This is a genomic window from uncultured Tateyamaria sp. (assembly GCF_947494755.1).
Taxonomy (GTDB): Bacteria; Pseudomonadota; Alphaproteobacteria; order Rhodobacterales; family Rhodobacteraceae; genus Tateyamaria.
Window position 1 is genome coordinate 55,255 of the sequence record NZ_CANLVZ010000006.1, and the last position, 57,039, is coordinate 112,293.

At 58.8% G+C, this 57,039-nt stretch carries 51 protein-coding genes, 2 tRNA genes and 3 pseudogenes (1 of these 56 only partly in view); 28 read left to right on the top strand and 28 right to left on the bottom strand.

The genetic code is table 11. The features are described from left to right. The first annotated feature begins 186 nt into the window (after window positions 1–186). On the top strand, window positions 187–1,221 hold the full coding sequence (locus Q0908_RS09165) for a caspase family protein (protein WP_299283295.1): 1,035 nt from the start codon (window positions 187–189) through the stop codon (window positions 1,219–1,221). Here the strand turns inward: Q0908_RS09165 and Q0908_RS09170 are convergent. Both Q0908_RS09170 and Q0908_RS09175 read right to left on the bottom strand, forming a co-directional pair. Further along, on the bottom strand, window positions 1,218–2,198 hold the full coding sequence (locus tag Q0908_RS09170) for a hypothetical protein (protein WP_299283297.1): 981 nt from the start codon (window positions 2,196–2,198) through the stop codon (window positions 1,218–1,220). The two genes, Q0908_RS09165 and Q0908_RS09170, sit on opposite strands and share 4 nt — an antisense overlap. Before the next feature lie 574 nt (window positions 2,199–2,772). Next, a pseudogene (locus Q0908_RS09175) lies at window positions 2,773–2,868 on the bottom strand (IS5/IS1182 family transposase); the annotation flags it as partial. A 65-nt stretch (window positions 2,869–2,933) separates the two neighbouring features. Between Q0908_RS09175 and Q0908_RS09180 the strand changes: the two are divergent. Continuing rightward, window positions 2,934–3,092: pseudogene (locus tag Q0908_RS09180) on the top strand (IS3 family transposase); the annotation flags it as partial. 46 nt (window positions 3,093–3,138) lie between these two features. Here the strand turns inward: Q0908_RS09180 and Q0908_RS09185 are convergent. From Q0908_RS09185 to Q0908_RS09195, 3 genes are all read right to left on the bottom strand, one after another. Beyond that, window positions 3,139–4,548: a hypothetical protein gene (locus tag Q0908_RS09185; RefSeq protein ID WP_299283299.1), complete on the bottom strand. Its 1,410-nt coding sequence runs from the start codon at window positions 4,546–4,548 to the stop codon at window positions 3,139–3,141. A 772-nt stretch (window positions 4,549–5,320) separates the two neighbouring features. Then, entirely contained in the window at window positions 5,321–7,153 is a 1,833-nt protein-coding gene (locus Q0908_RS09190) for a pentapeptide repeat-containing protein (protein WP_299283301.1), read from the bottom strand. 562 nt (window positions 7,154–7,715) lie between these two features. After that, the gene (locus Q0908_RS09195) at window positions 7,716–10,184 is read right to left on the bottom strand and encodes a DEAD/DEAH box helicase family protein (protein WP_299283303.1); all 2,469 of its coding nucleotides are present in this window, start codon (window positions 10,182–10,184) and stop codon (window positions 7,716–7,718) included. Window positions 10,185–10,574: 390 nt separating this feature from the next. Between Q0908_RS09195 and Q0908_RS09200 the strand changes: the two genes are divergently transcribed. Both Q0908_RS09200 and Q0908_RS09205 read left to right on the top strand, forming a co-directional pair. Then, a complete protein-coding gene (locus Q0908_RS09200; protein WP_299283305.1) occupies window positions 10,575–11,066 on the top strand; it encodes a DUF488 family protein in 492 nt (163 codons plus the stop codon). Then, window positions 11,050–11,826 (top strand): hypothetical protein, encoded by a 777-nt coding sequence (locus Q0908_RS09205; protein WP_299283306.1) that lies wholly within the window; start codon window positions 11,050–11,052, stop codon window positions 11,824–11,826. The genes Q0908_RS09200 and Q0908_RS09205 overlap by 17 nt, the downstream gene beginning before the upstream one ends. A 117-nt stretch (window positions 11,827–11,943) precedes the next feature. On the opposite strand, the gene Q0908_RS09210 is transcribed toward Q0908_RS09205, so the two are convergent. The 3 genes from Q0908_RS09210 to Q0908_RS09220 form a co-directional block, all read right to left on the bottom strand. Beyond that, a complete protein-coding gene (locus Q0908_RS09210) occupies window positions 11,944–12,366 on the bottom strand; it encodes a thermonuclease family protein (protein ID WP_299283307.1) in 423 nt (140 codons plus the stop codon). After that, complete coding sequence (locus Q0908_RS09215) at window positions 12,366–12,788, bottom strand: hypothetical protein (protein WP_299283308.1); 423 nt, start codon at window positions 12,786–12,788, stop codon at window positions 12,366–12,368. Before Q0908_RS09215 ends, Q0908_RS09210 begins: the two co-directional genes overlap by 1 nt. A gap of 461 nt (window positions 12,789–13,249) precedes the next feature. Further along, the gene (locus Q0908_RS09220) at window positions 13,250–13,567 is read right to left on the bottom strand and encodes an H-NS histone family protein (RefSeq protein ID WP_299283309.1); all 318 of its coding nucleotides are present in this window, start codon (window positions 13,565–13,567) and stop codon (window positions 13,250–13,252) included. Between the two features lie 285 nt (window positions 13,568–13,852). On the opposite strand from Q0908_RS09220, the gene Q0908_RS09225 reads away from it, so the two are divergent. The 4 genes and pseudogenes from Q0908_RS09225 to Q0908_RS20410 form a co-directional block, all read left to right on the top strand. Beyond that, a complete protein-coding gene (locus Q0908_RS09225; protein WP_299283310.1) occupies window positions 13,853–14,119 on the top strand; it encodes a hypothetical protein in 267 nt (88 codons plus the stop codon). A gap of 362 nt (window positions 14,120–14,481) precedes the next feature. Next, window positions 14,482–14,988 (top strand): antirestriction protein ArdA, encoded by a 507-nt coding sequence (locus tag Q0908_RS09230; RefSeq protein ID WP_299283311.1) that lies wholly within the window; start codon window positions 14,482–14,484, stop codon window positions 14,986–14,988. Between the two features lie 89 nt (window positions 14,989–15,077). Continuing rightward, a complete protein-coding gene (locus Q0908_RS09235; protein ID WP_299283312.1) occupies window positions 15,078–16,823 on the top strand; it encodes a ParB/RepB/Spo0J family partition protein in 1,746 nt (581 codons plus the stop codon). Between the two features lie 441 nt (window positions 16,824–17,264). Continuing rightward, window positions 17,265–18,224 (top strand): annotated as a pseudogene (locus tag Q0908_RS20410) (recombinase family protein); the annotation flags it as partial. A 3-nt stretch (window positions 18,225–18,227) separates the two neighbouring features. Here the strand turns inward: Q0908_RS20410 and Q0908_RS09245 are convergent. Together Q0908_RS09245 and Q0908_RS09250 are read right to left on the bottom strand one after the other, a co-directional pair. Further along, window positions 18,228–18,644: a hypothetical protein gene (locus tag Q0908_RS09245; RefSeq protein ID WP_299283314.1), complete on the bottom strand. Its 417-nt coding sequence runs from the start codon at window positions 18,642–18,644 to the stop codon at window positions 18,228–18,230. 121 nt (window positions 18,645–18,765) lie between these two features. After that, a tRNA-Ser gene (locus Q0908_RS09250) sits at window positions 18,766–18,855 on the bottom strand. A gap of 220 nt (window positions 18,856–19,075) precedes the next feature. Between Q0908_RS09250 and Q0908_RS09255 the strand changes: the two genes are divergently transcribed. From Q0908_RS09255 to Q0908_RS09285, 7 genes are all read left to right on the top strand, one after another. Further along, a complete protein-coding gene (locus Q0908_RS09255; protein WP_299283315.1) occupies window positions 19,076–19,996 on the top strand; it encodes an SPOR domain-containing protein in 921 nt (306 codons plus the stop codon). Window positions 19,997–20,017: 21 nt separating this feature from the next. Then, complete coding sequence (locus Q0908_RS09260; protein ID WP_299283316.1) at window positions 20,018–21,184, top strand: D-alanyl-D-alanine carboxypeptidase family protein; 1,167 nt, start codon at window positions 20,018–20,020, stop codon at window positions 21,182–21,184. Next, window positions 21,181–21,810 carry a dTMP kinase gene (gene tmk / locus Q0908_RS09265; RefSeq protein ID WP_299283317.1) on the top strand — a complete coding sequence of 210 codons (630 nt, stop codon included), beginning with the start codon at window positions 21,181–21,183 and terminating at the stop codon, window positions 21,808–21,810. Before Q0908_RS09260 ends, tmk begins: the two co-directional genes overlap by 4 nt. Before the next feature lie 197 nt (window positions 21,811–22,007). Further along, window positions 22,008–23,123 (top strand): DNA polymerase III subunit delta', encoded by a 1,116-nt coding sequence (locus Q0908_RS09270; protein ID WP_299283318.1) that lies wholly within the window; start codon window positions 22,008–22,010, stop codon window positions 23,121–23,123. Continuing rightward, on the top strand, window positions 23,120–23,920 hold the full coding sequence (locus Q0908_RS09275; RefSeq protein ID WP_299283319.1) for a TatD family hydrolase: 801 nt from the start codon (window positions 23,120–23,122) through the stop codon (window positions 23,918–23,920). Before Q0908_RS09270 ends, Q0908_RS09275 begins: the two co-directional genes overlap by 4 nt. Further along, on the top strand, window positions 23,917–24,720 hold the full coding sequence (locus Q0908_RS09280; protein ID WP_299283320.1) for an MBL fold metallo-hydrolase: 804 nt from the start codon (window positions 23,917–23,919) through the stop codon (window positions 24,718–24,720). Before Q0908_RS09275 ends, Q0908_RS09280 begins: the two co-directional genes overlap by 4 nt. Window positions 24,721–24,788: 68 nt before the next feature. Continuing rightward, a complete protein-coding gene (locus tag Q0908_RS09285) occupies window positions 24,789–25,718 on the top strand; it encodes an AEC family transporter (protein ID WP_299283321.1) in 930 nt (309 codons plus the stop codon). Here the strand turns inward: Q0908_RS09285 and Q0908_RS09290 are convergent. The 3 genes from Q0908_RS09290 to Q0908_RS09300 all read right to left on the bottom strand — a co-directional run bounded on the left by Q0908_RS09290 (window position 25,684) and on the right by Q0908_RS09300 (window position 28,390). Next, window positions 25,684–26,583 (bottom strand): YihY/virulence factor BrkB family protein, encoded by a 900-nt coding sequence (locus tag Q0908_RS09290; RefSeq protein WP_299283322.1) that lies wholly within the window; start codon window positions 26,581–26,583, stop codon window positions 25,684–25,686. The two genes, Q0908_RS09285 and Q0908_RS09290, sit on opposite strands and share 35 nt — an antisense overlap. 233 nt (window positions 26,584–26,816) lie before the next feature. Continuing rightward, window positions 26,817–26,903: transfer RNA gene (locus tag Q0908_RS09295), tRNA-Leu, on the bottom strand. A gap of 122 nt (window positions 26,904–27,025) precedes the next feature. Next, entirely contained in the window at window positions 27,026–28,390 is a 1,365-nt protein-coding gene (locus Q0908_RS09300; protein WP_299283323.1) for a peptidoglycan-binding domain-containing protein, read from the bottom strand. Between the two features lie 161 nt (window positions 28,391–28,551). Between Q0908_RS09300 and Q0908_RS09305 the strand changes: the two genes are divergently transcribed. Both Q0908_RS09305 and lipB read left to right on the top strand, forming a co-directional pair. After that, window positions 28,552–29,226 (top strand): DsbA family oxidoreductase, encoded by a 675-nt coding sequence (locus tag Q0908_RS09305; protein WP_299283324.1) that lies wholly within the window; start codon window positions 28,552–28,554, stop codon window positions 29,224–29,226. 4 nt (window positions 29,227–29,230) lie between these two features. After that, entirely contained in the window at window positions 29,231–29,887 is a 657-nt protein-coding gene (lipB, locus tag Q0908_RS09310; protein WP_299283325.1) for a lipoyl(octanoyl) transferase LipB, read from the top strand. A gap of 27 nt (window positions 29,888–29,914) precedes the next feature. On the opposite strand, the gene Q0908_RS09315 is transcribed toward lipB, so the two are convergent. Beyond that, window positions 29,915–32,329 carry a Hint domain-containing protein gene (locus Q0908_RS09315; RefSeq protein ID WP_299283326.1) on the bottom strand — a complete coding sequence of 805 codons (2,415 nt, stop codon included), beginning with the start codon at window positions 32,327–32,329 and terminating at the stop codon, window positions 29,915–29,917. Window positions 32,330–32,695: 366 nt separating this feature from the next. Between Q0908_RS09315 and ctaD the strand changes: the two genes are divergently transcribed. From ctaD to Q0908_RS09330, 3 genes are all read left to right on the top strand, one after another. Next, entirely contained in the window at window positions 32,696–34,366 is a 1,671-nt protein-coding gene (gene ctaD, locus Q0908_RS09320; protein WP_299283327.1) for a cytochrome c oxidase subunit I, read from the top strand. A 454-nt stretch (window positions 34,367–34,820) separates the two neighbouring features. Further along, window positions 34,821–35,459 (top strand): peptidoglycan-binding domain-containing protein, encoded by a 639-nt coding sequence (locus Q0908_RS09325; protein WP_299283328.1) that lies wholly within the window; start codon window positions 34,821–34,823, stop codon window positions 35,457–35,459. 93 nt (window positions 35,460–35,552) lie between these two features. Continuing rightward, the gene (locus Q0908_RS09330) at window positions 35,553–36,035 is read left to right on the top strand and encodes a DUF2244 domain-containing protein (RefSeq protein WP_299283329.1); all 483 of its coding nucleotides are present in this window, start codon (window positions 35,553–35,555) and stop codon (window positions 36,033–36,035) included. Window positions 36,036–36,118: 83 nt separating this feature from the next. Here the strand turns inward: Q0908_RS09330 and Q0908_RS09335 are convergent, their stop codons facing one another. Then, window positions 36,119–36,580 (bottom strand): GatB/YqeY domain-containing protein, encoded by a 462-nt coding sequence (locus tag Q0908_RS09335; protein ID WP_299283330.1) that lies wholly within the window; start codon window positions 36,578–36,580, stop codon window positions 36,119–36,121. A 209-nt stretch (window positions 36,581–36,789) separates the two neighbouring features. On the opposite strand from Q0908_RS09335, the gene carA reads away from it, so the two are divergent. Continuing rightward, window positions 36,790–37,947, top strand: coding sequence for a glutamine-hydrolyzing carbamoyl-phosphate synthase small subunit (carA, locus tag Q0908_RS09340; protein ID WP_299283331.1), 1,158 nt, complete (start codon window positions 36,790–36,792; stop codon window positions 37,945–37,947). A gap of 83 nt (window positions 37,948–38,030) precedes the next feature. Further along, entirely contained in the window at window positions 38,031–39,890 is a 1,860-nt protein-coding gene (locus Q0908_RS09345; protein ID WP_299283332.1) for a glycosyltransferase, read from the top strand. Window positions 39,891–39,899: 9 nt separating this feature from the next. Here the strand turns inward: Q0908_RS09345 and Q0908_RS09350 are convergent, their stop codons facing one another. Then, window positions 39,900–40,553: a GntR family transcriptional regulator gene (locus Q0908_RS09350; RefSeq protein WP_299283333.1), complete on the bottom strand. Its 654-nt coding sequence runs from the start codon at window positions 40,551–40,553 to the stop codon at window positions 39,900–39,902. A 107-nt stretch (window positions 40,554–40,660) separates the two neighbouring features. Here Q0908_RS09350 and Q0908_RS09355 point away from each other — a divergent pair, with 107 nt between their 5' ends. Beyond that, window positions 40,661–41,308 carry a pyrimidine 5'-nucleotidase gene (locus Q0908_RS09355; RefSeq protein WP_299283628.1) on the top strand — a complete coding sequence of 216 codons (648 nt, stop codon included), beginning with the start codon at window positions 40,661–40,663 and terminating at the stop codon, window positions 41,306–41,308. Between the two features lie 63 nt (window positions 41,309–41,371). Further along, window positions 41,372–42,598 (top strand): UbiH/UbiF family hydroxylase, encoded by a 1,227-nt coding sequence (locus Q0908_RS09360; RefSeq protein ID WP_299283334.1) that lies wholly within the window; start codon window positions 41,372–41,374, stop codon window positions 42,596–42,598. On the opposite strand, the gene Q0908_RS09365 is transcribed toward Q0908_RS09360, so the two are convergent. The 4 genes from Q0908_RS09365 to Q0908_RS09380 are packed head-to-tail and all read right to left on the bottom strand — an operon-like array spanning window position 42,586 to window position 45,061. Continuing rightward, window positions 42,586–43,713 (bottom strand): aminotransferase class V-fold PLP-dependent enzyme, encoded by a 1,128-nt coding sequence (locus Q0908_RS09365; protein WP_299283335.1) that lies wholly within the window; start codon window positions 43,711–43,713, stop codon window positions 42,586–42,588. The genes Q0908_RS09360 and Q0908_RS09365 overlap by 13 nt on opposite strands. Before the next feature lie 57 nt (window positions 43,714–43,770). Continuing rightward, window positions 43,771–44,154 (bottom strand): hypothetical protein, encoded by a 384-nt coding sequence (locus Q0908_RS09370; RefSeq protein WP_299283336.1) that lies wholly within the window; start codon window positions 44,152–44,154, stop codon window positions 43,771–43,773. Continuing rightward, window positions 44,151–44,609 carry an Lrp/AsnC family transcriptional regulator gene (locus tag Q0908_RS09375; protein ID WP_299283337.1) on the bottom strand — a complete coding sequence of 153 codons (459 nt, stop codon included), beginning with the start codon at window positions 44,607–44,609 and terminating at the stop codon, window positions 44,151–44,153. The genes Q0908_RS09370 and Q0908_RS09375 overlap by 4 nt, the downstream gene beginning before the upstream one ends. Continuing rightward, a complete protein-coding gene (locus Q0908_RS09380; protein WP_299283338.1) occupies window positions 44,606–45,061 on the bottom strand; it encodes an Lrp/AsnC family transcriptional regulator in 456 nt (151 codons plus the stop codon). The genes Q0908_RS09375 and Q0908_RS09380 overlap by 4 nt, the downstream gene beginning before the upstream one ends. A gap of 132 nt (window positions 45,062–45,193) precedes the next feature. Between Q0908_RS09380 and ilvC the strand changes: the two genes are divergently transcribed. Then, window positions 45,194–46,216 (top strand): ketol-acid reductoisomerase, encoded by a 1,023-nt coding sequence (gene ilvC / locus Q0908_RS09385; protein ID WP_299283339.1) that lies wholly within the window; start codon window positions 45,194–45,196, stop codon window positions 46,214–46,216. A gap of 69 nt (window positions 46,217–46,285) precedes the next feature. Here ilvC and Q0908_RS09390 read toward each other — a convergent pair whose 3' ends face one another. Both Q0908_RS09390 and Q0908_RS09395 read right to left on the bottom strand, forming a co-directional pair. Beyond that, on the bottom strand, window positions 46,286–46,456 hold the full coding sequence (locus tag Q0908_RS09390; RefSeq protein WP_299283340.1) for a hypothetical protein: 171 nt from the start codon (window positions 46,454–46,456) through the stop codon (window positions 46,286–46,288). An 85-nt stretch (window positions 46,457–46,541) separates the two neighbouring features. Next, a complete protein-coding gene (locus Q0908_RS09395) occupies window positions 46,542–47,231 on the bottom strand; it encodes a winged helix-turn-helix domain-containing protein (protein ID WP_299283341.1) in 690 nt (229 codons plus the stop codon). An 80-nt stretch (window positions 47,232–47,311) separates the two neighbouring features. Between Q0908_RS09395 and Q0908_RS09400 the strand changes: the two genes are divergently transcribed. Genes Q0908_RS09400 through Q0908_RS09410 form a run of 3 tightly spaced genes read left to right on the top strand, consistent with a single transcriptional unit; the run spans window position 47,312 to window position 48,892 of the window. Beyond that, on the top strand, window positions 47,312–47,635 hold the full coding sequence (locus Q0908_RS09400) for an NIPSNAP family protein (RefSeq protein ID WP_299283342.1): 324 nt from the start codon (window positions 47,312–47,314) through the stop codon (window positions 47,633–47,635). After that, the gene (locus Q0908_RS09405; protein ID WP_299283343.1) at window positions 47,632–47,979 is read left to right on the top strand and encodes an antibiotic biosynthesis monooxygenase; all 348 of its coding nucleotides are present in this window, start codon (window positions 47,632–47,634) and stop codon (window positions 47,977–47,979) included. Before Q0908_RS09400 ends, Q0908_RS09405 begins: the two co-directional genes overlap by 4 nt. Beyond that, on the top strand, window positions 47,969–48,892 hold the full coding sequence (locus Q0908_RS09410; RefSeq protein ID WP_299283345.1) for a DMT family transporter: 924 nt from the start codon (window positions 47,969–47,971) through the stop codon (window positions 48,890–48,892). Before Q0908_RS09405 ends, Q0908_RS09410 begins: the two co-directional genes overlap by 11 nt. Here Q0908_RS09410 and glmM read toward each other — a convergent pair. The 6 genes from glmM to glyS form a co-directional block, all read right to left on the bottom strand. Further along, window positions 48,889–50,235 (bottom strand): phosphoglucosamine mutase, encoded by a 1,347-nt coding sequence (glmM, locus tag Q0908_RS09415; RefSeq protein ID WP_299283347.1) that lies wholly within the window; start codon window positions 50,233–50,235, stop codon window positions 48,889–48,891. The two genes, Q0908_RS09410 and glmM, sit on opposite strands and share 4 nt — an antisense overlap. Beyond that, window positions 50,232–51,215: a dihydropteroate synthase gene (gene folP / locus Q0908_RS09420; RefSeq protein WP_299283349.1), complete on the bottom strand. Its 984-nt coding sequence runs from the start codon at window positions 51,213–51,215 to the stop codon at window positions 50,232–50,234. Before folP ends, glmM begins: the two co-directional genes overlap by 4 nt. Before the next feature lie 3 nt (window positions 51,216–51,218). Further along, window positions 51,219–52,142, bottom strand: coding sequence for a dihydroneopterin aldolase (locus Q0908_RS09425; RefSeq protein WP_299283351.1), 924 nt, complete (start codon window positions 52,140–52,142; stop codon window positions 51,219–51,221). Between the two features lie 107 nt (window positions 52,143–52,249). Next, a complete protein-coding gene (locus Q0908_RS09430) occupies window positions 52,250–52,909 on the bottom strand; it encodes a cell wall hydrolase (protein WP_299283353.1) in 660 nt (219 codons plus the stop codon). A 154-nt stretch (window positions 52,910–53,063) separates the two neighbouring features. Next, the gene (locus Q0908_RS09435) at window positions 53,064–55,598 is read right to left on the bottom strand and encodes a putative PEP-binding protein (protein ID WP_299283354.1); all 2,535 of its coding nucleotides are present in this window, start codon (window positions 55,596–55,598) and stop codon (window positions 53,064–53,066) included. Window positions 55,599–55,718: 120 nt separating this feature from the next. Beyond that, window positions 55,719–57,039, bottom strand: partial view of a glycine--tRNA ligase subunit beta gene (glyS, locus tag Q0908_RS09440; RefSeq protein WP_299283356.1) — the 3' portion only. It continues 980 nt past the right edge of the window; 1,321 of the gene's 2,301 nt are visible here — the last part of the coding sequence; its start codon lies beyond the right edge, outside the window; the stop codon is at window positions 55,719–55,721.

Sequence of the window (57,039 nt, forward strand, 5' to 3'; positions counted from 1 at the left end):
CGTAAGGGATCCTACCGGAACCATTTCCGGCCGCGTGACGTCTTCCAAAGAGTCGGTTAGAATCGTCCCTGTTTGGGACCACGAATATTTTTTTTGAAAGAATGTTGGGGGACCACGAATCGTTCGAACGTGCGAAATTCATGTCAATCTTCAAAAAAGATCGGCAAACATGGAGAGGTTTCTTAAATGCTCGAAAATGACAAAGCTGCTGTAGTCGTCGGCATCGACCACTATCCGGGACGAAACATGCTGTATGGTTGTTGTAAAGACGCGAAGCGCGTTGCGGAACAGCTTTCCAGAAATGATGACGGAACAAAAAATATGGAGGTTTCGCATCATTTGAGCGTGGACTTGCAATCCGTCACGCAGCCCTCAATCATGGAGAGCATTGAGGATATGTTCGCATCTACCCTAAAATGCGCGGTGCTATATCTCGCAGGACATACGACGATTAACACTCGAACGGACGACGTGGTCTTAGTTACGCCGGACAGCGATGGTCGCGGGCAAGGCATCAGCTTAAACGAAATCATGATCCTTGCAAATGATGCGTTTCCCCGGGTTCAATCCTCCATCATCCTTCTCGACACTTGCCATTCTGGCGCGTCCGGCGATGTACGAAAAACTGCAAATCGTGCGACGTCTTCCATGATCGGTGAAGGCGTTACCGTTCTTGCTGCAAGTGGGCGCAAACAATCTGCGAATGAGAGCAATGAAGGTGGCGTTTTTACCAGCTTGATGATTGAAGCATTGAAGGGCAGCGCCGCCGATCTCCTCGGTCGTGTGACACCTGCTGCCGTCTATTCATTCATTGACCAGAATTTTGGCGCTGTCGGACAACGGCCCGTTTACAAAGCCAATGTTTCGCGTTTCACGAGTTTGCGTCAATGTCAGCCCAGAATAGATGTTGGTCATCTTCTTTCATTACCAGATTGGTTTCCGGTCAAAGCAACAGATCCGACAAAACAAGACTTCTACCCATTGGATGAACGCTACGAGCCCAACCGAGACAACGTCCCGAAAGAGATGATGGCTATTCCGCCGGACCCGAAGTTGACCAAGATTTTTGCCGGGCTTCAGGCTTGCAATCGTCAAGGCATGGTCGTCCCCGTTGATGCAGAACACATGTACTATGCCGCAATCAATAGAACAGGCTGTAAGTTGACACCCTTAGGGAAGCACTACCGCAACCTCATTGATAAAGGGCAGCTGCTTTCTTAATCCATTCCCGATGGTCCGGCTTGCGGAGCGTCAGAACCTTCCGCGTGTCGGGCCCACGACATTATTGCTCGCCGTTCGTCTGGCGCAGTGAAGTCATCATGCGTCACATCTGGAGAAACACCCATCACTTTTAAAGCATCGGACGTTTTTAAGTAAATCAAGTCAGCGAGTGTCATTTGGAGTTGAGCTATAGGGTCGGTTGCCAGTGCCGTCTCATCAGCGGGAAGTGGAGCACAATTCAATGCAAAACGATTTCTGCGATCTAAAATGGTCGGGTCAAGCTGCGCTTGCGCTAGCCTGACTGATAAATCAACCAGAACTGGATCGTGCTCAGTATCGTCCTTGACACCACGAATGACTTCTGACGTGAAGTCGGCATCGCCCAATAGAACTTGCACACAAATCATTTCGCTTTCACTTGCCGTTACATGAAGTGCGGTTTGACCTGTCTTTGGATCAATCGCATTTATATTTGCGCCATCAGCGAGTGCTATTGCCATAGAAACAGCATCTCCACTCTTTGCTGCGTTTAAAAAAGCCAAATCAGCCTCAGAAAAATCATTACTCATACCTCTCTCTTTCGTTAACAGTTCTCCTCCAAAAAAAAATCTATTGGAATATTTAAGTATATTGCTTTTTTGCCGCCTCGTCAAATTAGAGGACTTTTCCAAATTGTCGAAATTCAACGGCGCAATTCTAATTACTTCACACAATTTTGACCCTCCTGCCGTGGTCAAACGTATTCGGTCATCAGCTCTTACAACCCCTCCAGTTTCCGGCGTCCGACTGCCAACTGTGTGATCATCAACGATAGCATAGCGCAAATATGTACCAAGCCTATAAATCCGGCCAAATTCTTCAGAGAGTCTGTCATAGTATCCGTCATCCATGCGTCGTTCGAAGACAGAAACCTGCTCGGAGCGCCGTCGGGAATACTCACGCATCGCTCGAAACAATTCGTATTCTAGCTTGGTCATACTGGCTCTCGCCAAGGTCACTGTATAAATCAGCGCAGCCGTAGCAGAGGAGTTCTCTCCATAGTACAGTCCGGCCATGTCTTGTGCGGACGAAACGGCGCGCTCGCTTCTCTTCGACTTTCTAGAAGGTTGTTTAGTAAGAATTGGTTGCTCTACTGAAAGGAAACCCTTGGCTTCCAACAACAGAACACATGCTTGAAGCGTCTGAGGGCTTGGGGGCTTTCCTTGCACGACGAAGCGTCTTAGCGACCGTTCTGAAGCATTGATCTCACTGCCATTGGCTAGTGCTACAGGGTAGGCAGACATAACTCCCGACAACCATCGCATAGCACTCGACGGAAACGGATTACGTTCGAGAATGTAGCAAAACAAAAGGGATCTGGTTGCAGTTTCGTGTAAAGATAAATTTGTCATTTTAACTTAGCAACTGCCTCAGCATGCTCCATCCTAGTAAGATCGACCCGCTAACGTCAGTTGATGCGGACGTTCTAGTGGACCATTAAGCTGTTGTTCACCAGATAGTCTGGTCAACATTCATCAAATATACAACACACTTGCTGACTGGGGTCAGGGTTCATACCCAGAGCACGACGACAGCAGCCAATGTGCATGTGGATAGGAAGACCTTAGGGCACCTGTCGTAGCGTTTTCCGACCCGCCTCCAATCCTTGTGACCTGCCCCCCTGAAAACTCCAATGATTTAAGCTAGCCTGTTTTCCAACTAGGAAACAAACGATGAAGGAAAACCATTTCAACGAAAAGCAGATAATCGGAATACTGAAATAGCATCAGTTTAGGCCTGGAGCTAAGGAGCTCTGTCGCAAACACGGAGTCAGCGATGCAATGTCTTACAAGTGCTGGTCGACGTACTGTGCCATGGAAGTGTCACCTAGCATATAATGCTTACTTTACAGAACTTGAACAGACTTTCTCAAAAACACTAACCGCACTCCAAGTAACTCTTTGGAAGTTTCAAAATTTTTGGGCAGCACTTCAATGCTAATCCAAATAAAAAATAGCAGAAGATAAACATAAAAAATGGAGTAAGCACGATACCTACGCCGTTTGGCAATTCAGGAAATGTAATTTCTGCCACTAAGACTGATACATAACCAAAAAAAACATACACGGCAGACATAATTACGCAATGCAGAATCTTAAAATTATTTTTTTCAAAAAAACGAACTCCTATGTGCCAGGTTGCATAGCATTGAGACAACAGGCCCAAGCCAATTGATAAACCAAGAGTATCCAAAAAAGACAAGGCGTTGCCGAAAATTAAGGCGAGAATAAACAATGCAAGCGCACAAAGTATAAAGATAGGAAATGCCAAGACCGGTGTAGATGCAATAGTCTTGGCATACTTCAATCGGAAAGATTTTTCGGACGCTGCTTTATCTCGCACGCCAACGAAGCATTCGATTGCAGTCTGCGAATCCCATTTGTATCCTAAATTAGTGTGTCGCAGAGTTTTTTCATTTAACCCAATCATACCACCCTTGGGAGAGTAACCTGGTAAAGCAGTCCCGAAATCATCTAAACAAATTTTTCGAAATTCCTCCCATTGCGCTTTCGATCCTATATCCTTACTACGATACGAACTTTTTAACTTAGTCTCCCCAGGCATTACAATTATAGTTTTCCCTTCATAATCCATACTATGGATGTACTTGAACTCTTCATATGCTGAACTGTTTCTGCTAGAAAATGGTAGAATTATTACGAGTTGGCTCGCGTCAATATACTTCGCAACAATTGGAAGCCAGATCCCGATGTCTTCGGAGCCAGCGTCACGAATGGGCATTCCGATAAGATCCGGATGTTCCCAACCAAACTTTAAAATCCTAAATTTTGGGTATGTTGCCCTCACCAAGTTGTACTCAAGATTTTCTGACAGCAAGAAATCCCCATCTAGGAAATCAACAATCTCATCAAGTACAGACCAAAAGTAACTATTGCCAAGTCGTCCATCAAAAATAAACTGCCTCAAGAACAGGATGGAGCGGACCTCATAATCAAGCTCTTGCTTAGCCAATTGTCTCCTAATGAGATTAGTTGATGTTATTTGCGCACCCGCATAAAAGTATGCAACGACTAGTCCTGCTAAAAATGTGAATAAAGGCAGAAGTTCTGCCATGCCAAATGCCCCAATATTAAATTCTTTCTGCGATTTTATTTCAATTTCTGTGCCAACTATTATTGAGGCAATAATAACGGACAGAAAAATAGGCATATAGGTGAGTTTAATATTTTTTGTCACCGCAAGAAGGCTTTCAAGTGAGTGCTTTTTCAAAGTACGGGTTACTGGCCAAAAGAAAACACCAATCAATCTTTCTTTGCCAATGATCAAATTTCTAACCTTGATTAATTTTAAAATTACGTATTCGCAAAATTATAACTGATGCGTTTCCTGCCGTCATTGTGATAACTTGCATAAGGCAATCGACGAAAATTGATAAGCCGTATTGTAACGATCTTCGAGATGCTTATAGTTGATATTACACCACACCGCAACGTACTGTCGACCTTTTGTGCTGGGCTCGCAGGCATACTTGCGGTCGGAAGCGTTCACTTTCGAATTATTCGCACTGATTGCAAACGAGAGCCTTTGGCACTCGCAAACGAGAGCCTTTGGCACTCGCAAGATGTGTGCTGGCAGACAACACATCTAGGCAAGGGAGCCCGCTGCGCGCTCCCGTTGCATCCCTCCGGCTCAAAACTTCAAAGAGGTTACGCCATTAGCGGACTTTGATCGGGCAGTGCCGCGAATGGCAGTTAACCGACTGTGGACTGGAAACGACCACGTTCCAAGTAGCAGACGGTGTTTGTTTCAGTTTGCCAGATATCTCCCGGGACCAGTCATTGGCCATGCTGCAGAATTGGAGGGGTGTGGGCTTGGTGCTGCGCTTAGCCGATGGCGTGCCGATGACTGTTGCCAGCCCGAAGCCGACGTTGGATCCAGCGGGATAGGTGACTGCTTGGCGGGACAATGCGGACATTGGCCTCCAAGCGGCGAAGGGCTGCTTTTGAACATGTGATAATTACGATTCGGAACGTCGCCGGTGTCCGGTCTGATGTCCTTCGGCCCTAGTCACCGTTAGAATTACGCGAACAGGCTGAACCTAGTCCGCAAAATCGAACTGTTCCGTTGGAGCAATCTCCGGCTCGGCCTCAATGATCGGAACTACAACTTGCCTATTGCACACTTCAATATTTTCGAAGTCACCTGGGTTTCTGGATCCAATAATGGTCTCCTTGACAGCGCATTCCTCTATGCCGAACAACACAATCTCTCCATCTGAAATCGTCTCAGGCCAATCCATTGGAAGGAAAGCTCCATCAAAGTTCACGCTTTGAAAATCGACATCCTGAAACTTGTCATAGGAAGGGAGCCAAGCACCGTGGAAACTGACGTTTGAAAGAATGCTCCCTGAGAAATTTACATACCGCAGATCAGCATAGCTGAAATCGACGTTGCTGTAGACTGTGCCTTCCGCGGCGCCAATTTGGTCACGCGATCCACCAGGGGACACGCCGGAAAAATTGCCTGAAATCGCAAACTCCCTCTCGTCTGATTGTAACGAACTTTGCCGAGTGTCCAGCCAACTGGGCGTATCAAACGACGATGCCATCCACGCCTCTAGAAGTCTTGTGAGGTTGCGGCTACCGAAAAACGAAAAGCTCGTGTCGATTAAACTAAACTGCCGATTTTCGAAGAACTGCTGCGTTCTTAGAGCGGTGGTTGCTTGGAGTTCAACAAAGTCAGGGTCAAAAAACTCGTTGGTCAGATCATCTACAATCCCAAGGAAATCACCGCCCCGTTGCTCAAGCTTTTGCACTTGCTGATCAACAACTCCCCACCTTAACAGGCTTTCTAAAGTGTCGCCCTCAAGTTGGAAGCTATGGATTTCCGCCAATGGTCGATTGAGATCTAACGCTCGGACCGAGTAGTGGTTTTTGGGTCGAGGCGTCGCAAATGAGGATTGGTTGTTTTGACTAAACTCATTGACCATGTCGTATAGCCAACGGTCAGACGGGACGATCGCTCCTTCTAACTGCCAACCAAAAATTTCGGAATCACGGAAACGATATGCTGGCGGTAGGATTGCTTGACGAAAGTCGGTATTTCGGAGGACAGCGGAGTCAAAGCTTGCATCCGCAAGGTTGGCATGTTGAAAATTGGCACCTGATAGATTTTGCCTTGCGAGTGAAACATTTTCAGCGTCCGCGTAAGAAAAGTCTCCGCCGCGAACGATATCTCTCAGTTCAACCCCTGAAGCGGCGAGACTAGATAGCAGCTGACCTCTTTCTGGCGAAAGGAACTCGGTAAGATTACCAGCCTCATCCAGGCGACGATAGGGCTGCAAGGCTCGGCTGAAGCTTCTAGCTCGCGCAAGCAATTGCTGCGATGGCTTGGACTCCAAGGTCAATTGATCCAATATGGCAGTTAATTCAAAGTTTAAGGAGGCTCTCCTTGATGCTTCAGCAAGCACGTTTTGGGTTTGGATCAACTTGTTTTGTTGATCCATTCTCTCGATCTGGACATAAGCAACTAAGAGTGTAGATACCGCGACCACGCCGCCGAGAGCCATCGCCACATAGGCCATCGCTTGCGACGCCGCCACGAACCCGACCGCAGTTTTTACAAGAACTGTGATGGCAGTGCGATTGTCTTCAACGATCTCTTGAACGTTTACCTCTGGGTCATGGATGATATCTTTTGAGCTTTGCAGAAGCTGGATCGCTCTGGCAGAAGTCAGCAGTTTGAGCCTATTGGTAGAATAAATTCGGGCGACGATCCCGAAGATAGCGATTCCTAGGCCAAGACCACACAACACTAGCACCATTGATTGAAGTCCATCCCTGGCAGTGGGCGTCTCAACTACAAAAACAGCACCAACGCCGAGCATCATCCCTATGGTTACAAATACTAAAGCCGTAACTGTAGTCCGCATGATCAAATGGCCCTCGTCTGAAATTACCTAGAATACAATAATGAGCTTCGAAATTTAAGGCCATCGAAGATGATTGGTGGCGCGTAACTTTTGCAGCCGACATCCTATGCGTCCATGCCTGTGGATGAATCTCATGTTTGTATTCGTGAGCCCAAAAACCGTACTTACGCCTGTTGGTGGTTGACCTACCTGTGGCTACTATTGATGGACGAAAGTCAGATCACGTTACTCGGCGCTGCTGTGCCGTGGTCAAAGGATACCCGGCGATTACTTTGCTGCGCGCGCAGCACAAAAATATAATGGCTGGGTTGGGCTCTTAGTTGACCTCGGAGGCGGTGCAGCATCCATGCGACAACCGACCCAAGCCACCTTCAGTCTCGGCCCAAACCGGAATTTGACCGTGGTGTCGAACGCTGCAGCGCGGCTTCTCCAAAGCGGACATAAGCGCACTGGGGCCGCATTGGACCGGTTCAAGGCCTGTGCCTTTATATTCCGACTATGTCATCGACAAAAAGGAACCGCGGCAGAGGCCACACAAAATCTGCCAGCACTATGACTTTAATTAGCGACATTCACGGGTGAAATGCTCTAGTACCATCTCAGCATTGAGGTCGTTTTCCGCCAAGAGCGCCGCAATACGTTCTACGCTGCGTATCGCGCTTTCGTCGCTCGCCAACGCACGAATAAATGCCGCCATTGCTTTTTTGAGTGCCTTGAGGTCCTTTGGCGTCATGACGCGTGTACCCTGAGGGACAGAGGCAGTCGGACCGGCCTTGGCGTGAGGGTGAATAATCACCGGTACCGCTTCGACTGCGCCGTACTGACCACTGAACCAGGTCATCGACTGTTGGAGTTGGCCTAGATCTTTCTTGGAAATGCCATCCTGAGATGTCACGCCGTTCTTACACTCTATGACAGCAAACATGTCTCCGTGAAGGTGCCAAAGGTTGTCCGGACCTTCGCCAAAGCGCTTCTCGGGTCTTTGGCATGATAATCCTATAAGACGGCCAGCATCGTCTATGGCTTGCTCAAATGGTTCTGAGGTGTCCGGGCGAAACTGAAGGTCTTCCGCGAGCGCATCAACGAAACGAACGCGGTCATAAGCCTCCAACATTCTCCCTAGATAGGCCTGTGATGCCTCAGCTTGCCGGATCTCTCGGCGGCGCAAGGCATCGTAGTCAACACCTACGAGAGGTCTGAGAACCTGCATGTTGTGCTTTCTAGCTTTCACGAGACGGGCCTGCGCAGCAGTTGGATCAAAACTTTGCCTATGAAAAGCCTCACGGACGAGGAGCCAGGCCTTCAGGCCAGGGTCAGTTGCCTTCTTTGACTCTTCCTCCAAGATGTCCGCAGCGCGTTGATCTCCGTCCAACCATGCCGAGTCAAAGGCACGCCGCAGATTGACTGAGGTGTCGTCAAGCCTGAGCGCCTTGTCAGGCCTAATGCTGGCGCGGGCCTTACGACTACCGGTAGTCCAAATCTTTTCTTGATCGAGACATAACATCATCGTCTCATGCAGGTCATCAATCGAACCACCCTGAGACTGTGCTGCCATCCTCTGCGCGATATCGATCTGTTTTCGTGTCGCGTTAGAAAGAAGTAGCTTGCCTTCGACGGACAGAAGGCGCTCAGTTAACCTTGCCCCAAGCAGGAGGACTACGCAATGGTCGTCGACCGATCGAACCCCACGGCCCATCCCTTGTTCGATCCGTTCAATCTGGCGACGCAGGCCAACTGTGCCGTTTCCAAGGATAACGTTATCTACGCGTTCAATTAGTGAATTTGCCTCCGGCAGGCCATCGATAACAAGTACCCGGCAAGCGTCGTGAGGAAGATCGACTCCATCGTACCGGTTTACGAGAACTACGAGGCCAACATGCCCCGCCCGAAGGCGCGCAACGCCAGGCGATACTTGATCTCCCATCAATACTTCGGTTGCTATCCCTCTCCAGTCGTCCGCCGCGCGCTTCGATGGCACAATAACAACGCAATTCTTGTCCTGAGCGAGATCGACGATTAGCTGCTTTATTTCCTCGCGTTTGATGTCGCGATTGATTTCCTTCGGAAGCAGAATCATCCGGTCTCCCATCGCATTCGCGACGTCGGGGGTCACTGGATCTGCAAGAGTTTCCGGATCTGCGCCGAAATGCGTCACGAAAACCGAGTCATCTGCAAGCGTCGCACTCATGTAAATTCGGCGCTTTGCCGCTTCAAAGGACGGGATCATTGAAGGAATAGGAAAGAGAGGATCAATCTCAATCTCCTTGCCTCCTATTACGATGCGACAGAGATGAAGGTGGTCGGCAAGAAATGGATAGTTGAATGCCAACTCATCAGTCTCTTCGTGCTCCGTTAGGATGTGAAGGAGCTCGTCTGCTTTTTCTCTTACATCCCAGAAAGGGACCTCCAAATAGTCATGCGGATCGCCGGCCTTGATTGACAGAGCGGCTGAAGCGCTCTGCCTTCCTAGGGCTGTCTCGAACAATTCACCAGTCTCTCCGTATGCTGGATGGTCCGATTTCAGTCGAATTCGAAACTGGTTCGCGACCGTCGCAAGGCACGCATGAGCATCGTCTATGATGATTGCACCAATTTTGAGTTTTACACCTCTCCTACCAACGCCAAATATTGATTTTCCGTTGAAGAGCTTGAAGATGTTGGTCACATAAATCGCGGAGCCCGCGCGAACGCGGGGGTCATTCGCATTATCTGTCGCTTCGATGCCAAGCGCTTCAGCTTCAGCTAAAACCTGTTCGGTAAGGTATTTGTCCGGTGTGAGATAAACTGCCGGATGTACGTCTTCGTTGATACAGCTCTGAAGTATGAGAAGACCAGACGTCGTCTTCCCGCCGCCAGTATCGAGCTTGATGACTGTGTCACGTTGGTCTCGGCCGCGATACCAACCGTCAAGAATATCGGCCTGTACGTCCCTAAGAAATTCGAAGCGTGGCGTCTTGTCGAGGAGACCGAATATTTCGCGGGGGTTTGTCGGCTGTTCGCTGCTGTCGCCGAAAATATCATCCCAATCCATAGTGCAGGTCTCCTATACAAAATAGAAACCGTATGGTGGACCCGACTTTGTGGCGCAACCCTGAATTGATATAGAATTCGCGCATAGCGAGCACCAGAATGCTTGGCGCTGCCCGCATACACTGAGCAGCATCGGTTATTGTGGGCTCAATGCGGCCATCAGGGTAAGCGCAGAACCTGCCTTGACGAGGACCCGTTGCCTGCCACTGGCGGCCCAAAGCTGCCCATAGTGACCCTGATCAGCAATCCTTCTTGGATCCGTTGATGTAATACTGACACGAGTCTGGCAACATCTGGCCCATGTCGTAACGGCGTTGTCGCCTTTGTCGTACTTTGGGTACTACAAATCGCGCAACAAAAAATGAGATTTAAGCAGTTAGGAGAGAAAATCATGTTTGACCAAGCGGGCGATAGCGTCAAAGCGCGGCTTATGACTATCGGATACGAGGGGGCAGAAATTGCCGACTTTATCGCGACGCTCCAAGCTTCCAACGTGACAACCTTAGTTGACATACGTGAACTACCTCTTTCTCGAAAAAAAGGCTTTTCAAAGAACAAGCTACGCGAACAGCTTGAAGCGTCAGGTATCACCTATATGCACGTAAAACAGTTAGGCGACCCAAAGTCCGGTCGCTTGGCAGCACGTGCGGGCAACATGAGTGAGTTTCGCCGTATTTTTGGTGACCATATCAAGTTGGACGCAACCCGCGAGGCTCTCCGAGAAGTTGTGCCCGTAATAGAGGCGGGCGGCGCGTGTCTTTTGTGCTTCGAGCGTTGTCATTCCGATTGCCACCGGTCTATCGTTGCAGACGAGTTGGCAAAGCTGGCCGATTTTGAGCTGGCACATATCGGAGTAAAGCAAGGCATTGCAAAACAGCACTGACGCTAAATCAGGTACCGCAGAAACCATTGTACTTATCAAAGCGGCCCCTGTTATCGGGCAGAAACACGGCGAGACCGTATGTTGCGCCGGGATAGATATATACGGCCATTGGCACCGTATGTATCCGGTTTCCTTCCGTCTCTTAGAGGACGCTAAACGCTTTGGCCGATGGGATATTGTTACCTACAATTGGCGAAGGCCCACTGATGACGACCGCGTTGAAAGCCGTCACGTTGATAGCCAAACGCTCGAAATCTCTGGCTGCATGAAGAAAACCGAGCGGGCCAACTTCTTAGACAACCATATCGTTACGAGCCTCAAAGCTGAAAATGAGGCGGGCCGTTCGCTTGCATTGCTTCGCCCAACGATCAAAGAATTTGTGATTGTCGCGAAGTCACGGAGCGAAGTTGCTACCGAACAACGCAAGATCGACAATTATCACGCTCAAACCGATATGTTTGCGCCGCCGCCAGGCGTACCCCGCGTAGCGTGCCCATACGAATTTAAATACAAATACCGCACCGATGACGGTGACCGCACCGGGACGTGCCAAGATTGGGAAACCGAGGCCACATTTTACAAATGGCGCAATGAGTATGGGGAGCAAGGTGCAATAACTCATATGCAGGAGGCGTACGGGCACACGTTGCCTGAGCGTGGCTTGTATTTCGCCATGGGTACGCACTCACTCCACCGTGATACGTGGCTGATCAATGGCCTTCTACAGCTTAGGGCCACAAAGCAACCGTCGCTATTTTAGCGCCTCAAGTACTTGGCGTTCAAAAGCCAGCACAGATGCTTAGGCGGGAATGTCAGCTTTTTGCATGGTTCGCCGAAGGGATCGCGCGTGCAGCGAAAGTCTGCCTCCCCGCCAATCTCACCGACAGTAACTAGACTGCGGCAGTCTGCGACTATCCTTGATTTCGAACCTCTGATACTTGCCGCGCGAGTATCGCGGACAGTCACGTGCGAGGCCGTGTGCAATTGCCAAGGCCCCGATGTCTTCACCGGAAGGTAGATAGCACGTTCCAACCCATCGGTCATAGGTCCTTACGCCTGTCATGCTGCACGTGACCGGCTTTCGCAACACAAGATTTCTGAGCCATTTTTGACCCGCTCGGCCAACAGGCGTCTGGAGTTCGGGGCCGTCGATGCCATTAAAGCGAACGGCAAGGCCATTGACCTCGATGGTGTCGATATCGCGCACATGGGTCACGCGCCCTTCAATCCACTCTTCAGCCGGAAGGGCTGTCGATAGCGCGATGAAAAGTACGGCGGCGAGACCTGTCACATAGCGCATCAACAGGCGATCCTTTGGTCCGAGCATCGCTCATACAAAATAGCCTGAGTGGCGAGGATGACGTGGACGACGTGCATGGGATCTCTGGTTATAGCTGCCAATCCATCATCTATCGCGGCCTCCATCATCAAGGCTGTTCTCCGGTTGGTTGACGCATGCTCGAACTCATCCAATTCATCGGCCTCTGCAAGCTGTGCCACCCAGAGAGCGGCACACTCCTTTGAAAGCCTAACGGGCAACACGCCTGCGGCCAATGCAAATTCGAGAACGTCATAGATCGTGGAATAACTCAGGGCGGCGATGGGCCGATGCGTGCAATGTAGCGACCTTTGCAATAAGCCTCGACGCCAAAGCAGATCGAGCTGTACCGGAGCAACCTGCAGGAAGGCCGCGATCTCGTCTCGGCTGAGAGGAATGTGCATCAGCGGTCCCTGTCGGTTTCAATGGCGTTGATCCTTCATAGGACGGAGGTTGTTTATAATTTGTGTAAATCGATCGACGTGATGAAGGTGGTGTCTGTTCTGGATATGATGTTTATCGCTTCGGTTGATTGAGCTGAACAATCCCTGCTGTCTTTCCGGGCTGTCGTGTACGGAGCCTGCGCCTTGCTTGTCTCGGCCAGTCGGCATCCATCCCTGACAGGGTGTTGAGGCGACGTAGCCGCCACTTCATTTCATAGAGTAAGGCTTGAGGCGTTGCCCCTGGCGCACTTTGATACCAACAGATCGAAGAGCGGCTTCTTTTGCCGGTGCCACCGCTGTCCGTGGGGAAGGTCTGGGCGCATCAGGTTCCTTGCGCGGTGCTTTTGATCCGCCGTTCGGGTGACGAGAGCGACGCGTCGTTCAAATCACAGTGGTTGATCTGAACGATATCGCTTGGGCAATCACGTAACGATCAGCAGATCTTCCAGTGCCTTGCCGCTGGCCAATGCGTCTTTGATCCACTTCGGCTGGCGGCCTTTCCCCGTCCACGTCTTCGCAGGGTTTTCCGGGTGGCAGTATTTGGGGGCCGACTTTGTGCCCTTTGTCTTTGCGCCGCCCGTCAGTTCGCTCAGGGAAAAGCCCATTTCGGCTGCTTTTGCCTCCACAACGGCCAGTGCTTCTTTGCGTTTGCGCGCCTCATAGCTGTTGACGGCCTTTGTGGCGGCTTTCTGAATGTCTTTCAGCTCGTCCAGTGAAAGCGTGTCCCAATTGATATCCATGTCATGCATCCCTTTATGTTTTGTGATCGGCTACGTGAATAGACGTGCCGGTGCAATAGTTTGGCCGCACCTTGCGTTTTATTCATCCATGACGTGCAGTTTATCGCCTGTCACGGGGTAAACCTGTTCTAAATCATAGGTTTATTGATGCGATTGCGCGTCAATTGCGCGAGCGCGCAATTGCATACGTGAGTATGACCAGAGTGGAATTGCTTGATTCAATGGATGAGATGTGTTCCTTATTTGTTCCAATTGTTGAACCTATATTGAGTAAGGAGTAATTTTATGAGTAACGAACAAGACAACCGATTATCACCAACCCGCAAACCCAGTCTATTGGGGTATTCCGTGCGCCCGATTGGGGATGGCAAGAGATCGTCCTGGAGCAAGATTGCAGCCGCTTGGGCGCATAAAGACGGGGAAGGTTTTGAGGTCCGTTTTGACGCGCTGCCCGTCGATGGGCGGATGGTGTTTCGTGTGCCCAAGGACAATGATCAGCCGGATATGACCGACGGCGAGGTTATTGATCGCAGGCCGGACGGTTTGAGTTAGGCTTTTCCAGTTTACTGTGTGGGGAAGAGGCGTGCCGATGGGTGCGCCTCTTTTCTTTTGGGCGCATCCCTTCGGGCCAGGCTCGCGTGAACCACGCCCAAGGGCGGTCGTGGCCCTGCGGGCTTTGATCCTTTGCGTATCATTTGTCGGGGAGGCCGAGAGGCTTTGCCTCTTCTCTCCCCACAAGAAAAACAGATCGCAGAGAAGCTTGCTTTGACGGTTTCCGGCAGGCCGGACCCTCCGCCAAAGACAGAGCTTCTTTCGCCGATTTTTCTTGTCCCCTCCCATCTCCACTCTCGGCGAGAGCCAAGGGTTGCAGGCGCAACCCCTCCCCAAGGGAGGAAAAAGAGAAGGACAAGACCATGACCATTCAATTGCACGCACAGCCCTATGATTTGGCTGCAACAGGGTTCTATTTTGAAGACTATGACGACTACGCCCAGAAGGCCACCAAGCTGCGGAATGACTACGGTGATCCGGTCGAAGAGTTCGAGATTCAGTTCATTGATGGTGAGCACATTGATTGCGATCTGGCGCAGGCCATCGGGATCAATCAGGCCAATCTCAAGCAGTTCCTTGAAGCGGTTGAGGAGTGGGACGAGCACGACAAGACCCGTGTGATCCTCTCGGTGGGGGAGTGTGGCTATCGCTTTGATGCCAAAACCCAGCCCAGCGACTTTGAAGTCGATATCTACCACGTCGATACCATGCGCGACCTTGCTGAGCAGTTTGTCGATGAAGGGCTGTTTGGCGACATTCCCGAGCCTCTGCAATTCTACATCGATTATGACGCCATCGCGCGGGATTTGGCTGTCGATTATGCCACCGCCGAAGTGGCAGGCAATCATCTGATTTATCGCTGCGCATGATCAAGAGCGCAGCCCCAAGCCGCTCCAGCGAGAGGCTTCAGGGTGCGCTTTTGCACTGAACCAAATCAGCAAAAACAGGAGATAGACCCATGACTTTGCAACATATCAACATTGAAAACCTTTCCGTGTCCCCTTTGAACGTGCGCAAATACGGCGCAAAGGATTGCGCCGATCTGGTGACCAGCATCCGCAGCCTTGGCGTGCTGCAACCGCTTTTGGTGCGCGAGACAGCGGACGGCTTTGAAGTCATCGCAGGCCAACGCCGTTTTAACGCCTGTCGCATCATTGCGGAAGATGGCGACACCGATCCGCTGCCGTGCCTTGTGATGGCAGAGGGCGACGATGCGACGGCGATTGAGGCCTCACTCGCAGAAAACATCGAGCGCCTGCCCATGGATGAGGTGGATCAGTATAAGGCCTTTGCCACGCTGATCAAAGAGGGGCGGGAGCCTGCCGACATTGCCGCCACCTTCGGTATCACCGAACGGACGGTGTCGCAGCGCTTGGCCTTGGGGCGGCTCTACGCCCCGATCCTGACCGCCTATCGCAAGGGGGATATTCACGCCCGCGACATCCGCATCCTGACCATGGCAACGACAAAGCAACAAAAGGCATGGTGGGCATTGGTCAAAGACGAGGAAGCCTATGTTCCGACAGGGCAGCGGCTCAAGGATTGGCTCTTTGGCGGGGCGCATATCCCCGTTGCCAACGCGCAGTTTGATGTCGAAGCCTCTGGTCTTGCCGTGGTGTCCGACCTGTTTGGCGAAGACGCCTATTTTGCGGATGCCGAGGCATTCTGGATCAAGCAGGAAGAAGCCATCCAGATGATTGCCACAGGTTATGAGGTTCTGGGCTGGGCGGAAACCGTTGTCATGGAACGCGGCGCGTATTTTGCCACATGGGATCATCAAAAGACGACCATGAAGGACGGAGGACGGGTATTCATCACCGTGAGCCAACAGGGTGAGGTGACCGAACACGAAGGCTACATCACCCGTGCTGAGGCCAAGCGCCGCGAGAAAGCGGACACGAATGTCGAACCCGCGCCCAAACCTGAACTCACCAAAGCAGCCCAAAACTATGTCGATCTACACCGTCATGCCGCTGTGCGCTCCGATCTGTTGAGCCAAAGCGGTATCGCCCTGCGTTTGATCGCGGCACACATGATCGCGGGATCATCCCTCTGGCAGGTGGAATCCGATCCGCAAAAAACGGCAAAGCCCGAGATTGAAGACAGCCTTGCCCGCAATGTAGGCCATCGGCGGATGGTGGCCCAACGCGCCGACATCAAGGCTTTGCTAGGTATGGACGACGACACAGCACTCATGGACACCGCCAATGCATGGTCACCACGCCCCTGCATCACAGAGGTTTTTGCGACACTGCAAAGCCTGTCTGACGACGCCGTCACGCGCATCCTGACCTTCCTAATGGCAGACGGCCTGTCCGTCCACAGCCCGCTGATCGACAAACTTGGCGAGGCGATGGAAGCAGACATGCGCAACCACTGGTCACCCGAACCCCTGTTCTTCGATCTGGTACGCGACAAGCAAGTGTTGAATGCGATGGTGCGGGAATATGCGGGTGAAACAGCGGCGGATCAAAACCTGACCGCCACCGCCAAAACCCAACGCGCAATCCTGACCGCCTGTCTGGACGGAACCCGCGCACCAGAACGGGAAGACTGGATGCCATACTATATGGCGTTTCCAAGCGGGTCGTATCGGTATGAGGTCAAAGCCGTCGACAAGAGCGGTGAAGAGCCGAACGCAGCAGAGGACATTTCGGACACGGAAATCGATCTCTCCGAAGTCGAACAGGCCAAAGCCGCGTAACCCAACGAACTTGCTGGATGGGATTGCCCATCCGGCAAGTCTCTAAAAACGTTGGACAAAAACAGAAATCTCTGACATGATTAGGACTGTATTCCCAAAAATCCGCCCAAATTTTGGGCCGCAGCCCGCCCGGCTGCGGCCCGCACCGTTTGGCGCATGCGGATTTGCTTTCTTAACCAGTAACTTTGAAACGCGCGCCCCAACTAGGGCGCGCGGGAAAGTGTTTTTCATGTCCCCCGATCTCGACAAATACCGCCGCATCGGTGCAGCGGAAAGCGAGCACGGGCTAAGCGACGATGCCTTACTTGCCCTTTGGGCGTTTTTAGAAGCCGTCGCAGCCCGTACCGAAGATTATCCACCGATTTCCCCATCCAGCCCCACTACCAAACGCGACGCCACAGCCGCAAATGGGCTATACTCAGACCGACAGGAGGCCAGCCCATGACCACAGCCGTGATATACGCCCGCGTGTCTTCCAAAGCGCAGCTCAAAAAAGGCGACGGCCTTGCCAGCCAAGAATCCCGTTGCCGTGATTTTGCAACCTACAGAGGCTATGATGTCGTCCGCGTGTTCTTTGAGCGCGGCGTGACAGGCCGCATCGACGACCGTCCGGCCATGCGTGAGATGCTGATGTGGCTGCGCAAGCACCGCAAAGACAGCCCTGTTGTTATCATCGACGACATCTCGCGCCTTGCCCGCAATCTCGAAGCACATATCAAGCTACGCGCCACCATCGGCGCGGTCGGCGCTCAATTGGAAAGCCCGTCTATTGAGTTTGGCGATGACAGCGACAGCCGCCTGATCGAGAACATGCTCGCCAGCGTGTCCCAACATCACAGCCAGAAAAACGCCGAACAGGTGCGCCACCGGATGACGGCGCGCCTCAAGGCGGGGTACTTCTGCTTCTGGGCACCGACGGGCTACACCTATGTAAAAGGTCAGGGCGGCGGCAAAGTGTTGGAGCGTGTTGAGCCCACTGCAAGCCTTTTGCAAGAAGCGTTGGAAGGCTTTGCCTCGGGCCGCTTTGAATCGCAGGCGGACGTGGCGCGGTTCCTCGCACCGCACCCGATCTTTGCCCGAGATGCCAAGGGTAACATCCACCCACAGCGCATCAAGAACCTACTCACCAACAAGATTTACGCGGGCTACTATGCCTACAAGCCATGGGGCATCGGCCTGACGAAAGGCAAGCACGAGACGCTGATCTCGTGGGAGACGTTTCAACGCATCCAAGCCCGTATAAATGATCGTACAACTGCGCCGCAAAAGACCGTCAGCACCGACGACTTTCCACTGCGCGGCTATGTCGCCTGCGACGGTTGCGGGCATCCCATGACAGGCTATTGGGCAAAAGGGCGCAACAAGCGCTATCCTTATTACGAGTGTTTCCAGAAAGGCTGCGATCTACGCCGCAAGTCGATCAAACGCGCTGACATCGAAGACGCTTTTGAAAACCTCTTGCAGTCCCTCACCCCAAGTCGCGGCTTGATCGCTGTGGCTTCGGAAATGTTCAAAGATATTTGGGACGGGCGCATCACGCAGTGGCAAACACAGCGCAAAGCGCAAAAGACAGAACTGGTCCGCATCGAGTCGCAAATCAGCAAAACAGCGGATCGTTTGATCGACACAACAAGCACCGCCACAGAACGCGCCCTTGAGGCCAAAATCGACAAACTGGAAGCACAGCGGGTAAAAACTGCAGAAGACCTCGCATTTTCGAAACCAAAACCCGAAGACTTCCAGCGGAAATTTCGAACCGCTCTCACGTTTCTCACAAACCCTTGGAAACTCTGGGAAACAGGCAAAAGCAGCGACCGACAAACCGTCCTGAAACTGGTTTTCGACAGCCCCATCCCATATGCGCGAAATAGAGGGTTTCGAACCGCCAAAACTACCATACCGTTCAATACCTTAGACGATATCGATGGGGTAAGAAATAAAATGGCGGAGACTGTGGGATTCGAACCCACGGGACGCTCTCACGCCCAACGGTTTTCAAGACCGCCGCATTCGACCACTCTGCCAAATCTCCGTTGATGCTGCTTTAGGCAAGCCCACGCGATTCGGCAAATGGCACCCGAAAGACTCACTTCTTGGGGAAATATGCCGATACCGCACGCGCCCGCTTTTCAGACCGTACGGCCCGCGCTATGGTGCGCCCACAACCCCGCGTGACGGGGCAAAAAATCGTGTCGAAAACGGCACTGGCCGGATACCGGCCCCACAGGCAACAGCAGGCAAGGACTCGGTCCATGAGCAGAGCATTTTCCCTTTCCACCCTCCGCAGCAGCGCAGCCGTCATGCTCGCCCTAGGTCTTTTGGCCGGGTGTGATGAAAACGGACAATTCGTGGCCATGCAGGCCAACAAATCCAACACAGCCACCGAAGGCACGCCCAAAGCAGGGGCCGCCGTCGAAACAATCGAGCGGGATGTGGAATCCCCGGATGTCTTTTCCGCAACCGAAGCGGGCCTCTGGGACGGACGCCCATCCTTGGGCGGTGTATGGGTCGCCCACCCCGATGTGACCGAACCCGAGCGGGTCATCATCCGCAACACCACCAATGACAAGTTTGTGGTCGGGGCCCTCTTCCGCCGGGAACGCGACATTCCGGGCCCGCGCCTGCAAATCAGCTCGGATGCCGCCGAAGCGTTGGGGATGTTGGCGGGCGCACCAGCCCAGCTCAACGTGACCGCCTTGCGCAAAGAGGAAGTGACCGTCGCCCCCGAAGTGACCCCCATTGACGCCGACACTGTCGCTGCTCCTTCGGATGTGACCGCCACCACGCTGGACCCCATCGAAAGTGCGGCTGCGGCCATCGACGCGCCCACACCAGCAACCGAGACTGAGAACACGACAACCGCCGCCTCGGGCATCCAGCCCGCGGCCGCGCCAACCCCAACCCCTGTGGCCGCTGCAACCCGACCCGCAGCGTCCAGCCTTGATCGCCCCTTCATCCAGATCGGTATCTTTTCGGTACAAGCCAACGCCGAGCGCACCGCCAAGCAGATGCGCAGTGCCGGTGTCATCCCCACGGTCAAAACCTTTGACCGTGATGGCAAGCCGTTCTGGCGCGTCGTGGTCGGCCCCGCCGCCACGAAATCCGAGCGGGCGCAACTGTTGACCAAGATCAAAGGCGAAGGGTTCACTGACGCATACGCCGTTCGAAACTGACCGTTACAGGAGACATCGCCCGTGATCCGCACCCTCGCTGCCGCCGCCTTGCTGATCTCAACCACTGCCCTGCCGCTTGCCGCCTTCGAGACGCGGGCCCAAGCGGCCTATGTCATTGACCACACAACTGGCACGGTCTTGCTGAACAAGAACGCGGACGAACCGCTGCCGCCGGCCTCAATGTCCAAGCTGATGACCCTGTACATGGCGTTTGAGGCGATTGAGCGCGGCCAGCTGTCGATGACGGACGAGTTGGTCGTGTCGGCCCATGCCAACAGTTTTGGCGGCTCGACCCTGTTCCTCAAGGAAGGCGAGCGGGTGTCGGTCGAGGATCTGGTGCGCGGCGTGATCGTGCTGTCGGGCAATGATGCCTGCGTGGTGATCGCCGAAGCGCTCAGCCCTGACGGCACCGAGGCCGGCTTTGCCCGCCTGATGACCCGGCGGGCGCAGGAAATGGGGATGACAAACTCGACCTTTGCCAATTCCAGCGGGTGGCCTGCGGCCGGGCATCGTATGTCGATGCGTGATCTGGGGCTACTCTCCCAACGGTTGCTGACGGATTACCCCGAATATTACCCGATGTTTTCGGAAACCGAGTTCCTGTTTGACGAAAACGAGTCCTCTAACCGGTTCAACCGCAACCCCCTGCTCACGCTTGGCATCGGGGCAGACGGGCTGAAAACAGGCCATACCCAGGAAGCAGGCTATGGCCTGGCCGGATCGGCCAAGCAGGACGACCGCCGCGTGGTCTTTGTGCTCTCGGGCCTTGATACAGCCGCCGCGCGCGCGCAGGAATCCGAAGCCATTGTCAATTGGGCCTTCCGCCAGTTTGCGCAGCGCACATTGGTGGACGCAGGCGAACGCGTCGCCACCGCAAGCGTGTGGGAAGGTGGCGAACCCGAGGTCGGGCTGGTCTCCTCCGAAGATATCACCGTGTTGCTGCCCGTGCTTGCAGGCAAGACCGTGTCAGCCGAAGTGGTCTATACCGGGCCGGTGCAGGCCCCGATTGCCGCAGGAACAGCCTTGGCTGAACTGGTGATCCAGCCCGAAGGACTGCCTGAACAGCGCTTTCCACTGGTGGCCGAAACCGACATCGCCCATGGCGGCTTCCTTGCCAAAATCTCGACCGCAGCCCTGTCGTTGATTGATCAGTGGACCACACGCGCCCCATCCGAGGATGGCGCGTGAGCGCAAAAGGTCACTTTATCAGCTTTGAAGGAATCGACGGATCGGGCAAGTCCACCCAAGCCCGAATGCTGGCCGATGATCTGCGCGCAGCCGGGCACGATGTGATCCTGACGCGCGAACCCGGCGGCAGTCCGGGGGCCGAAGAAATCCGTGCACTGGTGCTGCAAGGCGACCCGGACCGGTGGTCTGCGGAAACCGAATTGCTGTTGTTCACAGCCGCGCGGCGCGACCATCTGGAACGGGTGATTAATCCGGCTCTGGCAGAGGGCAAGATCGTGATCTGCGACCGCTTTGCAGACAGCACACGAATGTATCAGGGGCTCAGCCGGGGCGATCTGCGCGGCAAGGTCGACGCCCTCCACGATCTGATGATCGGGCGCGAACCCGACCTCACGATCCTGATCGACATGGACCCCGGCCAAGGGCTGTCACGCGCCAAGGGCCGCCAGGGCCATGAGGAGCGGTTCGAAGATTTCGGCGCGGATCTACAAACCAAAATGCGCGCAGGCTTCCTTGCGCTGGCCAAGGAATTCGCCCCCCGCTACCGGATCATCGACGGCGCGGCCAGCATGGATCACGTCGCCGAACAGGTACGCAACGCAGTGCAGGCCTATCTGACACCCTGACCTTTTTTTGATCCCAAATACCGCAGGGGAATCGTGCCAGCGATGGGGGCGGAGCCCCCTGAACGAAACGCTCCCTGCCACCGGCGGGGGGGGGGGGCGGAGCCCCCTGAGCATCGCTCGCCGCAAGGCGGCCTTCAGACCACACCCGACGCGCAATCCCTCTCCCCTTCCGCAATGCGCTCTGCTACATCCTGCCCATGGCTGATGACATACTCGATCCAACACGCGTGCCCGGGGCACCGCACCCCCGCGATACCGTGCAGCTGATCGGGCAGGACAAGGCCGAAGCCGCGTTTCTGGATGCCTTCACCACCGGGCGGCTGCACCACGCGTGGCTGATCACCGGCCCGCGCGGGGTCGGCAAGGCGACACTGGCCTGGCGCATCGCGCGCTTCCTTTTGGCCACGCCAGACCCCGACCCTGATGACATGTTCGGCGCACCGCTCCCGACGACCCTCGACGTCTCGCCCGACCACCCCATCGCACGCCGCATCACGGCCAACGCGGAACCGGGGCTGAAATCCGTCCACCGCACCGAAAATGAAAAGACCAAGCGGCTGCGCGATCAGATCACCATCGACGATATCCGTGCGCTGTCGGGGTTCTTTCAACTCTCCGCCACCGATGGTGGACGTCGTGTGGTGATCATTGATGCGGCAGACGACATGAACGTGAACGCCGCAAACGCCCTGCTCAAAATGCTCGAAGAGCCGCCCGCGCGCACCACCCTGCTGCTGATCTGCCACCAACCCAGCCGGTTGCTACCCACCATCCGGTCCCGCTGCCGCACCTTGCGGCTCGGGCCACTTGATGCGGCGCAAATGGGCACCGCCATGGCCAACGCCGGCGTTGATCCCGGCCCGGATGGGGCCGCGCTGGCCGAACTCAGCGCAGGGTCCGTTGGCGAGGCCATGCGGCTATCGCTTCTGGATGGGCTCAAGACCTATGGTGAAGTCATCGCCCTGTTGGACACCATGCCAAACCTCGACCGCGCCCGCGCGCTGGCCCTCGCCGAAGCCGCAGGCGCGCGGGGTGCCGAGGTCAAACTGGATCTCCTTTACACGCTCATCGACGTGGCTCTCAGCCGGTTGGCCCGCACAGGGGCCGGGCACCCGCCAACGGTCGAGGCGGCACGCAATGAGGCGGCCATCTTTGCTCGCCTTTGCGCCAGTCAGGGCCACGCGCGGGCTTGGGCCGAAACCGCGCAAACCGCACTGGCGCGCGCGCGCCATGGACGGGCGGTCAACCTTGACCCCCCTGCCCTCGTCCTTGATACCCTGTTCAAACTCTCAGCGACGGCCCCCGCACGATGACTCCAGAGATCACCGACAGCCACTGCCACCTGGATTTTCCGGACTTTGAGGGGCAACTGGACCAGATCATCGCCAACGCCGCCGCCGCTGGCGTCACCCGCATGGTTACGATCTGCACCAAACTGCGGCTCGAACCCCAAGTGCGCGCCATCGCCGAAGCCCACGCGCCCGTGTTCTACGCCGCAGGCACCCACCCGATGAGCGCGGCGGACGAACCGCTTGCCTCAACAGACGAGTTGATCGCCTTGGCTGGGCATCCCAAATTCGTCGGCATCGGCGAAACCGGACTTGATTATCATTACACCTCTGACAGCGCCGATATCCAAAAACAATCCCTGCGCATCCACATTGCCGCCGCCCGCGACACAGGTCTGCCGCTGATCATTCATGCCCGCGCAGCAGATGAAGACATGGCCCAGATCCTGACCGAAGAATACAGGAACGGTGCCTATACCTGCGTCATGCACTGCTTCTCGTCCTCCAAAGAACTGGCGCATGCTGCGCTCGACCTCGGGTTTTACCTGTCCATGTCCGGCATCACCGCCTTTCCGAAATCGCAGGACCTGCGCGACATCTTCGCCAGTGCACCCATCGACCGGATACTGGTCGAAACCGACGCACCCTACCTTGCCCCGCCTCCGCACCGGGGCAGACGCAATGAACCCGCCTACACCGCACATACCGCCCAAAAAGCAGCCGAGACGTTCGGGATGCCCTATCCCGATTTTGCAGCCCAGACGCAAAAGAACTTCAACCGCTTGTTCTCCAAGGCACGGGCCGACACAGTACAACCATGAGTGTGACGACCACCTTCACGATCCTTGGATGCGGGTCCTCCGGCGGGGTGCCCCGTCTGGGCGGGCATTGGGGGGCCTGCGATCCGCACAATCCCAAGAACCGGCGGCAACGGTGTTCCCTTCTGATCGAGCGCAAAGGGGCAGAGGGCGCCACAACGGTGCTGATCGACACCTCGCCCGATCTGCGCAATCAGTTGCTGTCCACGGGGACCGGGCGGCTGGACGGGGTGATCTATACCCATTCCCATGCCGACCATGTGCACGGCATTGATGATCTGCGCATGATCGTGTTCAACATGCGCGCCCGGCTTCAGGTCTGGGCGGACGGGTACACCCAAAACGACCTGATCGCGCGGTTTGGATATGTGTTCGTGCAACCTGCCGGGTCGCCCTATCCCCCCATTCTCGATCTCAATACGATCAAGGGCGACGTGGTCATCGACGGCCCCGGCGGGCCGATCACTCTGACCCCGTTCGAGGTGGCGCATGGCGGCATCGACGCCCTCGGGTTTCGCGTCGGGGATGTCGCCTATCTGCCGGATGTCTCGGATATCCCCGACGCGGCATGGGCGCATCTCACAGACCTCGACTGCTGGATCGTGGACGCGCTGCGGCGCGACCCGCACCCGACCCACAGCCATCTGGCCAACACTCTGGACTGGATCGAGCGGGCAAAACCCAAACAGGCGATCCTGACCAACATGCACAACGATCTCGACTATGACACCGTCATGGCCGAAACGCCTGCCCATATCGAACCTGCCTATGATGGGATGACGCTCGTCACCCGCACCCCCTAGCCTTTCATTGTTCCCACAAAACTCCCGCCGAAGGCTCTCGCGGCTTCAGCGCACCCCAAGGCCCGATCATGCAAGCCCTTCTCGACGTCATCCTTCCTGTGTTTCTGGTGATCGGGTTCGGCTATGTCGCTGTCTGGCGCGGTTTTTTCCCGGCCTCCGGTGTCGATGCCCTGATGAAGTTCTCGCAACACTTCGCCATCCCCTGCCTGCTGTTTTCGGCCATCGCCAACCTTGATCTGTCCGTCAGCCTGAATCCCGGCCTGCTGTTCAGCTTCTATCTCGGTGCGACGGCGGGCTTTTTCATTGGCCTGCTCGGCGCACGGATCGTTTTCAAGCGGGATTTGGAGGATTGCGTGGCCATCGGCTTTTGCTGCCTCTTTTCAAACTCGGTCCTGTTGGGCCTTGCGATCAACGAACGCGCCTATGGGCCTGAATCCCTTGCCGGGGCCTATTCGATCATCGCGTTCCACTCGCCCTTTTGCTACGGGCTTGGCATCACTGCGATGGAGATCACGCGCAATCGCGGGCAATCCCCGTTGGTCATGACGCGCGCGGTGGCGCGGGCGATGTTCCGCAATGTGCTGGTGCTGGCCATTGCGGCCGGGTTCGTGGTGAACCTTGCCGGAATCACCCTGCCGGGTGTGTTGACGGACGGTCTTGATCTGGTGATCCGCGCCGCCTTGCCCACCGCTCTCTTCGCGCTTGGCGGCGTGCTGATCCAATACAAACCCGAAGGGGATGCGCGGGTGATCGTGATGATCTGTGCCGTGTCCTTGCTGATCCACCCCGCGATCACATGGACGCTCGGCACCACCCTGTCCGTCCCGCGCGAGGTCTTCAATCCCGGCGTGCTGACGGCGGCCATGGCACCGGGGGTCAACGGCTATATCTTTGCCAATATGTACGGGCGCGCGCGGCGGGTGGCGGCCTCCTCTGTACTGGTCGCGACGGGGGCGTCCGTGATCACGGCGTGGCTGTGGCTGATGGTTCTGGGATAGACAGTTTGGCCCGGCGCGCCCGCGCCAGTTCCGCATTGAGCGCCCCGCCAAGCAGCACCAAATAGGCGCTGATAAACAGCCACATCAACATCACGATCACCGCCCCGATTGAGCCATAGACCTCATTATAAGTCCCGAAATTACGCAGATAGATCGAAAAGCCCACGGACGCCATCAACCACCCCACGGACGCGAAAGCCGCGCCGGGCGAAATCAGCTTGGGCCGCTGCCCTTTCAGGTTCGGCCCAAGCCGATAAATGATGGCAAAACCGATCAGCAACACGCCGACCCCAAGCACCCAGCGCAGCACATCAATCCCGAATTCAGCCCAAGGCCCAAGCGGGAAGAAGGCAAGGATCACCGGAATAATCACGATGCAGGCCATGGCAACCAGCAGCACGCCAATCAGGCTGCCCGTCAGCATCAGCGCCCGGATATAGTGCGATAGTCCCGTGCGATTGGGGGCCTCATAGATCGCGTTCAGCCCGCGCATGAGTGCTGCCACCCCTGCCCGCGCCGACCACAACGCAAAACCAAAAGACAGCAGCGACGCCCACCCAAGCGTCAGCCCATCCGTCGTCGCAAGTTTGACAAGCTGTCCGGCAAGAAGGCGATAGACATCACTCGGGATCACGGCCTGAAACTCTTCGAGCTGCACAAGGGCAAGCCCCGGATCACCTACAATCCCCCAAAGCGCGATCGTGGCGGCCAGCCCGGGGAAGATGGCCAGAATGGCATAAAACGCCACGCCGGCGGCAATCAGGCCGAGGTTCTTTTCGTCCATCAGCCGGAACACATGCGTGATCGCGCGCCACCACAAAGCCGTATCTTTCGGGGGACTGGCGGAGGTGACCGGCTCGCTCATGTCTATTGGTGCTTTCCCAAGTCTATCGACATTAAACCATAGCGCGATAGCGCGCCCGCGCAACTTGAAGCTCTGACAGTCGCGGCTGATGTGCCATGCAAAGCGGCGGGATGTGCTGTCACGGGTGGAGAAGGAAACCGCAGGCGTTAGGCGATCAGATATGGTGCAGGTGGGAGGAGAGATCCAAAACCCGCACGGCCTCAAGTCGCCGTCGGCGGTAGGCCAATAAGAAGTGGTGCGGCCGGCGAGACTCGAACTCGCACGAGTGTTACCTCACAGCGACCTCAACGCTGCGCGTCTACCAATTCCGCCACGGCCGCACGCCTTGACTTGGTGCGCTGTCTCTAACCGCGAACGCAGCCCTTGCCAAGAGCGAAACCGCAAAGAAAAACCGGGGCCGCGCATGGGCCCCGGTTCCAAAACTTGCAGCATGTGGGCGGTGTTACTCGCTGACCACACCAAAGCTGGGCAACGCGGCGGGCTGCACCAGTGGCTGCACCGGGTTGAACACTTCCGAATTGGAGGTGCCAAGGCGCAAGGACGCTTGACGCAGCAGCTCGACCCGCTCGGGCTGGCCGGGGGCAAAGACGGCTGGCGCGCCCTTGTCGACCGCCTTCAGACCTTCGGCGTACCACACACGGGCCGCATCCACGCGTTGGGACGTGCCGAAGCCTTGCGCCAGGTGGTGGCCCATCAGCTCGCCATAGACATGATCGCCCATCGCATAGAGCATCAGGGCCGACCCAAGAGCCACGTCCATGTCATCCGTGCGATAGCCCACACCCATGCAGATACTTGCGGTGCCTTTCAGCTGCGCAGGCGACATGCCAGTGGTCAGGATGAACCCGGCCACGTCCTGCACCACCTCGGCCTGAGGTTTGAGCGGAAGGGCGGCAACATGGGGCTGCATCGCGGGGCCGAACTGTTTGCACTGCGTCGCGATCTGCTCGGGCGTGAAGCCCTGCACCTTGGACACAAGCTCTTCACTGGCCGAGATCGCATAGGTCCGCGCAAGGCAGAACTGTTCGTTCAGAGCCACGTTCGGGTCCGTCATACCGCCCAATGTGGTGAAGCCGCCATTGGTGTTGGTCAGCAAGGAAACGGTGTTGCAATGCGAGGCCAGAGACTTGGACGCCCCTGTGTCGAGGAACGTCGGCAGACCGGCTGCAAATGAGGGCGTCTCGGGCGCAGTCGCCTCAGGCGTTGCGGCGACAACGGTCGTCGTGGTTGTGGTGCCGACCGCCGGGGCCGCAGGTTGCGGCGCAACAACGATTGTTGTCGGGGCCACGGGGGCCGCCGTCTGCCCGGCCAATTCGGCACGGTAGGTCTTCAGAAGGCCGCGCGTGCCCTCAGGGTTCGACGCGATCTGCTGGTTGACCGCATAGCCACCCGCTTGGGCGCGGTTGTACGAGCTGATCAGCAGGTTCTGTTCGAACGGGCTAAGCTGGCCAGTGACCGGATAGCCGAGATACGCCTGATAGGACGAAATCGCATTGCGCGACCTGTTGCCCAACTGGCCATCCACCGTGCCCGCATTGAACCCGAAATAGTTCAGCGAGGCCTGAATTTCGCGCCCTTCCTGCGTCGAAGGCAGGCGCGGTTTATACGTCTTCTTGGTGTATGTGCGTGTCGAGGACCGCTGCGTCGTGGCCTTCTTGCGCTGGTTCTGACGTGTGGCCGCATGGCCAACGATCCCACCAATGATGGCCCCGGCGACAAAATCGCCTGCATCTGCCGACACGCGTGTGGCCGGAACAATCGCGACCGACATCGCTATAATTGAAGCTGCAATTGACTTTGCGAACATAATTTAACCCTCCAGAAATACGCCCGCAGTCTACCAACGAACTGAAATTTGAAAAGTAACTTATTCCATACCTTTGCATACACACCCGCGCCGCGCTTGAAATTTGGGCCCACGCACGTGATGTAGGTGGCAGCCCTATTCCCATCGAAAGCGCCCCCAAAATGAGCGATGCGAACACTCCCCAGTCCGACGGCCCTGTCATAGAGGTCGATATTGTCTCAGACGTCATGTGCCCGTGGTGCATCGTCGGATACCGTCAGTTGGAGCAGGCCCTGGGGGCCACCGGCATGGGCGCGCGCGTCCGCTGGCATCCGTTTGAGCTGAACCCGCAGATGCCGCCCGAAGGTCAGAACCTGACTGAGCACATCGCCGAGAAATATGGCGCGAGCCCTGCCCAATCCGCGCAAAACCGGGCGCATTTGCAGGCCTTGGGCAAGGACTTGGGCATCACCTTCGCGTTTTCCGAAGACAGCCGCATCGTTAACAGCTTTGCCGCGCATCAGATGCTCGACTTTGCATTGGCTCACGGGCTCCAGCATCCACTGAAGCTCGCCCTGTTTGACGCGCATTTTGCGCAAGGCCGTGATGTGTCGGACACCGATGTGCTGCTGGATGTGGGTGAAACCGTGGGGCTGGACCGCACAGCCGCCGCCGAGATGCTGGCCAGCGGAGCCCTCGTGGACAGCGTGCGCGAGAAACAGGCGTTCTGGACCTCACGCGGCATCTCGGGCGTCCCTTCGATGGTGTTTGGTGGCAAATATCTGATCACGGGCGCGCAAGGGGCGCAAAACTACGCCCAAATCCTGCAAAAAGTGGCACAGGAAGAGGCGGCCTGAGCCGGTGGTCGAGTGGATCACCACACCCGGCCTGACCGATTACCGCATGGCCGAGGCCTGGATGGAAGAGCGCGCCACAGCCATTGCCCGAGGACAGGCGGGGGAGTGCATCTGGCTGGTCGAACACCCCCCCCTTTATACCGCGGGCACCTCGGCCAAGCCCGCCGACCTGACCGACCCCGACCGGTTTGAGGTCCACCAGACCCGTCGCGGCGGGCAATATACCTATCACGGCCCCGGACAACGGGTGGCCTATACCCTGCTGGATGTGGGCGCGCGGGGCCGCGATGTGCACGCCTTTGTTCAGGATCTTGAGGCGTGGGTGATTGCGACCCTTGCCACCTTCAATGTGACTGGCGAAATCCGCGAGGGCCGTGTGGGCGTCTGGGTACAGCGCCCCGAAAAGCCGCGCGATGCCGCCGGTCAGACCGCCGAGGACAAGATCGCAGCCATCGGCATTCGCCTGCGCAAATGGATCAGCTTTCACGGCCTGTCGATCAACGTGGAGCCGGACCTGTCGCATTTCGACGGGATCGTGCCATGCGGGATCGCGGATCACGGGGTGACCAGCCTTGTCGATCTGGGCTTGCCGGTCAGCATGGAGGACGTAGACGTGGCCCTGCGTCAGACCTTTGACAGCGTGTTTGGAGGACGCGCCTGACAGCCGATCTGCGCGAGGACCAAACGCCTAGCCAAGCAGTCCGGCAAGGGCGCGGGCCTCGTATCCTTTCATCACCGGGCGCACGCTGCGGCTTGCGCACATCAGAAGTTCCGGAAATATCCGCGCAATCTCGCGCGCCACGGCCCCCTCTTCGCTGTCATCATACTCCGCCGCCTCGACGGCTTCGCGGGTCAGGTGGAAACTCTCGGTCGGGGCCCCTTCGGCATAGATCACCTCGTGGCGGTCCATCAGGATGTGATAATAGGTCACCATCGGCGTCGGCACACGGCAGATCAGATCGCCACGCACAAGGCTGGACGCACTGACCAGCACCTCATCCGCACCGAACAGCATTTGCGCCCGCCAGTCCGAAATCAGCATGCGGTGGGCTGGCGAGACAAGCAAATCGCGCGTGTTATCAAGGGTGTGAGCCATGATCCGAACAGGGGCCAGATCGCCGGAGCCATCCACCATCCGACGCAGGATCGCCCGGACGGGCCGGTTCCCGTTGTCATAGGTGACAAGGCGCATCCCCCGGCGCAAATCCTCGATCGCCACTGGCCCGTCGGTCGTTTCGATCAGCGTACCGGCGGTAAAGCAGGCCACGTTGGTGTTGTCCTCGGTCAGGTCCGCCCCGGTCACGCCCGTGAACGCGATCGAACCGCCGCCAAGGGACGCGTTGTCCGAAAAATCGCCCGTCGACTGGTTCAGCAACCCGTCATCGGCCAGATCGGCGCGCAATTCGTGGATGTGGGTGTAATAGGCGCTGAGGTCGATGAAGTCGTTGTTGGTCTGATCCCCGTCGTCAATCGCGCCAGAATTGCCGGTGTTGAAGTCGGTGATGACGTCGCTGCCGTCACCGGTGTTGTAGATGAATGTGTCGTTCCCCTCACCACCGGTCAGCGTGTCGTTGCCCGCACCGCCAGTCAGCGTGTCGTCGGTATTCAGTTCATCCGTGACGGCCGTGAATGTGTCCTCTGCATCATCCGTGCCGATGATGGTGAAGTTATCGATGGCAAAGCTTTCGTCCGCCGTGGACTGATCCAATGTGCTGCCAAAGCCCACTGTCAAATTGGCGGGCGGGTTTTCGACCGTAATACGCACCCCATAGGTGATGTCGTTGAACCCACTGTTGAACCCAAGCGCCCCCTGATTGGTCGGCGCGTAGTCAACAGTGTAGGTCGCCCCATCCGCGCCGATGAAGGTCTCGCTCCCGGCTGTTCCGGCTTGGGTAAAGAACTGGGTGAACGACACCTGCTCGCCGTTGAGGGTGATGATGAACTCTTCGCCGTCCCAACTGTCGATCAGGTGAGCGTCAAATTCTAGGATCGCAAAGTCCTTGGACTGATCCATCGCAAAGGTCTTTTGCGTGGCCACGGTGCCGTCGACGCTGCCGAACCGGCCCAGCACTTCGCCAAAGCCCGGATCGGTGTCGGTGCGATTGGTGGTCCAGCCCGTCGCGCCGCCCTCGAAATCCTCATCTGCAATGATAACACCCGTGGTGGCGGGCGAGCCGTCTGCGCTGTCGCCGAAAAGGCTGTCATTGCCTGTTCCGCCCAGCACAACGTCTGCACCAGAGCCACCCACAACCGTGTCGTTGTCTGCGCCACCGTCAAGACTATCATCCCCCGAGCCGGCAAAGATCTCGTCATCGCCCTGGTCGCCATTCAGCGTGTCATTGCCGCCATCGCCATAGATCGTGTCGTTGCCCGCCCCGCCGTCAATGCTGTCATCGCCTTCGACCCCCGCAGGGATGCCCGTGACGGAGTATTCAGGCCCCGGTGGCATCCCGATCATGCTGGTGGTCAGCAGGCTTTCGGAGACATTGCCCGTGTCCGGCCCGCTGATGCGCGCCTCCAGCACGTCCTGACCTGCGTTCTCCCAATACCGGATCTGGATCGTATAGGTTTCGTTCGGATCAAGCTGCACGTCGCCAAAACGGGTTGTAGGAGCCTGATGGAAGTCGTTGTTCAGATAGTCGAGCGTGCCGCCGGTCTGGTTCGCGAACTGGAGTGGGTTGCCGCTGGAATCGAAAATCTGGATGGTCGAGCCATCATCGGACCGGGTCTCAAGCCGATAGGTGCCACCTGCAATTGTGTTGAGCGTGCTGGTATAGATAATCCCAAAATCACTTGGGTTCCCTGTCGGACCACGGATCGTGTTGATCAGCCCATCCTCATTGAAATCAGTGACATAACCCGACCCGGTGCGGACCCCGTTTTCAATATCGAAGGCCTGCCCTGCGGAGGAGGTGAAATTGAAATCGAAGGTCTCGAAATGCCAGGCCCCCTGAACGGGGCCGTCCCCGCGCAGCACATCCGCCCCGTCGCCACCCGACAGCGTATCATTGCCGAATGCGCCGGTCAGCGTGTCCGCATCCGTAGTGCCAGAGATGACCTGATCGCCCTGCGTCCCGGGGTTGGTATTGTCGTTCGTTGCCATGCGCCCTCATCCAAGCAACGGCGCGGACTGCGCCCTTACGTTGCGGTGATGCGGGGCGAATAGGGTTTATCGAGGGACGGAACGCGCCAGAAAAGTGACCAAATTGAGGTAATTTCTGGTCATTGACCCGTGGGCGCGAACAGAACGGGTGCTGAGGTGGTCATCGGATCAACCCGCGCGACACTGCACATCACACTACACCACCTATGGTCGATTGTGCAGGATCGTTCACACGCGACAATTCATCCCGCTTTGATGCGCGATCTTCCATTGATGCGGACTGTGCAAATCTTTAGAACAATTCAAGAATCCATGCGCGGATGGGAACCCCGCGCATCAAAACAATCCCAAGCCAGGAGGCACCGCATGGCAGACGCAGCCATTCACGGGCACGATCACGAAGACGAACGTGGGTTCTTTACCCGCTGGTTCATGTCCACAAACCACAAAGATATCGGGATTCTGTACCTGATCGTATCAGCCTTCGTCGGCTTTGTTTCGGTAGCTTTCACCGTCTACATGCGCCTCGAACTGATGGATCCGGGCGTGCAGTACATGTGTGCCGAAGGCGCGCGCTTCATTGCATCGGACGAATATTGCACGCCCAACGGGCACCTGTGGAATGTTTTGATCACGGGTCATGGCATTCTCATGATGTTCTTCGTGGTGATCCCCGCCCTGTTCGGCGGATTTGGTAACTATTTCATGCCCTTGCAGATCGGCGCGCCGGACATGGCGTTTCCGCGGATGAACAACCTGTCCTTCTGGCTTTACGTCGCGGGCACCACACTAGCGATCTGTTCGGTGCTGGCACCGGGCGGCAATGGCCAGCTTGGGTCAGGCGTGGGCTGGGTGCTTTACCCGCCGCTGTCGACAACCGAACAAGGCATGTCGATGGATCTCGCGATCTTCGCCGTCCACGTCTCGGGGGCGTCCTCGATCCTGGGGGCAATCAACATGATTACCACCTTCCTGAACATGCGTGCGCCCGGCATGACCCTGTTTAAGGTGCCACTGTTCTCTTGGTCGATCTTTGTCACAAGCTGGCTGATCTTGCTGTCCTTGCCGGTTCTGGCGGGCGCGATCACCATGTTGCTGATGGACCGCAACTTCGGATTTACCTTCTTTGATCCCGCAGGCGGGGGGGACCCGGTGCTCTACCAGCACATTCTGTGGTTCTTCGGCCACCCCGAGGTCTACATCATCATCCTGCCCGGCTTCGGGATCATCAGCCACGTGATCGCAACCTTCTCGCGCAAGCCGATCTTTGGCTATCTGCCCATGGTCTGGGCGATCATCGCCATCGGTGTGCTGGGCTTTGTCGTGTGGGCGCACCACATGTATACGGTGGGCATGTCGCTGAACCAGCAGGCCTATTTCATGCTGGCCACGATGGTCATCGCGGTGCCCACTGGGGTCAAGGTCTTCTCCTGGATCGCGACCATGTGGGGCGGTTCGGTCGAGCTGAAAACGCCGATGCTCTGGGCCTTCGGTTTCCTGTTCCTGTTCACGTTGGGCGGGGTCACAGGGATCGTGCTGAGCCAAGCGGCGGTCGACCGCTACTATCACGACACATATTACGTTGTGGCACACTTCCACTACGTGATGTCGCTCGGGGCTGTGTTCGCGATCTTCGCGGGGGTCTACTTCTACTTCCCCAAGATGACCGGGCGCATGTATCCTGAATGGGCGGGCAAGCTGCACTTCTGGACGATGTTCATCGGGGCGAACCTGACCTTCTTCCCCCAGCATTTCCTGGGCCGTCAGGGCATGCCACGGCGCTATATCGACTATCCAGAGGCGTTCGCCTACTGGAACCAGTGGTCGTCCTGGGGCGCGTTCCTCAGCTTTGCGTCCTTCCTGTTCTTCTTTGGGGTGATCGCATGGTCGCTGCTGCGCGGGGCCAAGGCACCTGAAGCAAACCCATGGAACGAGTACGCGGACACGCTGGAATGGACCCTGCCCAGCCCGCCGCCCGAACACACGTTTGAAATCCTGCCCAAGCAGGAAGAGTGGGATCACGACCGCGCCCACTAGCGGTCCTCCAAATCGACATCTCAAAGGGCTCCGATATCAATCGGGGCCCTTTTTGCATGACTCACCCCCACGTCAGGCCCGCCCACCCCCTTCCTTTCGCCACAAATACCTCGGGGGAGGCCAAAGGCCGGGGGCAGCGCCCCCTCTCTTGGCTGCAATCCAACGCCACGCGCAAAGACGACGCACCAGCGTCCCTCACACCTCGATCACCAACAACAATCGCATGCCACGACCTGGCTGTTATGCAATATCAACGCCCGCTGTCCAGCAAATCACCGCGCAGGGGGTGGCAGAAACAAGCAGGCCACCGCGCACCTGCGCCGGCTCACCGCAATCCCTCTTCCCCACATGCCGGGCTGGCCCATATGCCTCTCCCACTGCTGCCAGTGGAGCGCGCTGCCCGAACACCGTGACCCGCATCCCGCAGGACAACAGATACCAAACGGAGCATGATATGCGTCTCAACATCGTCACATCTGCCGCTCTTGCGGCTTCCCTCGCCCTTGTCCCGGCCACGCAAGCCAGCGCGGACCGCAAGGATTTCATCGCCGGGGCCATTCTTGGTGGCATCGGCGGGGCCATCATCCAGAATGAAGTGCGCAAGAAGCGCGTCCAGCAAGCCCAGCAACAACGACTGCGCGCCCGAACGGTTGCGCCCAAAACTTATGCCGCGCGCACCTACAGCGCCCAACCTCGCACCTACACGCCCAAAAAAACCTACCGGCCCAGCATTCCCGCGACTCAGGAAGGGCGCGACATCCAGTCCTCGCTCAACTATTTCGGCTTTGATGCAGGCAGCGTCGATGGGCGCATCGGGCCAGCCACGCGTACCGCTGTGTCCGACTATCAGCGCTATATGGGCTATCCGGCAACCGGCAAGCTGACCTCATTCCAGCAGCACCTGCTGACCACGTCCTACCTGCGCGCCGAAGCCGGTGGCAGCCGGACACTACAACAGATCGCAGGATTGCCCGAGGGCACGCGCGGGCTCTTGAAACTCTACCGCGAAGACCTCGCCTCGGGTGGACAGCAGCGCGATCAGTTCGGCACAGGGCCCGACCAACTCAGCGGTTCGGCCTACACAGACCTCTAAATCCAAACGACACCGCCGCCCGCATAGACCGGGCGGCGGCCCCGCGACAACCTGCCCTTAGACACCTGAAACCAGGCGCGTATAAAAAGGGATATGCCGTACCGTTGGACATCCGACCCAGACGCGCCCACGCAGGAAATGCAACTCTGGCCTCACAACTCCCTGCCCCAGCACGGCATGGCAGCTGTGGTGCTGACAACCTTCACGCTGATCCTGATCCCTGCCCTGCCGCTGCTTGGCAGTGTGGTCCTGTGGGGGCTGCTGCCGTTTCTAATGCTGGCGGTCTGGGGGATTTACTTTGCGCTGCGGCGCAATCGCAAATCCCGCCAGATCATCGAAGTGCTGACGCTGGATGGCGACCAAACGCACCTGTGCCGCACTGGTCCGAACGGCGCGGTGCAGGAATGGGATTGCAACCGCTATTGGACCCAAGTGACCAAATATGACGATCAGGGACCGATCCCGCATTACGTCACGCTCAAGGGCAAAGGACGCGAGGTCGAGATTGGTGCCTTCCTCAGCGAGGAAGAACGGATCGCGCTGTTCGACGATCTGACAAAAGCCTTACGCCAGTGACCTTGGCGCACGACACGTGCGCCTTACAGACCCACGGTGTCGGCCCGTATGTAAGGCGCACATGATGTGCGCCCAACACCTGATCAGCGACAGAGCCGGTCCTTGACCACCGGGCCCACCGCACCGAAATCCATCTGGCCGGTATATTTCGCCTTGAGCAGGCCCATGACCTTGCCCATGTCGCGAATGCTGTCAGCCCCGGCCTCTGCGATCGCGGCGTCCACCGCCCTGGCGGCCGCCTCTTCGTCAAGTTGCTGAGGCAGGAATTCCTCGATCACCTTGATCTCGGCCAGTTCGCGCTCTGCCAGATCCAACCGGCCCCCTTCTTCATAGGTGCGCGCGCTCTCAGTCCGTTGCTTGGACATTTTGCCAAGGATTGCAAGCACTTCCGCCTCGCCCACGCCCTCGTCCTGACCCGCGGCACGCGCATCGATATCCTTGTCCTTGATCGCGGCATTCACCAACCGCAAGGTCGACAACCGCTCAGCCGCTTTGTCTTTCATCGCCTGTTTCAAGGCCGCAGAAATTCTGGTGCGTAAATCCATATGTGTTGTCCATCCCCATGGGCACGTGTTGAGCGCGCGACCATATGGGATCACACGGCACGAGGCAAGGGCCGAGCAATCCCCTAACCTATTGATATATATAGATATACAAATTTCCAATCCAGCTTGACCCCACGTGCCACGCACATTAGTTTCCGCCAAGTTTGCCGCTGATCACCCTGCCCTTTCCTGCCGCCAAAGGTCTGCCCATGAACGCCCCTGCCTTCTCCAAACCGACCGCCTGCCTTGTTCTTGCGGACGGCACAATCTTTTACGGAACAGGCTTCGGGGCCACCGGCCAGACAGTGGCCGAGTTGTGCTTTAACACCGCCATGACCGGCTATCAGGAGATCATGACCGACCCGTCCTATGCGGGCCAAGTTGTCACCTTCACCTTCCCCCATATCGGCAACACCGGCGTGACCCCCGAAGATGATGAAACCGGCGATCCGGTCGCCTCGGGCATGATCGTCAAATGGATGCCAACCGACCCGTCGAACTGGCGCGCGGTCGAGGGGCTGTCGACCTGGCTGGCCGCGCGCGGGCGCATTGCGATGGGCGGCGTGGACACGCGTCGTCTGACCCGCGCCATCCGGCTGGCCGGCGCGCCGCATATCGCGCTGGCCCACAATCCCGACGGCGTCTTTGACATTGATGCCATGCTGGCCGCCGCCCGCGATTTCGACGGGCTCGAGGGGGCAGACCTCGCCCGCGACGTCACCTGTGCGCAATCCTATCGCTGGAACGAGATGCGGTGGGCCTGGCCCGAAGGCTACACGCCCCAAAATGACCCGAAATACAAGGTCGTGGCCATTGATTACGGAGCCAAACGCAACATCCTGCGCTGCCTCGCCTCGGCGGGCTGTGACGTGACCGTCCTGCCAGCCACCGCCACGGCCGAGGAGGTCATGGCCCACGCCCCCGACGGTGTCTTCCTGTCAAACGGGCCCGGCGATCCGGCGGCCACCGGCACCTATGCCGTGCCGATGATCAAGGACGTGCTGAAACAGGATATCCCCGTGTTCGGCATTTGCCTCGGCCACCAGATGCTGGCCCTCGCGCTTGGGGCCAAGACGATAAAGATGAACCACGGCCACCATGGGGCCAACCACCCCGTGAAGGATCTTGAGACCGGCAAAGTCGAAATCACCTCGATGAACCACGGCTTTGCGGTGGATGCCCAGACCCTGCCCGATGGCGTGGTCGAGACCCATACCTCGCTCTTTGACGGATCCAATTGCGGTATCCGGGTGTCGGGCAAACCGGTCTATTCGGTGCAGTACCACCCCGAGGCCAGCCCCGGCCCGCAGGACAGTTACTACCTCTTTGAGAGGTTTGCAGAGGCCATGTCCGCACGCTTAGGTTGAAAACTGCCTATGTTTTGAGGGGTTTAACCCTTCATTAACCACGCGGAGCCAGTGTGATCTGACCTTTGGGATCAGACCACACCATGAGCGATCCACAATTACGATTGTCCGCACCGCGCCCGGTGTCGCGCCATGACCGTGCGGCCACGCCGGTCGGGCGTCAACTGGTCAATGCGGGCCTGATCAGCCAGACACACCTGCTTGAGGCGCTGGCCATGCAGCGCAGCATCGACGCGCCGCTTGGCGAGATTCTGGTCGCGCAGGGCCATGTGGCGCGGGATGATGTGTTGCTGGCCATTGCGCTGCAATACGATGCAGAGCGTGTCGATCTTGACGTTGATCCCCCCTCTCCCCTGATGGCCGCCGCGCTAAGCGCGGATCTGTGCCAGCGCCACCGCGTTGTTCCGTGGCGCTGGATCGGCACCACCTTGCTGGTGGCCACGAGCCGCCCCGATCAACTTGACGCCCTGCGCGCCGATCTGGGCAGTGCTGGTGGCGACCTCCTGCCGGTCATTGCCGATGACGACCAGATCATTCAGGCCACCACATCCCTCTTTGGCCCGCTTCTAGCGCAGCGTGCGGTGACGAAAGTTGCCGATGACCTCAGTTGCCGCAACTGGTCGCTCAACACGGTGACGGGCCGGTTCTGGCTGCTGGCGGTGGCGGCCGCAACCCTGTTGGGTCTGGTCTTGGCCCCCGCATGGGTTTTGACCGTCTTGGTCGGATGGGGCGTGTTGACGCTGCTCATGACCACCACCCTCAAGACCTGCGCGCTGATCGCGCAGATCACGGTCCGCACCCCCTCAAAGGTCGAACCGCTGCCCCCCGTCTCCATCGCGCGCAAACCGCGGGTGTCGGTGATGGTTCCGCTGTTCAAAGAGGAGCGGATTGCCGAGGCGCTGATCGAACGGCTGGCCCGGATCACCTATCCCAAGGCGCTGCTCGACGTGATCCTCGTGCTTGAGGCCAAGGACACCGTGACCCGCGCCACCCTTGCCCGCACCAACCTGCCCACATGGATGCACGTGATCGAAGTGCCCGATGACGGCGAAATCACCACCAAGCCCCGCGCGCTGAACTATGCGCTCGATTTTTGTCGCGGCGACATCATCGGCGTATGGGATGCAGAGGACGCGCCCGAACCCGATCAACTCGACAAGGTGGTGACCCATTTCGCCCAAGCCGGTCCCAAGGTGGCCTGCGTGCAGGGGATACTCGACTACTACAACGCCAAGCAGAACTGGCTCGCCTGCTGTTTCACGGTGGAATACGCTGCGTGGTGGCGGCTGATCCTGCCCGGCGTCGAGCGATTGGGGCTGGTCCTGCCCCTTGGCGGCACCACCTTGTTTTTCCGGCGCAAAGTCCTTGAGGACCTCGGCGGATGGGACGCCCACAACGTCACCGAAGATGCTGATCTGGGCATCCGGCTGGCCCGTCAGGGCTATACCACCGAACTGATCCCCACCGTCACCTACGAGGAAGCCAACTGCCGCGCCTGGCCGTGGGTCAAGCAACGCTCGCGCTGGCTCAAGGGGTTCTTGATCACATATTTCGTGCATATGCGGAACCCCGTGCAGCTGTGGCGTGACCTTGGGTTCAAGCGTTTCATGGGCATTCAGGCGATGCTGCTGGCCACCGTATCCCAATTTGCCGCCCTGCCGGTGTTGTGGAGCTTTTGGATGACCACATTCGGGCTGTCCCATCCGACGGTGGCGACCTTGGGGGCCTCTATCGTCTGGCCGCTGGCGGCGTTATTCCTGTTTACCGAAGTGCTCAGCGTGCTGATCGGGATGCTGGCGGTCTCGGATCGCGAACATCGCCACCTGATCCCGTGGGCGCTGGCCTTGCCGATCTACTTCACGCTCGGGGCGCTGGCCTGTTACAAGGCGCTTTATGAAATGATGCTGGACCCGTTTTACTGGGACAAGACGCAGCACGGCTAGGAGCTGTCGTCAGCCCTCTTCTTTGCGCGCATCCGCGTCCTGTTTCAGCCGGGTCATGAACGCGACCGAGATGTGATCGCGCAGCGCGCGTCCCGCCGCCACATCATCCTTGCGTTCAATGGCCGTCACGATCATGTCGTGCTCGCCTTGCGCAATCTCGGTGCGCCCTGCGGCCGACAGCGACGTGGTTGCCATCAACGCCATGGTGCGATGCACCAGATCAAGCTGCTGCACCAGATAGCGGTTGTGCGAGGCGAGGTGAATTTGCTTGTGAAACCGGCGGTTTGCGCGGGCAAGAGCAGCCGGATCATTGATCAACGCGTTATCCTCGTCCACCATCTGACGCAGGATGCGCACTTCTTCCATCGTGGCGTGTTGCGCGGCGAGCGAGGCTGCCAATCCCTCCAACTCGCGGCGCACCACATACAACTCCGACATCTGGTTGTGATCAAGCGAGGCCACGATCAGGCTGCGCCCGTCCCGCGACAACAGCGATTGAGTCTCAAGCCGCTGCAGCGCCTCGCGCACCGGCGTGCGCGACACCCCAAACCGGTCCGCCAATTCGCTTTCCACCAGCCGGTCGCCGGGGCGGTAGGTGCCGATGTCAATCGCCTCGAGAATCATCGAATAGGCATCGGTATTATGGGAGCGCAGTGCAGCCATGGGGGCCTCGCAAGTCGGTCAAGTGCACCACAGTAGGGCGGTGCGCGACCCGCGTGCAACCCTTGTCGGGCTTGTACGCACCGGCGCGGCCCCATATGCAATGGGCCATGCTTGCCTCCGATTTCACACATGTCCGCGCGTGGGTCTTTGACCTTGATAACACGCTCTATCCGCCCGCGGCCCGTCTGTTCGACCAGATCGAGGTCAGAATGACGGCTTATGTCATGGACACATTGGGCGTAGACCGCGACCGCGCCGACCATTTGCGCCGCTATTACTGGCAGGAACATGGGACGACTTTGGCGGGCCTCATGCGCGAACACGACGTTGATCCCGGCCCTTACCTGACGGATGTGCACAACATTTCGCTGGACCACCTTGACCCCGACCCGACCCTGGCCGCCCGCATCCGCGCCCTGCCCGGTCGGCGTATTGTCTACACCAACGGCTGCGCTCCCTATGCCGAGCGGGTTCTGGCCGCGCGCGGGCTGTCGGGGCTGTTCGATGCGGTTTATGGCGTGGAACATGCCGACTTTCACCCCAAACCGGATCAGGGTGCCTTTGACCGGGTGTTTGCGCGCGACGGGCTCGACCCACGCGTGGGTGCCATGTTCGAGGATGAGCCGCGCAATCTCGCCGTGCCCCACGCCATGGGCATGAAAACCGTGCATGTGGCCGAGGCCCCTGTAGCCGGCGCGCATATTCACCACCACACGGATGATCTGTCGGGCTTTCTGACGCGACTTGTGGGGTAGGACAGGATGCCGCCTTGGCCCCGCCCGCGCATGCCTTACCTATAGATCAAACGGAGGCGCATCATGGCGGACCTGACATCCTGTGACGTTCTGATTTCCGGCGGCGGCATTGCCGGGCTGACGGCGGCGGCCGCCTTTGGCACCGCCGGGTTCGACGTCATTTGCGTCGATCCTGCCCGCCCCATCACCACGCGCGAGGCCGAAGGGGCCGACATGCGCACCACGGCGATGCTGCAACCGGCTCGCGACATGCTCGAACGCGCCGGTCTGTGGGAGGCGCTTGCCCCACATGGCGCGCCGCTTGAGGTCATGCAGATCGTGGATGCAGGCGGGGCCGATGGGGCCGCCCGCGAGGTCAAGGCCTTCCGCGCTTCGGACGTGTCGGACCTGCCGTTTGGATGGAACCTGCCCAACTGGCGCTTGCGCCATGAAATGGTGGCGCGCCTCGACGCCCTTGCAAACGTCGATTTCCGCCCGGGCACCGGCACACGCAGCTTTCTGGGCCGCACCGCCGAGGCCCGCGTGGGGCTGAGCGACGGCACCCGCGTGCGCGCTCGCCTTGTGATCGCAGCCGACGGGCGTGGATCGCCGATGCGGCAGGCGGCGGGCATTGATGTGGTGACACAACGCTATGGTCAAAAGGCGCTGGCCTTTGCCGTGACCCATCCGATCCCGCACGAGAATGTGTCGACCGAGGTGCATCAGACCGGCGGGCCGTTCACCCTTGTCCCCCTGCCCGATCACGAGGGCATGCCTTCGTCGGCGGTGGTGTGGATGGATGACGGGCCGCTCGCGCAAGCACGGTTCGACATGGATGTGACAGAGTTCGAGGCTGAGATGACGGCGCGCAGTTGCCATGTGCTTGGCCCGCTGACGCTGGCCTCAAAACGCACCATCTGGCCGATCATCAGCCAACGGGCCGAACGGCTGAGTGCGACGCGGCTGGCCCTGATCGCCGAGGCCGCGCATGTGGTGCCGCCCATCGGTGCGCAGGGGCTGAACATGAGCCTGGCCGACACGGCCACCCTGCTCGACCTGGCCATCGCGCGTCCCGAAGGTCTGGGCGACGCGCAGATGCTCGAGGCCTATCACAAGGCCCGCTTCGGTGACATTCGGATGCGTGTGGCTGGGATTGATCTGCTCAACCGGGCCAGTCAGGCGAAGTCACCGCTGGCCCGCGACGCGCGCGCCTTCGGGCTGAACGCGCTGCATCAGGTCGCACCGGTGCGCAAGACACTGATGCAACTCGGGCTTGGCACCCGCAGCGCGGCGGCCCCTCAAAGCACCTGATCGACGACCCGTTTCAGGCGGGCCACTGTACCCTCGACATCATAAAGCTTGTCGAGGCCAAAGAGCCCGATGCGGAAGGTGCGGAAATCGGCGGCCTCATCGCATTGCAGGGGCACACCTGCGGCGATCTGCATCCCATGGGCCGCGAACGGCTTACCGGTCTGCATCGCCGGATCGGAAGTGTAATTCACCACCACACCCGGCGCGCCGAACCCGTCAGCGGCCACCGAGGTCACGCCCTTTTCAGCGAAAAGCGCGCGCACCGCATTCCCGAGCGCCCATTGCGCGTCCTTCAGCCGATCAAAGCCATACTCCTTTGTTTCCAGCATCGTATCGCGAAAATCGCGCAGGGCGTCCGTCGGCATGGTCGCATGATAGGCATGGCCGCCGCCCTCATAGGCGCCCATGATCTGATGCCATTTCTTGAGGTCGATGGCGAAACTGTCCGAGGTCGTCTCCTCCATCCGCGCCACGGCGCGCTCCGACAGCATCACGAGGCCTGCGCAGGGCGAGGCACTCCACCCCTTTTGCGGGGCGGAGATCAACACATCAACGCCGAGACTGCGCATATCAACCCAGGCACAGCCCGACGCGATGCAATCCAGCACCATGAGTGCGCCGACCTCATGCGCAGCCGCAGCCATCGCGGCAATGTAGTCATCAGGCAGGATCACACCGGCGCTGGTTTCCACGTGCGGCGCAAACACGACGTCGGGTTTCTGGGCGCGGATCGCCTCGACCACTTCGTCGATGGGCGCGGGCGCAAAGGGGGACGGGCTGGCATTGCCGGTCTGGCGCGCCTTCAAAACGGTGGTGTTCGTCGTCAGATCGCCGGTCTCGAAAATTTGGCTCCAGCGGTAGGAAAACCAGCCATTGCGGACCACCAGAACTTCGGCACCGCGCCCGAACTGACGGGCCACCGCCTCCATCCCGAAAGTGCCGCCACCGGGGATGATCACCACCGCATCGGCCTTGTAAACATCCTTGAGCATGGACGAGATGTCATTCATCACGCCCTGAAACGCCGCGCTCATGTGGTTGAGCGAGCGGTCAGTGAAGACTACCGAGAATTCTTCTAGGCCCGACGGGTCAACGGTATCAAGCAATGCGGCCATGGGATATCCTTTCATCAGTTGGACATACATACCGCCACCCGGAGCGGTCGGCAAAGCCTACTTCGGTATACAATCGGGGTCGCGCAACGCCGCCACAAGCCGCCGCATTTCAGGCCATTGGGGCAGCATCGCACGCATGTTGCGCCGCCTCATCGGCGTCCACAGCCGCAGCAGCGGTTTGCGGCGCGCCCTGTATGCAGAGATTTTGGTCACCACGTCTTCCTCATCAAAGCCGGTCCAGACGCCTGCCGGCGCATAGAGGTTCCAGCCGCAGACCGGATAGACCTCGTGCAGCAGAATATGGTCGAGTTCCTCCAGATCAAAGGGCGAGGCGGCGAGGACACGCGCCGGCGCGTCCAACATATAGGCGAAGTCGGAATCGAGGAACATCTCCGCCATCGCCATCCAGACCTGTTCGCGCGCGCTCAACCCTGTCGTCATCCCAGTGGCCCCGGCCGGCGCTCTTCGCTCAGCAGCACGTTCGCCTCGACCTCACCTGCGCCGGGCAAGGTCATGATACGGCGGCGCAAGACTCGCTCGAAGTCGGGCAGGTCCCGCGCGACGATGCGCAGGCGATAATCATAGAGGCCCAGCACATGTTCGACTGTCTGAACCTCGGGGATCGCGCTGACCGCGCGTTCGAAATCCTCCAGGCTGACGCGCCCCTTTGTGGCCAGCTTTACCCCCAGGAAGACGGTCACACCGAAGCCCAGCTTGGCCGCATCCAGAACCAGCCGTTGCCCCGCAATGACGCCGCTTTCACGCAGCCGCTTTATGCGCCGCCATGCCGAGGGCTGCGACAACCCGCACGCCCGCCCAATCGCCCCCGCCCCTTGGGTCGCATCCTCCGCCAACAGGGCCAGGATCGCGAAATCGGTCGCGTCCGGATCGCTCATAACGGCACGGCCTCATCGCTCTTGATGCGCGCGACATGCATCAGCGCCTCAATATCAGCGATATGTGGCAAGGTCAGGATACGACTGCGATAAAGGTGCTGATAATGCGCCATATCGCGGGCGATCACCGACAGGCGCACATCGACGCGGCCCAGAAAGGTCTGAATTTCGATCACTTCCGGTACATCCCGCGCAGCCGCAATAAAATCGTCGAAGGCGCGCGCTTGGGTCTTGTCCAGGGTCACCCGCAAGGACACTTCGACCGCATAGCCCAATGCGGCCCAGTCGATGCGTGCCTGCACACCGTGTACGACGCCTGCTTCGCGCAAGCGGACCTGGCGGCGGCCCAACTGGCCCACACTGACGCGCGCGCGCTCGGCCAGTTCGGCCGGGGCCAGACTTGGATCAGCTTGCCACTGCCGCAGGATACGTCTGTCTATGTCATCAAGCATGATTTTTTTGCATATTTATAGAACAATGAATGATTAGTCCCTCATTGTTCCAAAAATACTCAGAAAGCAACCGTGCAGCGCCACAAGACTCTGCCTATAACAGCGCCCAGACATCAACCCGGAGGACATTCCATGCGCGTATATTACGACCGCGATTGCGACATTAACCTGATCAAGGACATGAACGTGGCCATCCTCGGCTATGGTTCCCAAGGCCACGCCCACGCGCTGAACCTGCGCGACTCGGGTGCCAAGAATGTGGTCGTCGCCCTGCGCGAAGGCTCCGCGTCCATCGCCAAGGCCGAAGGCGAAGGCCTCAAGACCATGGGCATCGCCGAAGCGGCAGCCTGGGCCGATCTGATCATGTTCACCATGCCCGACGAATTGCAGGCTGAGACCTACAAGAAATACGTGCACGATAACATTCGCGAAGGCGCAGCGATTGCATTCGCCCACGGTCTGAACGTCCACTTTGGCCTGATCGAGCCCAAAGAGGGCATCGACGTCGTCATGATGGCCCCCAAGGGCCCCGGCCACACGGTGCGCGGTGAATATGTCAAAGGCGGCGGCGTGCCCTGCCTTGTGGCGGTGGACAACGACGCCTCGGGCCGCGCGCTTGAAATCGGTCTGTCCTATTGCTCCGCCATCGGCGGTGGGCGCTCGGGCATTATTGAGACCAATTTCCGCGAAGAGTGCGAAACCGACCTCTTCGGCGAACAGGCCGTGCTGTGTGGCGGTCTGGTCGAACTGATCCGCATGGGCTTCGAGACGCTGGTCGAGGCGGGCTATGCCCCCGAGATGGCCTATTTCGAGTGCCTGCACGAGGTGAAGCTGATCGTGGACCTGATCTATGAAGGTGGGATTGCGAACATGAACTACTCGATCTCGAACACGGCGGAATACGGTGAATATGTCTCCGGCCCCCGCGTTCTGCCCTATGACGAGACCAAGGCGCGGATGAAAGCGATCCTCACCGACATCCAGACCGGCAAATTCGTGCGCGACTTCATGGCGGAAAATCAGGTGGGTCAGCCGTTCTTCAAGGGCACGCGTCGCATCAACGACGAACACCAGATCGAAGCCACAGGCGAGACCCTGCGCGGCATGATGCCTTGGATTTCGGCTGGCAAAATGGTCGACAAAGCCAAAAACTAAGCAAAAAAGGCGCGGCGCCCGAGGTAAGGGAAACGCCGCGCCTGATATTCGTTAATGCACTAAAACCGATCAGACGTCCGCTGGTTTGCCGGAAGCTGATTTATCTGCCGCCAATGTCGATTTGGGGGCGTCGGGATCGGCCAAGCGATCCTCAATCTGTTTCTTGCCGACCAGGGCAAAAACGATGAAGCCCAACATGGTCAGCAGGGCCAGTATGACGATGATATTCGTCGCATCCATCTTCACTCTCCCATTTCATGTGTCTTGCACATCAAACGCGGCTTGCCGGGTTTGGTTCCCTCCGGGTCACGTGAAAAAGGCGATGCTAGGTTGCGCCGACGGGAAAGGCCGCGTCAAAGGCGCGTTGGCCCGATAGGCTGAACAACACGGCGCGGCTGTTTGGGTCGCGGCTGATCCAGCCTTGCGCGCTCATGCGCGTAAACAGTGCCCGCCCCAGACTGCCTGCCAGGTGATTGCGCCGCTCGCTCCAGTCGAGGCAGGCCCGGCACAGCGGTGCGCGTGCGGTCTGAAGTGCAGCCATGTCGATTCCGAACGCGGTCGCGAATGATGTTCCGGACGCGGTGAGCGTCACCGCCTCACCCGCCTCGACCACATATCCTTGTGCCTGCAGGCTGCGATACATCTGCACCCCAAGCCGCCCGGCAAGGTGGTTGTAGCACACGCGCGCCTGCTGCATCTGCGCATCGCGCGGCCCGGTGCGCACGCGCGTCTGGCCCGTGCGCGCCGCCAGCCCCATCAGCGCCTCAAGCACGCCTGCCACGTCGTCATCGGCCAGTTGAAAATACTTGTGCCGCCCCTGTTTGCGCGGGCGCAACAGCCCACCATCGCTCAGTTTCGACAGATGCCCGCTGGCCGTGGACAGCCCCACCCCCGCCTCTTCGGCAAGTTCCGAGGCCGTCAGCGCGCGCCCATCCATCAGCGCCGTCAGGATATTGGCCCGCCCCGGATCACCAATCAGGGCCGCGATGCGTGAAATGTCCGGTCCTTCTTTCATAGTTTGATCATAGCCGAAGCATTTACGCCGCGCAATCCGTTAGAACGCGGCCACACCACTCACAAAACGGATACCCGACCATGCTGACCTGCATCATTCAATACGACATCGACCCCACCAAGCGCGCCGCCTTTGAGACCTATGGGCAAAACTGGGCCACGGCCATCCCGCGCTGCGGCGCCGACCTTGTGGGATATTTTGCGCCGCACGAGGGCTCCGCCACCCGCGCCTATGGCATCTATCACATTGAAAACCTTGCCGCTTACGAGGCTTACCGCGCCAGATTGGCCGCTGATCCTTTGGGGCGCGAAAATTACCTGTTTGCACAATCCGAAAAATTCATTCTCAAAGAGGATCGGACATGGCTGCGCAACGTGTCCCATCCAAAAGGGGGACATATATGATCGCCGTTATCTTCGAAGTCTGGCCCAAAGAGGGCCACCGCGCGCCCTATCTTGCCCGTGCGGCGGACCTGAAAGCGCATCTGGCGGACATCCCCGGCTTTATCTCGGTCGAACGATACGAGAGCCTGATGGAGCCGGGCAAGCTGCTCTCCCTGTCCTTCTGGGAGGATGAGGACGCATTGGCCCATTGGCGCAAACTGCCCGAGCACCGCGATGCTCAGGGCGCGGGCCGCGACATCCATTTCGAAAACTATCGCCTGCGCGTGGCGGGCGTGATCCGCGATTACGGCATGACGGAGCGGGACGAGGCCCCGGCCGACAGCAAGGCGCTGCATGACCGATAGCCCCAACATCACGTGGCGCAGTTGGCTAATGGTCGCGACCCTTGGCTTGACCTGGGGCGCGACCTTCCTTGTCACCGAAATCGCCTTGCGTGGGATCACCCCGTTCTGGCTCGCCGCCGGGCGCATCGGTTTTGCCGCGGTGCTGATGGTGGCGATCTGGGGGGCGTTGGGATTTCGCCTGTTCGCGACCCCGCCGCCCCGTGATGCGCGCATCGCCCTTGCCGCCATCGGGGGGTTCAGCACCGCGATTCCCTTCATGCTGCTGGCCTGGGGTCAGCAATACACGACGGGCGGTTTTGCGGGCGTGTCCATGGCCTCGGTCGCGCTGATCGTGCTGCCGCTGGCCCATTTTCTGGTGCCTGGCGAGCGCATGACGTGGCGGCGCACCCTTGGCTTTGTCATCGGGTTCGTGGGCGTCTGCATCCTGATCGGCGGGCAGGCGTTCGAAAGTTCCGGGCAGGCGCTGGAGACGGCAGGGCGGTTGGCCTGCGTGTCAGCGGCGTGTTGTTACGGGATCAGTTCGATCCTGATGCGCCGCCTGCCTGCGGTGGACCCTATCGGATTGTCGACCGTACTGCTCTTGATTGCGGCCTGTATCACCGTACCACTGGCGTTGATTGTCGAAGGGTGGCCACCCCTGCCCGACACCCAAACCCTTGTGGTCATTGCCTGTTTGGGCCTCATCCCCACGGCAGCGGCCAATATGCTGCGCGTGCTGGTGATCCGCAGCGCAGGGCCGGTGTTCATGTCGATCACCAACTATCAGGTACCGCTCTGGTCAGTGTTGCTGGGTGCTTGGCTGCTCAATGAACCGCTACCGCCAAGCCTGCTTAGCGCGATGGTGCTGATCCTGATCGGCGTGGGTCTGAGCCAGTATGGCGCGCTCAGGCGGTTGTTCGGTGGGGCGGGCTAGGTCGCGACCGCCTCTTCGACCGCCGCCACGATCTGATCGACGCTGGCGTTCAGCACCCCTTCATCCTCGCTTTCGGCCATCACGCGGATTAGCGGCTCAGTGCCCGATTTGCGGATCAGAAGGCGGCCATTGCCCTGCAACTGCGCCTCGGCGTCCGCAATCGCTGCCTTTACGCTGCCTGCCTCAAGCGGGGTCTGCCCGGCGGCAAAACGCACATTCTTCAGCAGTTGCGGCACCGGGTCAAAGACGTGCAGCACTTCGCTGGCCTTCTTGCCGGTCTCGATCAGCTCGCTGAGGAATTGAAGGCCCGCCATCAGCCCGTCGCCGGTGGTGGCATAGTCGGTCATCACGATATGCCCGGACTGTTCGCCCCCAAGGTTGAAGCCGCCGCTGCGCATCCGTTCGACCACATAGCGATCCCCGACCGCTGTGCGTTCCAGACCGACGCCGTGCCCTTGCAAGAACCGCTCAAGCCCGAGGTTGGACATGACCGTGGCCACAAGCGCGTTGCCCTTGAGCCGTCCCTCAGCCGCCCATCGCCCGGCCATCAGCCCCATGAACTGATCGCCATTGCCAATGACGCCCTGCTCATCCAACAGGATCACGCGGTCCGCGTCGCCATCAAGGCAAATGCCGACATCCGCGCCATGCGCAACGACCGCCTCCGCAGCGGTCTGGGGGGCCGTTGAACCGCATCCGTCGTTGATATTGTGCCCGTTCGGATTGGTGCCCACGGGGATCACGGTGGCCCCAAGCTCCCACAGGGCTTCCGGCGCAACGCGGTGCGCGGCCCCGTTGGCGCAGTCCACGACCACTTTCAGCCCATCCAGACGCAACTGGCGGGGGAACGAGGATTTCACCCGCTCCACATAGCGGAAACGCCCGTCATCAATCCGCTTGGCACGACCGATCTCGCCGGCCGGAACCGCATCGACGCCATCGACCACCAACGCTTCGATCTCTGCCTCGACCGCGTCGCTAAGCTTGAACCCGTCGGGGCCGAAAAACTTGATCCCGTTGTCATGGGCGTGGTTGTGACTGGCCGAAATCATCACGCCGAGATCAGCGCGCATCGACCGGGTGAGCAGTCCGACCGCAGGCGTCGGCACCGGCCCCAGCAAAAGCACGTTCATGCCCATGCTCGTCAGGCCCGCCGTCAGCGCGTTTTCAAACATGTATCCCGACAGGCGCGTATCCTTGCCGATCACAACCCGGTGGACGCTGTCCCCGTCGCGGCGAAAATAGCGCCCCACGGCCGCGCCAATGCGCAGGGCCATTTCGGCCGTCATCGGAGAGATGTTGGCCGTGCCGCGCACGCCATCGGTACCAAATAACTTGCTCATGCGGAGGGATGTGCCACAGAGGCGCGCCATAGCGCAATGGCCTGTACGTGATCGGCCACATCATGCGCCCGGACGATCTGCACCCCTTGTGCGATGGCCGCCAGTGCCACGCCGACCGATCCGGGGCCGCGATCCTTGGCCTCGGGCGCGTTCCCAAGCGTGCCGATGAAGCGTTTGCGCGAAGCCCCAATCAGGATCGGCACCCCCAGTCCGTGAAACAGGCTGATCCGGTTGAGCAGGGTCAGGTTGTGATCCAGCGTTTTGCCAAAGCCGATGCCGGGATCTGCGGTGATGTGCGCGCGCGGGATGCCTTGGGCCACAAGCGCGACAATCCGCTGCGCGAGGTGGTCATAGATATCCAACAGGATATTATCGTATGTCGGGCTGTTCTGCATCGTCTGCGGATCGCCTTGGGCGTGCATCACACAGACGGGCACGCCGCGCGCCGCGCACAAGGGGGCAAGGTCAGCGTCGAAGGTAAAGCCGGACACGTCGTTGACGATATCGGCCCCCGCATCCAAGGCGGCGGCGGCGACTTTGGCCTTACGGGTATCAATCGAGATGGGCGTGCGCACTCCAGCGCGGCGCAAAGCGGCGATCACAGGTGCGGTACGCGCGATTTCGTCGTCTGCGGGCACCTCTGCCGCGCCGGGGCGCGTGGATTCACCACCAATATCAAGGATGTCCGCCCCGGCGGCCATCAAGGATTGGCCGTGGGCAACGGCCGCTTGCAACGTGTCATGCGCCCCCCCGTCCGAAAAACTGTCAGGGGTGGTGTTGAGGATGCCCATGATCCGCGGGGCCTCCCAAGGGCCTGCGAACCGCGCGCGTTCCTCCTCGGACAACTCCGATGCGGCAACTACATACGGCTCCGCATCGCGTGACAGGATTTCCGCGTGGGTGAACCAGCACCAGCCGCAACGGATCGCGCCCACGGGCCGTGCCGGACCAACCTGCATCAACGGGCGCACATAGCGCATCGCTTACAACTCGGCTTGGGTCACAGGCACCGAACGCAATGCGACCGGCGCGTCGGTGGGGCCATCTCCGCCAATCACCAGCATCTCGCGCGCATCGAAGGTGGCGGCAAACCACGACGCGAGCGCGACGGCATCCGCCCCCTTGGCCGACGGGCCATCCACAGCGTCGAGCACAATCTTGGACGGAGCCCAGACGCAAATCTGCCCGTTGCGCATCGCCCAGTCGAGTTCGGTGCGCGTATCCACGACCTTGCAGCGCGCATCGCGCCCTGCAAGGACCCATGCGTTCTGTTCAATTGCCAGCAGATCAATGCGCCGTTGGGCCAGCGGGTGACTGGCCTGAGGTGCCGCGACATCCGCAGGCCCCACGCAGCAGATCAAGGGGCGGCCCAAAACCTCAAGCTGGTCAATCCAGCCCTTCAGAAAGGGCGATGCGATGGCGGCATTGGAGAGATAGACCAGCTCAGGGTGCGGCACCTCTTCGATCAGCGCCTCGGCGGGTTTCACATGATCGCGGCTGCGCACGATCTCGACGCCAAGCGCGCCGGGGCCGCGATCCAGCTTTTCCACGCGGACAAAGGCGCGCATGGCCTGCGGTTCCAGCAGGATGCGATCTGCGACGCGTTCGGCCAGAGTTTCAAGCAGGTTCAACCGCTCATCCGCCAGTTCATAGGCGATGGCCTCGGTCACTTTGTCATAGCTGAGGATGCGGTCCACATCATCGTCGATGGGGCCCGTCAGCGGGCGCACCTCGACCACGATGTTGAAGGAAATGCGCTGCGTGACGCCCCGTTCGGCCTGAAAGGCCCCGATTTCGACCTCGACCGTGTGGTCGCGCACCGAAATGCGGTCCAGCGGGGCATCCGTGGCGGTCGCCTCGGACCGTTCCGAGGGGTGGGAAAAGGCAAGACGGATTTCGGACGCCATGAGATGTGGCCTTTGCAATAGGTATCAGCATCGGCCTTGTAGCGCCCGCATGATCCGGGCAACAGGGGCAAAGACGCCGCCCCTTGATCCGAAAGCGTCAGATCGCTCTAGTTCGACGCCGTGCGATAGGTGTGGCGGTAAAACAGATGCACACCAATGGCCGCCGTCTTGGTATAGACGCGCGCCCAACGCGGGTTCACCGCCGTGGTGTGGTAATGCGTGGCACCATTCGTCACCGCAGGGGCGCGGCCATCCAGAATCGCGCGGGCCACCTTGGCGACACGGTCCCAGGCGCGAGGTTCGTTGATCGCTTCAGAGTTGCCATCGCAGGTGTAGGTGAACTGGCACTGATACTTGCGCCCGGTCCCCTGATTGATCACACCGCAGACGCTCGCGGGAAAGCGGGTGCTCTTGACCCGGTTCATGATGACCTCGGCCACCGCGAACTGGCCCTTGACCGTCTCGCCACGTGCTTCGAAATAAAGCGCCTCGGCCAGACAGCGCCAATGCGCATCACCGCTGGCCTTGGGCTGGGCATCAAGCCAGTGCCGCGCAAATTGGACGTCGGATTGAAGGTCGGATGTTTCGGCACCTTCAGGCGCACTCAGCAGACCGCTCCAGCGTTGGGCGGGCACGGCATTCAATCCACGCGCTTCGGCCTTGCGCAAAGCGTCGGTCGTGGCTGCATTGGGTGCTTCGTCCGACGCGGATACAAAGGTCGCAGACATCAAAGTGGCGGCCAAAATGGCCGTGATCAGAGAACGCATATGAAAACCCCCAAGGTTTATTCAATTCGGGGGCGTCTAGAGAGAATCTTGGTAAACGTCCAGTTTTGCTCACACTTATCGGCACATACCCGCCATGCACGGCGCGTCATGATGTAGTGCTTTCGGCAAAATATCGCGGAAGTCTGACGTGCCTCTACTCGATCTTGTCGGCGATGGCGAGCTGAGCAGCGGCCAGGCGCGCTACCGGGACGCGAAAGGGAGAGCAGGAGACATAGTCAAAGCCTGCACTCCGACAAAACGCAATTGATTCGGGATTTCCCCCATGTTCGCCACAAATCGACAGGGTGATGTCGGGTCGCGCGCTGCGGCCACGGGCAGATCCAAGCTGCAACAATTCCCCGACCCCGTCGATGTCGAGCGTGTGGAACGGGTCCTCCACAAAGACCTCCTGGCGCACATAGTCAGACATGAACCGGCCCGCATCGTCGCGTGACAGCCCATAGGTCATCTGGGTCAGATCGTTTGTTCCAAAGCTGAGAAAGCTGGCGTGTTCGGCAATATCACCGGCCCGCAAAGCGGCGCGCGGCGTTTCCACCATCACACCGAGCCGGTAGGTGAAATCGACACCGGTTTCCGCCGTGACGGCCGCCGCAATGGCGTCCACCCGGCTGCGCACCAACTCGACCTCGCGTTTGGCGCTGACCAGCGGGATCATGATCTCGGGGACCACGGGTGCGCCGCCCTTGCTGGCAAAGACCGCAGCCTGAAAGATCGCACGGGCCTGCATTTCGTAAATCTCGGGCACCGTCACCCCAAGCCGGACCCCGCGCAGGCCCAGCATCGGGTTATATTCCATCATCGATTCAATCCGGCGGGTCACATCCGACAAGGGCAGATCAAGGGCCGCAGCAAGCTCGCCCTGCCCCGCCCGGTCGACGGGCAGGAATTCGTGCAAAGGCGGGTCGAACAGGCGGATGCAGACCGGTTGCCCCTGCATGATGTTGAACAGTTGCACAAAGTCGGTGCGCTGCATCGGCAGCAGACGTTCCAGAACGGCGCGCCGGTCATCGCTGGTTTCGGCAAAGATCATCTCGCGCATGACCGTGAGCCGTCCGGCTTCGAAGAACATGTGTTCGGTGCGACAAAGGCCAATTCCCTGGGCCGCGAAGTTGCGCGCGGTCTGGGCATCGGCAGGTGTGTCCGCATTGGCGCGGATGCCGATGTCGCGTTCGGCGTCGGCCCAGTCCATCAAATCCTGAAATGCGTCATCAAGGGCCGGTTCGAGCATCGCGGGTGCGCCAAGCAGGATGGTGCCGTTGGTTCCGTCCACGGTCACGATGTCACCGGCGCTCAGGACCCGCCCGTCCTGCGTGGACAACTGGCTCTTGCGGGTCTGAAAGCGGATATTGCTGATCCCCACGACGCAGGGCAGCCCGAGGCCGCGCCCGATGACGGCGGCGTGGCTGGTGATGCCGCCCCGCTCGGTGATGACCGCCTTGGCCGCATGCATGCCCCGGATATCCTCGGGCGAGGTTTCGCGGCGCACCAGAATGCAGTCTTCGCCGCGCGAGGCGCTGGCTTGCGCGTCTTCTGCGGTGAAGACCAAACGCCCGGTGGCCGCGCCCGGGCTCGCGGCGATGCCCGATCCCAGCACATCGCGTTTGGCGTGGCGATCCACCTGTCGGTGCAGCAATTCGTTGAGCGTGCGCGGCTCGACCCGCATCAACGCCTCCTGGCGCGGGATGACGTCGTCGCGGGCCAGTTGCACTGCAATCCGGACGGTGGCGCGGGACGAGCGGGCCACCCGGACCCCATCCAGAATGTGCAACTGCCCGTTTTCGATGGTGAATTCGACCTGCATCTCTTCGCGCAACTTAGCGCGCATCAGGCGGGCGTGATCGACCAGTTGGGCGAAACAGTCCGGCACCAGTTCCTCGAGCGAGGGGCCGCGATCGTCGCGCGTGATGTAAAGGCTCGCATCGCCGAACAGCGCATCACGCCCCTGGCTCTGGCGCAGATAGCGCCCGGTGATCTGCGGTTTGCCCGTCTTGGAGGACACAAGTTGCAACACGCCGGACCCGCTTTCGCCTTGCCCGATGCCAAAGGCCATCTGCTGAATGACAAGGCCAAGCCCTGCATCCGCAGGCGCGCCTTTGGCCTGACGCAACAACCGGGCCGAGGTGCCGTCCCAGGCGCGGGCCATGGATTTCAGCACACTAGCCAGTTGCTCGGCGCGTGTGGTCGGAAAGGCCGTTTCGGTCTCGCGCTCGTAGGCGGCGAGGGCCTGTTGCAGCGCCTCGGCGCCCTCGCCGGTGATGTCGTCGAACATATCCGGGTCGAGCCGGTCCACGTGGATCGCGAAACTCTGGACAAAGCGCGTGAACAGGGCCGAGGCCGGATCGCGGCCAAGCGTGTCGCACAATACACCGTGGCGGCTGTCGTTCATCCCGATATTGAGGATCGCCGACGGCCCGCCCCAATCGGGATCTTCCGAAGACGGGCGCACGCAGAGCAACGCGTCCTGGGGGAATTGGCGCAGAATGGCGTCGATGTCAGGCAGGTGGCCGCTGGCGATGCTTTGCACCGCGTCAAAGGACAGCGCGACCGTCGGCGGCACCGGCAGGTCGAGCCGTGCCAGCCGCTGCAGGCATTTCGCCCGCCCCCCATGGGTCGCGGTCGCGATGGGTGCGGTCGCTGTGACCAGCGTGGTGTTCGGATTATTCTGCACTGCGGCACCATACCTTTCCGCCGCGCAGCATAGAGTGTCACGCTTGCGTTACAAGGGGGCTGGGGGCGCTGCCCCCGGTGCTGCGCACCTCCCCCGGCATGTTTTCAGAACAATGAAAGATCAGCCGTCCAGTTTCGTGAGATCCGCGACAGACAGACACAGCGTGCGAATGCGACTGAGCAGGTTGAGCCGGTTGCGCCGCACGGTCTGATTGTCGGTGTTGATCTGCACCGCGTCGAAAAAGGCGTCGATAGGTGTGCGCAGGGCAGCCATCGCGGACATGGCGGTGGTGAAGTCCTGTGCGGCCATGGCCGGGGTGATCTGCGCCTCGGCCTGATCGAGTGCGGTGAACAGCGCGGTTTCGGCGGGGTCTTGCGCGAATTTGGGATCGGCCCCGTAGGAATATTCGACCCCGTCGGCCTCTTCGGCTTGGCTCAGGATGTTATTGGCGCGTTTGAACCCCTGGATGAGGTTTTCACCGTCGTCGGTCTTGAGGGTTTCAGAGAGGGCTTTGGCCCGTTTGACCAGCAGGGTGAGGTCGTCGTTGTTCGGCATCGCGATGCAGGCGTCGATGATGTCGTGGCGGATGCCTTGATCGCGCAGGTAGACTTTGAGGCGGTCGTGGAAGAAGGCGAGGAGGTCGTCTTCTTCCAATGTTTCCGCAGGAGGGAACAAAGGTTCTTCCGAGACTGCATCAACTAGCACTTCCTCACCCGCTTCTTCATCCCAAATGAACTTAATCGACTCGAGATGTTCCACTGCCTTTTTTTCACCGCTGGTTTTAAGCATTCTCGCGAGTGTGCGCTCCATACTCGGATGCAAATCCAATATTCGAATGGCGTTCGCTCGCTTTTCTGCTCTGATCTGTCCCTCAATTTCAATTTTCTGATCAAGGTGGGACATGACCCCACTATTGAGCGACGAGAACAATGTATGCGAAATCTCATTCTCCAAAACCAACCGAATGACCCCCAATGCCGCGCGCCTCAGCGCGAACGGATCCTTGCTCCCTGTCGGCTTCTCATCGATCGCCCAGAACCCGGTCAGTGTGTCTAGCTTGTCCGCCAGCGCGACGGCCACCGACACAGGCGCAGTCGGCACGTCATCGGATGGGCCGAGTGGCGAGTAGTGCTCTTGCGCACCGGCCGCGATGGCATCGTCCTTACCCGCAGCGGTGATGTAATATCGACCCATAAGTCCTTGAAGTTCCGGGAATTCATAGACCATTTCCGAACTGAGGTCGGCCTTGGCGAGCCGTGCGGCCTCTTCGGCGATATCGGGGTCGGCACCGACCACGGGGGCCAGTTCGCGCGCAAGCGCCGCGATGCGCTCAATCCGATCCGCCTGGCTGCCTAACTTGTTGTGGAACGTCACGTTCTCAAGGGCTTGCGTCCAGACGCTCATGTCGTCCTTCGCCACCCGCAAATCATTTTCCCAGAAG

Excerpts from the sequence above, each read along its gene's own strand:
- Q0908_RS09305 (WP_299283324.1), top strand. The coding sequence starts at position 28,552 with ATGAGCGATGCGAACACTCCCCAGTCCGACGGCCCTGTCATAGAGGTC.
- Q0908_RS09390 (WP_299283340.1), bottom strand. The coding sequence starts at position 46,456 with ATGGATGCGACGAATATCATCGTCATACTGGCCCTGCTGACCATGTTG.
- Q0908_RS09355 (WP_299283628.1), top strand. The coding sequence starts at position 40,661 with ATGCTTGCCTCCGATTTCACACATGTCCGCGCGTGGGTCTTTGACCTT.
- Q0908_RS09215 (WP_299283308.1), bottom strand. The coding sequence starts at position 12,788 with ATGCACATTCCTCTCAGCCGAGACGAGATCGCGGCCTTCCTGCAGGTT.
- Q0908_RS09345 (WP_299283332.1), top strand. The coding sequence starts at position 38,031 with ATGAGCGATCCACAATTACGATTGTCCGCACCGCGCCCGGTGTCGCGC.
- Q0908_RS09275 (WP_299283319.1), top strand. The coding sequence starts at position 23,120 with ATGACTCCAGAGATCACCGACAGCCACTGCCACCTGGATTTTCCGGAC.
- Q0908_RS09220 (WP_299283309.1), bottom strand. The coding sequence starts at position 13,567 with ATGGATATCAATTGGGACACGCTTTCACTGGACGAGCTGAAAGACATT.
- Q0908_RS09195 (WP_299283303.1), bottom strand. The coding sequence starts at position 10,184 with ATGGATTGGGATGATATTTTCGGCGACAGCAGCGAACAGCCGACAAAC.
- Q0908_RS09360 (WP_299283334.1), top strand. The coding sequence starts at position 41,372 with ATGGCGGACCTGACATCCTGTGACGTTCTGATTTCCGGCGGCGGCATT.
- Q0908_RS09200 (WP_299283305.1), top strand. The coding sequence starts at position 10,575 with ATGTTTGACCAAGCGGGCGATAGCGTCAAAGCGCGGCTTATGACTATC.
- Q0908_RS09290 (WP_299283322.1), bottom strand. The coding sequence starts at position 26,583 with ATGAGCGAGCCGGTCACCTCCGCCAGTCCCCCGAAAGATACGGCTTTG.
- Q0908_RS09300 (WP_299283323.1), bottom strand. The coding sequence starts at position 28,390 with ATGTTCGCAAAGTCAATTGCAGCTTCAATTATAGCGATGTCGGTCGCG.
- Q0908_RS09225 (WP_299283310.1), top strand. The coding sequence starts at position 13,853 with ATGAGTAACGAACAAGACAACCGATTATCACCAACCCGCAAACCCAGT.
- glmM (WP_299283347.1), bottom strand. The coding sequence starts at position 50,235 with ATGAGCAAGTTATTTGGTACCGATGGCGTGCGCGGCACGGCCAACATC.
- Q0908_RS09410 (WP_299283345.1), top strand. The coding sequence starts at position 47,969 with ATGACCGATAGCCCCAACATCACGTGGCGCAGTTGGCTAATGGTCGCG.
- Q0908_RS09375 (WP_299283337.1), bottom strand. The coding sequence starts at position 44,609 with ATGAGCGATCCGGACGCGACCGATTTCGCGATCCTGGCCCTGTTGGCG.
- ilvC (WP_299283339.1), top strand. The coding sequence starts at position 45,194 with ATGCGCGTATATTACGACCGCGATTGCGACATTAACCTGATCAAGGAC.
- Q0908_RS09235 (WP_299283312.1), top strand. The coding sequence starts at position 15,078 with ATGACTTTGCAACATATCAACATTGAAAACCTTTCCGTGTCCCCTTTG.
- Q0908_RS09425 (WP_299283351.1), bottom strand. The coding sequence starts at position 52,142 with ATGGCGTCCGAAATCCGTCTTGCCTTTTCCCACCCCTCGGAACGGTCC.
- Q0908_RS09165 (WP_299283295.1), top strand. The coding sequence starts at position 187 with ATGCTCGAAAATGACAAAGCTGCTGTAGTCGTCGGCATCGACCACTAT.
- Q0908_RS09330 (WP_299283329.1), top strand. The coding sequence starts at position 35,553 with ATGCCGTACCGTTGGACATCCGACCCAGACGCGCCCACGCAGGAAATG.
- Q0908_RS09270 (WP_299283318.1), top strand. The coding sequence starts at position 22,008 with ATGGCTGATGACATACTCGATCCAACACGCGTGCCCGGGGCACCGCAC.
- Q0908_RS09395 (WP_299283341.1), bottom strand. The coding sequence starts at position 47,231 with ATGAAAGAAGGACCGGACATTTCACGCATCGCGGCCCTGATTGGTGAT.
- Q0908_RS09230 (WP_299283311.1), top strand. The coding sequence starts at position 14,482 with ATGACCATTCAATTGCACGCACAGCCCTATGATTTGGCTGCAACAGGG.
- Q0908_RS09370 (WP_299283336.1), bottom strand. The coding sequence starts at position 44,154 with ATGACGACAGGGTTGAGCGCGCGCGAACAGGTCTGGATGGCGATGGCG.
- carA (WP_299283331.1), top strand. The coding sequence starts at position 36,790 with ATGAACGCCCCTGCCTTCTCCAAACCGACCGCCTGCCTTGTTCTTGCG.
- Q0908_RS09190 (WP_299283301.1), bottom strand. The coding sequence starts at position 7,153 with ATGCGGACTACAGTTACGGCTTTAGTATTTGTAACCATAGGGATGATG.
- Q0908_RS09335 (WP_299283330.1), bottom strand. The coding sequence starts at position 36,580 with ATGGATTTACGCACCAGAATTTCTGCGGCCTTGAAACAGGCGATGAAA.
- Q0908_RS09350 (WP_299283333.1), bottom strand. The coding sequence starts at position 40,553 with ATGGCTGCACTGCGCTCCCATAATACCGATGCCTATTCGATGATTCTC.
- Q0908_RS09210 (WP_299283307.1), bottom strand. The coding sequence starts at position 12,366 with ATGCGCTATGTGACAGGTCTCGCCGCCGTACTTTTCATCGCGCTATCG.
- Q0908_RS09315 (WP_299283326.1), bottom strand. The coding sequence starts at position 32,329 with ATGGCAACGAACGACAATACCAACCCCGGGACGCAGGGCGATCAGGTC.
- folP (WP_299283349.1), bottom strand. The coding sequence starts at position 51,215 with ATGCGCTATGTGCGCCCGTTGATGCAGGTTGGTCCGGCACGGCCCGTG.
- Q0908_RS09280 (WP_299283320.1), top strand. The coding sequence starts at position 23,917 with ATGAGTGTGACGACCACCTTCACGATCCTTGGATGCGGGTCCTCCGGC.
- Q0908_RS09170 (WP_299283297.1), bottom strand. The coding sequence starts at position 2,198 with ATGACCAAGCTAGAATACGAATTGTTTCGAGCGATGCGTGAGTATTCC.
- Q0908_RS09285 (WP_299283321.1), top strand. The coding sequence starts at position 24,789 with ATGCAAGCCCTTCTCGACGTCATCCTTCCTGTGTTTCTGGTGATCGGG.
- Q0908_RS09405 (WP_299283343.1), top strand. The coding sequence starts at position 47,632 with ATGATCGCCGTTATCTTCGAAGTCTGGCCCAAAGAGGGCCACCGCGCG.
- Q0908_RS09400 (WP_299283342.1), top strand. The coding sequence starts at position 47,312 with ATGCTGACCTGCATCATTCAATACGACATCGACCCCACCAAGCGCGCC.
- Q0908_RS09325 (WP_299283328.1), top strand. The coding sequence starts at position 34,821 with ATGCGTCTCAACATCGTCACATCTGCCGCTCTTGCGGCTTCCCTCGCC.
- ctaD (WP_299283327.1), top strand. The coding sequence starts at position 32,696 with ATGGCAGACGCAGCCATTCACGGGCACGATCACGAAGACGAACGTGGG.
- Q0908_RS09430 (WP_299283353.1), bottom strand. The coding sequence starts at position 52,909 with ATGCGTTCTCTGATCACGGCCATTTTGGCCGCCACTTTGATGTCTGCG.
- Q0908_RS09255 (WP_299283315.1), top strand. The coding sequence starts at position 19,076 with ATGAGCAGAGCATTTTCCCTTTCCACCCTCCGCAGCAGCGCAGCCGTC.
- Q0908_RS09380 (WP_299283338.1), bottom strand. The coding sequence starts at position 45,061 with ATGCTTGATGACATAGACAGACGTATCCTGCGGCAGTGGCAAGCTGAT.
- Q0908_RS09365 (WP_299283335.1), bottom strand. The coding sequence starts at position 43,713 with ATGGCCGCATTGCTTGATACCGTTGACCCGTCGGGCCTAGAAGAATTC.